The 55,038-nt window shown below is 65.5% G+C and carries 55 protein-coding genes and 1 pseudogene (1 of these 56 only partly in view); 22 read left to right on the top strand and 34 right to left on the bottom strand.

The features are described 5' to 3' along the window. Positions 1 to 163: 163 nt before the first annotated feature. Both BM075_RS16770 and BM075_RS16775 read right to left on the bottom strand, forming a co-directional pair. The gene (locus BM075_RS16770; RefSeq protein WP_093361848.1) at positions 164 to 1,177 is read right to left on the bottom strand and encodes a YcjF family protein; all 1,014 of its coding nucleotides are present in this window, start codon (positions 1,175 to 1,177) and stop codon (positions 164 to 166) included. Between the two features lie 88 nt (positions 1,178 to 1,265). Next, the gene (locus BM075_RS16775) at positions 1,266 to 2,687 is read right to left on the bottom strand and encodes a YcjX family GTP-binding protein (RefSeq protein WP_093361916.1); all 1,422 of its coding nucleotides are present in this window, start codon (positions 2,685 to 2,687) and stop codon (positions 1,266 to 1,268) included. 235 nt (positions 2,688 to 2,922) lie between these two features. Here BM075_RS16775 and truA point away from each other — a divergent pair, with 235 nt between their 5' ends. Beyond that, entirely contained in the window at positions 2,923 to 3,705 is a 783-nt protein-coding gene (truA, locus tag BM075_RS16780; protein ID WP_093361849.1) for a tRNA pseudouridine(38-40) synthase TruA, read from the top strand. Positions 3,706 to 3,792: 87 nt separating this feature from the next. On the opposite strand, the gene BM075_RS16785 is transcribed toward truA, so the two are convergent. From BM075_RS16785 to argH, 4 genes are all read right to left on the bottom strand, one after another. Further along, entirely contained in the window at positions 3,793 to 6,366 is a 2,574-nt protein-coding gene (locus BM075_RS16785) for a TIGR02302 family protein (RefSeq protein WP_093361850.1), read from the bottom strand. Between the two features lie 49 nt (positions 6,367 to 6,415). Next, entirely contained in the window at positions 6,416 to 7,684 is a 1,269-nt protein-coding gene (gene lysA, locus BM075_RS16790; RefSeq protein ID WP_093361851.1) for a diaminopimelate decarboxylase, read from the bottom strand. 100 nt (positions 7,685 to 7,784) lie between these two features. After that, entirely contained in the window at positions 7,785 to 7,970 is a 186-nt protein-coding gene (locus BM075_RS24220) for an argininosuccinate lyase (RefSeq protein ID WP_143089900.1), read from the bottom strand. Beyond that, on the bottom strand, positions 7,967 to 9,367 hold the full coding sequence (argH, locus tag BM075_RS16795; RefSeq protein WP_093361852.1) for an argininosuccinate lyase: 1,401 nt from the start codon (positions 9,365 to 9,367) through the stop codon (positions 7,967 to 7,969). The genes BM075_RS24220 and argH overlap by 4 nt, the downstream gene beginning before the upstream one ends. Before the next feature lie 23 nt (positions 9,368 to 9,390). Between argH and BM075_RS16800 the strand changes: the two genes are divergently transcribed. Continuing rightward, positions 9,391 to 9,948 carry a TlpA family protein disulfide reductase gene (locus tag BM075_RS16800; protein ID WP_093361853.1) on the top strand — a complete coding sequence of 186 codons (558 nt, stop codon included), beginning with the start codon at positions 9,391 to 9,393 and terminating at the stop codon, positions 9,946 to 9,948. 68 nt (positions 9,949 to 10,016) lie between these two features. Here the strand turns inward: BM075_RS16800 and BM075_RS16805 are convergent, their stop codons facing one another. Beyond that, positions 10,017 to 10,385 carry a rhodanese-like domain-containing protein gene (locus BM075_RS16805; protein ID WP_177208391.1) on the bottom strand — a complete coding sequence of 123 codons (369 nt, stop codon included), beginning with the start codon at positions 10,383 to 10,385 and terminating at the stop codon, positions 10,017 to 10,019. Positions 10,386 to 10,452: 67 nt separating this feature from the next. Continuing rightward, the gene (locus BM075_RS16810; RefSeq protein ID WP_093361855.1) at positions 10,453 to 11,025 is read right to left on the bottom strand and encodes a DNA-3-methyladenine glycosylase I; all 573 of its coding nucleotides are present in this window, start codon (positions 11,023 to 11,025) and stop codon (positions 10,453 to 10,455) included. Positions 11,026 to 11,157: 132 nt separating this feature from the next. Between BM075_RS16810 and BM075_RS16815 the strand changes: the two genes are divergently transcribed. The 4 genes from BM075_RS16815 (at position 11,158) to yddG (ending at position 15,426) form a co-directional block, all read left to right on the top strand. Next, a complete protein-coding gene (locus BM075_RS16815) occupies positions 11,158 to 11,991 on the top strand; it encodes an EAL domain-containing protein (RefSeq protein ID WP_093361917.1) in 834 nt (277 codons plus the stop codon). Positions 11,992 to 12,358: 367 nt separating this feature from the next. Then, complete coding sequence (locus BM075_RS16820; protein ID WP_093361856.1) at positions 12,359 to 13,534, top strand: acetyl-CoA C-acetyltransferase; 1,176 nt, start codon at positions 12,359 to 12,361, stop codon at positions 13,532 to 13,534. 165 nt (positions 13,535 to 13,699) lie between these two features. Then, on the top strand, positions 13,700 to 14,422 hold the full coding sequence (phbB, locus tag BM075_RS16825) for an acetoacetyl-CoA reductase (RefSeq protein WP_093361857.1): 723 nt from the start codon (positions 13,700 to 13,702) through the stop codon (positions 14,420 to 14,422). A gap of 110 nt (positions 14,423 to 14,532) precedes the next feature. Beyond that, positions 14,533 to 15,426: an aromatic amino acid exporter YddG gene (gene yddG / locus BM075_RS16830; RefSeq protein ID WP_093361858.1), complete on the top strand. Its 894-nt coding sequence runs from the start codon at positions 14,533 to 14,535 to the stop codon at positions 15,424 to 15,426. Here the strand turns inward: yddG and BM075_RS16835 are convergent. The 3 genes from BM075_RS16835 to BM075_RS16845 all read right to left on the bottom strand — a co-directional run bounded on the left by BM075_RS16835 (position 15,401) and on the right by BM075_RS16845 (position 16,683). Then, a complete protein-coding gene (locus BM075_RS16835) occupies positions 15,401 to 15,571 on the bottom strand; it encodes a YdcH family protein (RefSeq protein WP_093361859.1) in 171 nt (56 codons plus the stop codon). The two genes, yddG and BM075_RS16835, sit on opposite strands and share 26 nt — an antisense overlap. Positions 15,572 to 15,662: 91 nt before the next feature. Continuing rightward, a complete protein-coding gene (locus BM075_RS16840; RefSeq protein WP_093361860.1) occupies positions 15,663 to 16,460 on the bottom strand; it encodes a tRNA1(Val) (adenine(37)-N6)-methyltransferase in 798 nt (265 codons plus the stop codon). A 1-nt stretch (position 16,461) separates the two neighbouring features. Further along, positions 16,462 to 16,683, bottom strand: coding sequence for a putative signal transducing protein (locus BM075_RS16845; RefSeq protein ID WP_093361861.1), 222 nt, complete (start codon positions 16,681 to 16,683; stop codon positions 16,462 to 16,464). Between the two features lie 56 nt (positions 16,684 to 16,739). Here BM075_RS16845 and BM075_RS16850 point away from each other — a divergent pair, with 56 nt between their 5' ends. Beyond that, complete coding sequence (locus tag BM075_RS16850) at positions 16,740 to 17,741, top strand: polyprenyl synthetase family protein (protein ID WP_093361862.1); 1,002 nt, start codon at positions 16,740 to 16,742, stop codon at positions 17,739 to 17,741. A gap of 60 nt (positions 17,742 to 17,801) precedes the next feature. Here the strand turns inward: BM075_RS16850 and BM075_RS16855 are convergent, their stop codons facing one another. The 3 genes from BM075_RS16855 to BM075_RS16865 form a co-directional block, all read right to left on the bottom strand. Beyond that, positions 17,802 to 18,632 (bottom strand): 4-(cytidine 5'-diphospho)-2-C-methyl-D-erythritol kinase, encoded by an 831-nt coding sequence (locus tag BM075_RS16855; protein WP_093361918.1) that lies wholly within the window; start codon positions 18,630 to 18,632, stop codon positions 17,802 to 17,804. Continuing rightward, a complete protein-coding gene (locus BM075_RS16860) occupies positions 18,625 to 20,340 on the bottom strand; it encodes a tetratricopeptide repeat protein (RefSeq protein ID WP_245758885.1) in 1,716 nt (571 codons plus the stop codon). The genes BM075_RS16855 and BM075_RS16860 overlap by 8 nt, the downstream gene beginning before the upstream one ends. Positions 20,341 to 20,485: 145 nt before the next feature. Next, entirely contained in the window at positions 20,486 to 22,138 is a 1,653-nt protein-coding gene (locus BM075_RS16865; RefSeq protein WP_093361919.1) for an electron transfer flavoprotein-ubiquinone oxidoreductase, read from the bottom strand. A gap of 218 nt (positions 22,139 to 22,356) precedes the next feature. On the opposite strand from BM075_RS16865, the gene greA reads away from it, so the two are divergent. Together greA and BM075_RS16875 are read left to right on the top strand one after the other, a co-directional pair. Then, on the top strand, positions 22,357 to 22,827 hold the full coding sequence (gene greA / locus BM075_RS16870) for a transcription elongation factor GreA (protein WP_093361864.1): 471 nt from the start codon (positions 22,357 to 22,359) through the stop codon (positions 22,825 to 22,827). An 18-nt stretch (positions 22,828 to 22,845) separates the two neighbouring features. Next, a complete protein-coding gene (locus BM075_RS16875) occupies positions 22,846 to 23,886 on the top strand; it encodes a hypothetical protein (RefSeq protein WP_245758886.1) in 1,041 nt (346 codons plus the stop codon). A 3-nt stretch (positions 23,887 to 23,889) separates the two neighbouring features. Here BM075_RS16875 and BM075_RS16880 read toward each other — a convergent pair whose 3' ends face one another. Beyond that, positions 23,890 to 24,477, bottom strand: coding sequence for a GNAT family N-acetyltransferase (locus BM075_RS16880; RefSeq protein WP_093361865.1), 588 nt, complete (start codon positions 24,475 to 24,477; stop codon positions 23,890 to 23,892). A 127-nt stretch (positions 24,478 to 24,604) separates the two neighbouring features. On the opposite strand from BM075_RS16880, the gene BM075_RS16885 reads away from it, so the two are divergent. Further along, positions 24,605 to 25,318: an AzlC family ABC transporter permease gene (locus tag BM075_RS16885; protein ID WP_093361866.1), complete on the top strand. Its 714-nt coding sequence runs from the start codon at positions 24,605 to 24,607 to the stop codon at positions 25,316 to 25,318. Then, positions 25,315 to 25,644 (top strand): AzlD domain-containing protein, encoded by a 330-nt coding sequence (locus tag BM075_RS16890; RefSeq protein ID WP_093361867.1) that lies wholly within the window; start codon positions 25,315 to 25,317, stop codon positions 25,642 to 25,644. Before BM075_RS16885 ends, BM075_RS16890 begins: the two co-directional genes overlap by 4 nt. Here the strand turns inward: BM075_RS16890 and BM075_RS16895 are convergent. The 5 genes and pseudogenes from BM075_RS16895 to BM075_RS16915 form a co-directional block, all read right to left on the bottom strand. Continuing rightward, the gene (locus tag BM075_RS16895) at positions 25,633 to 26,331 is read right to left on the bottom strand and encodes a hypothetical protein (RefSeq protein WP_093361868.1); all 699 of its coding nucleotides are present in this window, start codon (positions 26,329 to 26,331) and stop codon (positions 25,633 to 25,635) included. The genes BM075_RS16890 and BM075_RS16895 overlap by 12 nt on opposite strands. A 29-nt stretch (positions 26,332 to 26,360) precedes the next feature. After that, positions 26,361 to 26,501, bottom strand: coding sequence for an aa3-type cytochrome c oxidase subunit IV (locus tag BM075_RS16900; protein WP_093361869.1), 141 nt, complete (start codon positions 26,499 to 26,501; stop codon positions 26,361 to 26,363). Between the two features lie 96 nt (positions 26,502 to 26,597). Then, positions 26,598 to 27,051 (bottom strand): annotated as a pseudogene (locus BM075_RS16905) (hypothetical protein). 14 nt (positions 27,052 to 27,065) lie between these two features. Further along, positions 27,066 to 28,115, bottom strand: a complete 1,050-nt coding sequence (locus BM075_RS16910; protein WP_093361870.1) for an MBL fold metallo-hydrolase — start codon at positions 28,113 to 28,115, stop codon at positions 27,066 to 27,068. Between the two features lie 2 nt (positions 28,116 to 28,117). Beyond that, positions 28,118 to 29,827 carry an acyl-CoA dehydrogenase gene (locus BM075_RS16915; protein WP_093361871.1) on the bottom strand — a complete coding sequence of 570 codons (1,710 nt, stop codon included), beginning with the start codon at positions 29,825 to 29,827 and terminating at the stop codon, positions 28,118 to 28,120. A 109-nt stretch (positions 29,828 to 29,936) separates the two neighbouring features. Here BM075_RS16915 and BM075_RS16920 point away from each other — a divergent pair, with 109 nt between their 5' ends. Continuing rightward, positions 29,937 to 30,884, top strand: a complete 948-nt coding sequence (locus BM075_RS16920) for an L-threonylcarbamoyladenylate synthase (protein ID WP_093361921.1) — start codon at positions 29,937 to 29,939, stop codon at positions 30,882 to 30,884. 123 nt (positions 30,885 to 31,007) lie between these two features. Here BM075_RS16920 and BM075_RS16925 read toward each other — a convergent pair whose 3' ends face one another. After that, positions 31,008 to 31,577 carry a YqgE/AlgH family protein gene (locus BM075_RS16925; protein WP_093361922.1) on the bottom strand — a complete coding sequence of 190 codons (570 nt, stop codon included), beginning with the start codon at positions 31,575 to 31,577 and terminating at the stop codon, positions 31,008 to 31,010. A 114-nt stretch (positions 31,578 to 31,691) separates the two neighbouring features. Between BM075_RS16925 and BM075_RS16930 the strand changes: the two genes are divergently transcribed. Next, positions 31,692 to 32,522, top strand: a complete 831-nt coding sequence (locus tag BM075_RS16930; protein WP_093361872.1) for a protein-disulfide reductase DsbD domain-containing protein — start codon at positions 31,692 to 31,694, stop codon at positions 32,520 to 32,522. A 15-nt stretch (positions 32,523 to 32,537) separates the two neighbouring features. Here the strand turns inward: BM075_RS16930 and BM075_RS16935 are convergent, their stop codons facing one another. The 4 genes from BM075_RS16935 to BM075_RS16950 all read right to left on the bottom strand — a co-directional run bounded on the left by BM075_RS16935 (position 32,538) and on the right by BM075_RS16950 (position 38,945). After that, positions 32,538 to 35,975 carry an efflux RND transporter permease subunit gene (locus BM075_RS16935; RefSeq protein ID WP_093361873.1) on the bottom strand — a complete coding sequence of 1,146 codons (3,438 nt, stop codon included), beginning with the start codon at positions 35,973 to 35,975 and terminating at the stop codon, positions 32,538 to 32,540. Between the two features lie 4 nt (positions 35,976 to 35,979). Beyond that, positions 35,980 to 37,458 (bottom strand): efflux RND transporter periplasmic adaptor subunit, encoded by a 1,479-nt coding sequence (locus BM075_RS16940; RefSeq protein WP_093361874.1) that lies wholly within the window; start codon positions 37,456 to 37,458, stop codon positions 35,980 to 35,982. Between the two features lie 119 nt (positions 37,459 to 37,577). Further along, positions 37,578 to 38,120 carry a molybdenum cofactor biosynthesis protein B gene (gene moaB, locus BM075_RS16945; protein WP_093361875.1) on the bottom strand — a complete coding sequence of 181 codons (543 nt, stop codon included), beginning with the start codon at positions 38,118 to 38,120 and terminating at the stop codon, positions 37,578 to 37,580. 9 nt (positions 38,121 to 38,129) lie between these two features. Continuing rightward, complete coding sequence (locus tag BM075_RS16950; protein ID WP_093361876.1) at positions 38,130 to 38,945, bottom strand: uracil-DNA glycosylase; 816 nt, start codon at positions 38,943 to 38,945, stop codon at positions 38,130 to 38,132. A 214-nt stretch (positions 38,946 to 39,159) separates the two neighbouring features. On the opposite strand from BM075_RS16950, the gene BM075_RS16955 reads away from it, so the two are divergent. The 6 genes from BM075_RS16955 (at position 39,160) to BM075_RS16980 (ending at position 43,575) form a co-directional block, all read left to right on the top strand. Further along, positions 39,160 to 40,104 (top strand): aspartate carbamoyltransferase catalytic subunit, encoded by a 945-nt coding sequence (locus BM075_RS16955; RefSeq protein ID WP_093361877.1) that lies wholly within the window; start codon positions 39,160 to 39,162, stop codon positions 40,102 to 40,104. Beyond that, entirely contained in the window at positions 40,097 to 40,519 is a 423-nt protein-coding gene (locus BM075_RS16960; RefSeq protein ID WP_093361878.1) for a hypothetical protein, read from the top strand. The genes BM075_RS16955 and BM075_RS16960 overlap by 8 nt, the downstream gene beginning before the upstream one ends. After that, positions 40,516 to 41,067 (top strand): hypothetical protein, encoded by a 552-nt coding sequence (locus tag BM075_RS16965; RefSeq protein ID WP_093361879.1) that lies wholly within the window; start codon positions 40,516 to 40,518, stop codon positions 41,065 to 41,067. Before BM075_RS16960 ends, BM075_RS16965 begins: the two co-directional genes overlap by 4 nt. Next, on the top strand, positions 41,064 to 42,341 hold the full coding sequence (pyrC, locus tag BM075_RS16970) for a dihydroorotase (protein ID WP_093361880.1): 1,278 nt from the start codon (positions 41,064 to 41,066) through the stop codon (positions 42,339 to 42,341). Before BM075_RS16965 ends, pyrC begins: the two co-directional genes overlap by 4 nt. A 190-nt stretch (positions 42,342 to 42,531) precedes the next feature. Beyond that, positions 42,532 to 43,143: a glycerol-3-phosphate 1-O-acyltransferase PlsY gene (gene plsY, locus BM075_RS16975; RefSeq protein ID WP_093361881.1), complete on the top strand. Its 612-nt coding sequence runs from the start codon at positions 42,532 to 42,534 to the stop codon at positions 43,141 to 43,143. 48 nt (positions 43,144 to 43,191) lie between these two features. Continuing rightward, on the top strand, positions 43,192 to 43,575 hold the full coding sequence (locus tag BM075_RS16980; protein ID WP_093361882.1) for a DUF805 domain-containing protein: 384 nt from the start codon (positions 43,192 to 43,194) through the stop codon (positions 43,573 to 43,575). A gap of 3 nt (positions 43,576 to 43,578) precedes the next feature. On the opposite strand, the gene BM075_RS16985 is transcribed toward BM075_RS16980, so the two are convergent. The 4 genes from BM075_RS16985 to BM075_RS17000 form a co-directional block, all read right to left on the bottom strand. Then, positions 43,579 to 44,949 carry a glutamate--cysteine ligase gene (locus tag BM075_RS16985; protein ID WP_093361883.1) on the bottom strand — a complete coding sequence of 457 codons (1,371 nt, stop codon included), beginning with the start codon at positions 44,947 to 44,949 and terminating at the stop codon, positions 43,579 to 43,581. 140 nt (positions 44,950 to 45,089) lie between these two features. Further along, entirely contained in the window at positions 45,090 to 45,617 is a 528-nt protein-coding gene (locus BM075_RS16990) for a hypothetical protein (protein ID WP_093361884.1), read from the bottom strand. Beyond that, positions 45,614 to 46,474: a GNAT family N-acetyltransferase gene (locus BM075_RS16995; protein ID WP_093361885.1), complete on the bottom strand. Its 861-nt coding sequence runs from the start codon at positions 46,472 to 46,474 to the stop codon at positions 45,614 to 45,616. Before BM075_RS16995 ends, BM075_RS16990 begins: the two co-directional genes overlap by 4 nt. After that, positions 46,474 to 47,187, bottom strand: a complete 714-nt coding sequence (locus tag BM075_RS17000) for a 16S rRNA (uracil(1498)-N(3))-methyltransferase (protein ID WP_093361886.1) — start codon at positions 47,185 to 47,187, stop codon at positions 46,474 to 46,476. Before BM075_RS17000 ends, BM075_RS16995 begins: the two co-directional genes overlap by 1 nt. Before the next feature lie 31 nt (positions 47,188 to 47,218). On the opposite strand from BM075_RS17000, the gene ubiA reads away from it, so the two are divergent. From ubiA to BM075_RS17015, 3 genes are all read left to right on the top strand, one after another. Further along, complete coding sequence (gene ubiA, locus BM075_RS17005; RefSeq protein WP_093361887.1) at positions 47,219 to 48,214, top strand: 4-hydroxybenzoate octaprenyltransferase; 996 nt, start codon at positions 47,219 to 47,221, stop codon at positions 48,212 to 48,214. 150 nt (positions 48,215 to 48,364) lie between these two features. Continuing rightward, positions 48,365 to 50,338, top strand: coding sequence for an OmpA family protein (locus tag BM075_RS17010; protein ID WP_093361888.1), 1,974 nt, complete (start codon positions 48,365 to 48,367; stop codon positions 50,336 to 50,338). Beyond that, positions 50,335 to 50,664, top strand: coding sequence for a hypothetical protein (locus tag BM075_RS17015; RefSeq protein ID WP_093361889.1), 330 nt, complete (start codon positions 50,335 to 50,337; stop codon positions 50,662 to 50,664). The genes BM075_RS17010 and BM075_RS17015 overlap by 4 nt, the downstream gene beginning before the upstream one ends. Before the next feature lie 164 nt (positions 50,665 to 50,828). Here BM075_RS17015 and BM075_RS17020 read toward each other — a convergent pair whose 3' ends face one another. The 5 genes from BM075_RS17020 to BM075_RS17040 form a co-directional block, all read right to left on the bottom strand. Further along, entirely contained in the window at positions 50,829 to 51,269 is a 441-nt protein-coding gene (locus BM075_RS17020; protein WP_093361890.1) for a molybdenum cofactor biosynthesis protein MoaE, read from the bottom strand. Further along, complete coding sequence (gene moaD / locus BM075_RS17025) at positions 51,270 to 51,518, bottom strand: molybdopterin converting factor subunit 1 (protein ID WP_177208392.1); 249 nt, start codon at positions 51,516 to 51,518, stop codon at positions 51,270 to 51,272. 4 nt (positions 51,519 to 51,522) lie between these two features. Next, on the bottom strand, positions 51,523 to 52,125 hold the full coding sequence (gene pgsA / locus BM075_RS17030; RefSeq protein WP_093361891.1) for a CDP-diacylglycerol--glycerol-3-phosphate 3-phosphatidyltransferase: 603 nt from the start codon (positions 52,123 to 52,125) through the stop codon (positions 51,523 to 51,525). Positions 52,126 to 52,212: 87 nt separating this feature from the next. Further along, entirely contained in the window at positions 52,213 to 54,105 is a 1,893-nt protein-coding gene (gene uvrC / locus BM075_RS17035) for an excinuclease ABC subunit UvrC (RefSeq protein WP_093361892.1), read from the bottom strand. Between the two features lie 305 nt (positions 54,106 to 54,410). After that, positions 54,411 to 55,038, bottom strand: the 3' portion of a protein-coding gene (locus BM075_RS17040) for an SDR family oxidoreductase (RefSeq protein WP_093361893.1). Its footprint extends 158 nt past the window's final position; the window shows 628 of its 786 coding nt (coding positions 159–786); its start codon lies beyond the right edge, outside the window; the stop codon is at positions 54,411 to 54,413.

Raw genomic sequence — 55,038 nt, forward strand, 5'->3', positions numbered from 1 at the left:
CAAGCAGTCATGTCGCCCCCGGCAGAAGCCTCCCGCGCAGGGAATGTTGGCCCGAAAGCTCCACCGGACGTATCATCCATACGCCAGAACAACGTAACGCACGTGTGCCGTACGCCCCGGTACTGCCAGAGACGAAACCATCCGCGAGCCGTTCATGGTGGCCCTACCCTTCCGTTCCGAACAGCCCACTCAGCGCCCGTTTTACCAGCGACGAAACAGACGGCTTCTTCAGCCGCATGAACGGCAGCGGCCTGCAGACCTCGATCGCGGCCAGACCGACGCGCGCCGTCAGCGCGCCGTTGACCACCCCTTCGCCGAACCGCCGCGAGACCCGGCTGAGCAGCCCGCCACCCGCCACGGAGTGTATCAGGTCGTCGCCCACAGCCACCGCGCCCGTGGCGACCAAGTGTGTCAGGACGGAGCGGGTCAGGCGAAGGCTGCCAAGGGTGCCCGAGCGACCGCCATAGATCTCCCCCACCCGACGGATCATGCGCACGGTGGAGACCAGGGCCGTCATCATGTCTGCCAGCGCCAGCGGAACGATCGCCGTGACCGTCGCAACCTGCCGCGCCGCGGTCTCCACCTCCCGTCTCGCCGCAGCATCGAGCAGGGCCATAAGCTCCACTTCAGCCAATCCGAGCAACGCGTCGGCGTCGAACTGCTCCTCCGCCCGTTCCGCCAATCGTTTCCGGCCCAGGTCCAGCTCGCGCCGCGCCCCGTAGAGCCCTTCGAGCCGGTCGACCACCTTGCGCGCAGCCCCAAGGTCGTGCGCCGCCAGCGCGGCACTCGCGTCGGCATGGATCACATCCAGCCGGCCGAGCCGAAAGAACCCCGCAATCTCCCGCAGCGCCAGGCCCAGGATGGAAAGCCCAAGCAGCACAACCAGCCCAAGCGCAAGGGTGCCGAGGAACGTGTTTCGCGTCAGCAGCCCGGTCACGAAATCCCAAGCCGCGACGGTTGCGGCAAAGGTCACCAGCGAGACCAAAGCCCCCCAGAACAACCGGGCAAGGGGCGAGACGCGCCGTGCACCCACCGCGACCACCGTCTGCATCGCCTGCCCCTGAGGCAGGTCCGTGACGAGATCGGGAACCGGGGGCGCCTCCGCCGGCCCCGGCGCCACCGGCCCGTCACCCTCCTCGATGTCGATGAGGACGGGTCGCCTCGGTGTATCGCTCATGATCGTGCCTCCTGCGGACGCCGCCAAGACGGCCCCCTAGCCTCGGACGCCGACGGGCGGCGGCGGTTCCTCGCTATGGCCTGCCCCATCATCGCAGCCGGTCCCCAATCAGGAACTCCGCGGCCTGGTCCAGTCGGATGTGGGGCGGACCCAGGCCGGGCTTGCGCGTCTGGGAGGCGGGCGCGAAGTGCATCACCGAATAGTCGCCGTCGAGCCAGCGCTCCGCGCCTTCCCGCGCCGGTCCGGTCAGGCGCGAGGGATCTTCCGGCAGCGTGCCCGGAAACAGCACTGCCTCCCGCCCGGTCTCCAGCAGACGCCCGCGCACCATGTCGAGGCTTTCGCCATTCACGACGCGCGTCTCCTCCACAGTGGCCCGAAGCGCGGCAATCGCCATGGCGCGCGTCTTCGCACCGGCAAAGTCGGCACGGTCGCGGGCCTGGCGCAAAAGCGCCTCCAGGATCGCCGTCATGCGCCCATGCTGGCTGTGATGAATATGGTCCGCCTTCGTCGCGGCAAAAAGAATCCGGTCCACCCGCTTTTGTCCGAGCAATCGCGCCAGCCACGCATTCGCCCCGGGCCGGAATGCGCCCAGGATGTTGTCCATCGCGCGGCCCAAATCCTCCATGGCGCGCGGCCCGGCATGGATCGCGCCGAGCAGATCCACCAGAACGACCTGCCGATCGATCCGCGCAAAATGCTCCCGGAAGAACGGCTTGACGACTCGCGACTTATACGCCTCGTAACGCCGATGCATCTCGCGCCGCAGCGATCCCCGGGCAGAGGATCCATCACCGGCCGGCATGGGCACAAAGGTCAGCGCGGGCGAGCCTTCCATTTCCCCCGGCATCAGAAACCGCCCTGGCGTGCAGTCCGAGTACCCGGACTCCCGCGCGGAGCGCAGATAGCCAGTATAACTTCGCGCCAAGGCCTGCGCCGTGGGCTCTTCGAACCGCGCGGCCGCGTCCGTCGCGTCCAGGGCTGCAAGGAATTCCGACGCCTCCGTCCGGGTCCGGGCCAGCGCCAGAACCGCCTCGGACCACGCATCGTAACTCCGGTCGAGCAACTCCAGATCGAGCAGCCATTCGCCGGGATAGTCGATGATGTCGAGGTGGACCGTCCGTGGCCCGGAAAACGCGCTGAACATACCCTGCGGCTGGATCCGGAGCGAAAGCCGCAATTCGGAAATCGAACTCGTCGGCTCCGGCCAATGCGGCTCGGCCCCGGTCAGCGCGCCCAGATGATCCTCGAATGCAAAACGCGGCACTGTATCGTCGGGCTGCGGCTGCAACCAGGCCGACACGATCCGCCCCTCCGCCGCGGCCGCCAGGCCCGGCATCCGGCCACGGTCCATAAGGTTGGCGACCAGCGACGTAATGAAGACCGTCTTCCCCGCCCGCGCCAGCCCCGTCACCCCCAGCCGGATCGACGGCTCGAAGAAGACTTCCGACAGCGCGTTTCCGGCGTTCTCCACGCCCTGCACGAGCTCATCGGCGATGCGACCAATAACCAACCGTTCGTCCCTCTTATCTGCTTCTTTCAACATAGGGCCCCCAGCACGCCTGCCTAGAGGCCACGCGCAAACGCCCCGGCGGCCACTTGGCCCAAACGGGGGCCGGTCCGCCCAACGCTCTTAGCTTCTTGTGTCCCGAAATATCCCCGCCGGAGGCAGGCCGCGCAGCGGCCTTCGGCGCAGACACCACGCACACCGGATGGACAGCGCGCGCGCGCCGCGCTAAGCGCCGCCCATGCCACGTTATGCCCTGAAGATCGAATACAACGGCGCGCCTTTCTCCGGCTGGCAACGGCAGAAGGAGCACCCTTCGGTCCAGCAGGCCATCGAGACAGCCATCTCGCGGCTTCAGCAACAACAGGTGACGATCGCCGCTGCAGGCCGTACCGATGCCGGCGTGCATGCGCTCGCGCAGGTCGCCCATGTGGACATGGCACGCGCTTGGGACCCATTCCGGTTGTCAGAGGCGCTGAACTACCACCTCAAACCGTCGCCAGTCGCAATTCTGGCCGCGGCCCCGGTATCGGGCGACTGGCACGCCCGGTTCTCGGCTCATGAACGACGCTATCTCTTTCGCCTTCTCCCCCGAAGGGCGCCGGCGGCGCTGCTCGCAGGAAAGGTCTGGCAGGTCGCCCACCCCCTGCGCATAGCGCCGATGCAGGAGGCCGCGCGATACCTCCTCGGCCGCCACGACTTCACCACCTTCCGTGCCACCGAGTGCCAGGCCGACAGCCCCGTGCGAACCCTTGATCAGCTCGATATCGAATGGGTTGAAACGCCTCTGGGCCCGGAGATCCACTTCTATGTTCGCGCGCGGTCATTCCTGCACAACCAGGTGCGCAGCTTTGTCGGCACGCTCGAACGGGTGGGCGCCGGCGCCTGGACGCCGGAGGACGTGCGCCGCGCCTTGCAAGCAAAAGACCGCGCCGCCTGCGGCCCTGTCTGCCCGCCCCATGGATTGTATCTGTCCGGCGTGGGATACGTTGACAATCCGTTCGACCGCCCGTCCGAGCCCTAAGCGTGGCCCGCGCACCGAAGGTGCGCCTGGCCCAACGGGAGGAGATGCATCTTCGATGCGTCGACGACGGGCGGGAGCGCCCTGCCGTCAGAACCGGTCGAGGAGGCGTCGCAGGTAGTCCAGCTCGAGTTCCGGCCGTTCCCTGTCGCTTGAGCGGCGGCGCAGTTCGTCGAGCAGGTCGCGCGCGCGGCGATAGATGTCTTCGCCCTGGAGCAGGTTCTCCTCGCTGCCAAAACTGCCGGAGGAGCCAGCTTCGCGTCCGAGTGGGTCGCGCTGCCGGTTGCCGTCGGCACTGCCGAACTGCTCGCCCTCCTGTCCCTGCTGCTGTTGCTGTTGCTGTGCCATCGCCTCGCCAAGTGCGCGCATTCCCTCGCGCATCTCCTCCATGGCGCGGGATTGCTCGTCGATCGCCTCGGCAAGCTCGTTGCCCTCCAGCGCATCCTCGGCGCGGTCCATGTGTCCTTCGGCCCGGCCAAGCGAGTCCCGTGCGGCATCCCCCGGCTCCGTTCCCGCGCCCGGTAGGTCGCGTCGCAACTCTTCAAGCCGTTGCCGCAGGGCGCCCTGGCGCTGCGCCAGAGAGCGCGCATCGGGCTCTCCCTGTTCACCGGGCTGGCCAGGTTGCTGACCGGTGCCCGGCGCGCCGCGCGGCTGACCGTTGCCCGATTGACCCTGTTGCTGACCGGGTTGCTGCCCATCCTGCTCGCCGGGGTTCGTGTTAAATTGGTCCTGAAGATCGCGAAACGCTTCGTCCGACAGACCCTGCTGGTCTCGCAGGGTCTCAGCCAGACCCTGCATCGCCTGATCGCCTGGGCTTTGCCCCTGTTGCCCCTGCTGGCCCTGCGCGACCTGCATATTCTCCATCATCTGCCGGAGCTGCTCCATAAGGGCCATAGCCTCCTCGGTCCGGCCCTCCTCCATGAGCTGCTGCAGACGGTCCAGGAGCTGCTGCAACTGATCGCCCGTCATCGTCTGCATGTTCTCCGACAGCTCACGCTCCTCATCGGTCTGACGCTGCTGCTGGGCAAGCTGCCGCATGTAATCCTGCAGAGCCTCGCGGAACTCGTCCATCAGGTCGGCGATCTCTTCATCGGTCGCCCCGTTCCGGATCGCCTCCGTCAGCCGGTCCTGAGCCCGGCGCAACCGCTCCAGGGCATCTGACAGATCGCCTTCTTCGATGGTCAGCGCAATCGTCCACAGTGCTTCCGCCACCTCTTCCTGCGTCTCCGCCGACAGACCACCCGGCGCGCGGACGGCGGCCTCCAGCCGCAGGATCGCCACCCGCAGCGGAAGGTAATGGCCGCCATCACGCATGATCTCTTCCGGCCGGTCGATCACAGCGCGCAGGATCTGGGCGACGCGCAACGCGTTCGCCCGCGCCCACAACAGGTCGCGCCGTTGCTCAATCAGCGCCGCAGCCAGCGGGTCGAAAAAGCGCCGCCCTGGGAGGGCGATCTCGAGCGGCACGCTCGCGCCCTCCTGGCCCGGATCGTCGACAGCCGTCAGCGTGATATTGACCGGAAGGCCGACCCAGGGGTGCTTGGAGAAATCGGCCTCCATCGTTTCGACGAACTCACGCCGGTCGCCTGCGATCGTCATTGGCAAGTCTAGCGTGATCGGCTCCCGTGGATCCGGCTCCACTTCGAGGCCGTACCGCCGCTGAATGGCGTCCTCGTCGAGGGTAATCTCCGCACGCCCCGCAATGACGCCGAAATCGTCGGTGGCACGAAACGCCTGGGTCATCTGGCCGTTCGCTTCGCGCTCCATGTCGCCCTCGAAGGCGATGGAGGGCGGCGCGTCGGTCGTCACCTCGACGCGCCATTCCCGGCCGCCGGGCCCTTCGACGGAGAGACGTCCGCCCTGTGCAATCTCGAAATCCTGACTGGGCTCGGTCGCAGGTGTCGCCGCATCAGCGCTGCGGCCCGAAACCGACTCGTCGACACTCAGCGCGCCGACGGTCCCATAGAGCCTGAGCGTGACGCGGCTCCCGACCGGCGTCTTGAGAACTCCGGGATCAATGTCGTTCAGGTAAAGGCTCGGGAGTCCGGTGTAGGCAGGCGGCTCGACCCAGCCCTCCCATGCTGGCCCGCCAGCCAGATCGACCCCGGTTCCAGGAGCGACGGCGCCGCTGACGCTCGCTACTCTCCAGACGGACCCAAACAGCAGCCCCACAACGAGCGCGACCAATGCGACGTACCTCAAGGCGAAGGGATCGCGCCGGGCCAGTCGCAGGTCCGGCGGCACCCGCCGCGCTTTCGCCGCGCGTTCGGTCATCCGTTCCAGGTGGGCCGCCCAGACGGCGGCGGACGCATCGTCCCCCGCCCCAACAGCCTGAACATCCTCGAGCGCTTGCAGGGGACGTCCGGGCAAGGTCGCATCCAGCCGGGCGACGGCCTCTGCCCGGCTCGGCCAGTGGAAGCTGCGCAGACCGGCAATCGCGAACCAGACGAGCGCACCCGTCGCGATCAGGGCGCCGATCCAGACGATCTCCACTGGCGCATTCTCGTGGAGACCCAGCATCAGAATGCCTGCAACGGCGAAGATGATGGTCCAGACAGGCCAGAAAGACCGGGTCAGGCGCTCGGCCACCATGCCTGCTCGGGTGAGGCGCAGAGGCCGAATCAGGCGCCGCAGCGCGCGGGTTCGGGTGGCGTCCAGCTCCATCTCGCTCCTTTCGGCGGCCCGTAAGGCGGGCCCGGAGTGGGGGCCGCCCCTAGGACAGCCACTCGGGAATGTTATCGCGCGCGATCATTTCGTCAAAGGTCGGACGGGGCCGGATGACGGCGAATTGATCCCCGCGCACCAACACTTCCGGGATCAGCGGCCGCGTGTTGTATTCGGACGACATGACCGCCCCGTAGGCGCCCGCGGAACGAAAAGCGACCAAATCGCCGGGCTTTAGCGGCGGCATGTTGCGCCCACGGGCAAAGGTGTCGCCACTCTCGCAGACAGGGCCGACCACGTCGTAGGGCGTTTGCTCGAGTCCCGGCTCCGGCTCGAAAACAGGCACAATGTCGTGATGCGCGTCATACATGGAAGGGCGGACAAGGTCATTCATCGCCCCGTCCAGAATCAGGAAGTCCCGCCCCTCGCCGTGCTTCACATAGATTACGGCGCTCACCATGATGCCCGCGTTGCCGGAAATCAGCCGCCCCGGTTCGATCTCCACCTCGCAGCCCAGATGGCCAACGGTGCGCTTGATCAGATCGCCATAGTCGCTTGGCAACGGCGGCGCCTCGTTGCTCCGGGTATAGGGAATGCCCAGTCCACCACCGAGGTCGAGACGCCGGATCGCGTGGCCGTCGGCCCGCAGCGCCTCGGTCAGATCCGCAACCTTTCGATAGGCCATCTCGAACGGTTCGAGTTCCGTGAGCTGCGAGCCGATATGCACATCGATGCCCACCACTTCCAGGCCCGGAAGCTCGGCCGCACGCGCATAGGCGTCCCGGGCCCGCGCGATCGGGATACCGAACTTGTTCTCCGACTTCCCCGTCGCAATCTTTGCGTGGGTGCGGGCGTCGACGTCCGGGTTGATGCGAAGTGCGACGGGCGCTGTCACGCCAAGCGACGTCGCCACAGCGCTCAGCACCTCCATCTCCGGCTCGCTTTCCACATTGAACTGCCGGATACCCCCTTCAAGGGCGGCGCGCATCTCTGCCGCCGTCTTGCCGACGCCGGAAAAGACGATCCTGTCCCCCGAAACGCCGGCGGCCTTCGCGCGTGCGTATTCGCCCCCAGAGACCACATCCATGCCGGCCCCGAGCGCGGCCAGCGTCTTCAGAATCGCCTGGTTCGAGTTCGACTTCATCGCAAAACAGACGAGGTGGTCCATCGGCTCCAGCGCTTCGTCGAAAAGCCGGAAGTGCCGCTCCAGTGTCGCCGTGGAGTAGCAGTAGAACGGCGTGCCGACAGCCGCCGCGATATCCGCGACGGGAACGTCCTCGGCGTGGAGCGCGCCGTCGCGATACAGGAAATGGTCCATTCTGGCGCGTCCTTCTGGCGTGCGATCGAAGCCGGGTCTTAGCACACATGCGGTCCGCTGCAATTATCGCGAAGCCGAACGCAGCCGCCCATGCGTCCGGTCAGTCGATCCCGGAGACGAGCCGGGTTCCCCCGCTTCCGCCCACAACCCCCACTTTCGCCGAACCGGAGAGCGTGATGCCGGGCTGGACATGGTCTGGGCGATCCGAGGGCGGCACGGGCGCTCCGTCCACGCCGCAGGCTGACAGGGCACAAAGACCAAGGAGGAGGAAAAGGCCGCGTCTCATCCGATGCGCTCCTTCCAATCCGAGATCCGCGCGCGCACCTGGTCGGGCGCCGTGCCGCCAAAGGAGACGCGGCTGGCAACCGAATTGTGCACACCGAGCACATCGAAAACGTCCCCGGTAATGCCGGGGTGGACTGACTGCATGTCCTCCACCGACAGATCCGGCAGGTCGCAGCCACGCGCCTCGGCCATCGCGACGAGGGAACCGGTGACGTGATGCGCCTCCCGGAACGGCAGGTCCAGCACGCGCACCAGCCAGTCCGCCAGATCCGTCGCGGTAGAAAACCCGCTCGACGCCGCGGCCTCCAGCGCGCTGACGTTGGCGCGCATGTCGCCCACCATGCCGGTCATCGCCGCAAGCGCCAGCATCAGCGTGTCGGCGGCGTCGAAGACCTGCTCCTTGTCCTCCTGCATGTCCTTGGAATAGGCGAGCGGCAGCCCCTTCATGACCGTCAGAAGCGCGATGTTTGCCCCGACGACCCGGCCGATCTTGGCCCGGATGAGTTCGGCAGCGTCCGGGTTCTTCTTCTGCGGCATGATCGAGGAGCCGGTAGAGAAGCGGTCCGACAGGGTCACGAACCGGAACTGGGCGGAGGACCAGATTACGAGCTCCTCGGCCAACCGGCTGAGATGCATGGAGGTGATGCTGGACGCCGCGAGGAACTCCAGCGCGAAGTCCCGGTCGCTCACCGCATCCAACGAATTGGCCATCGGACGGTCGAAGCCGAGCGCGGCGGCCGTGGCGTGCCGGTCGATGGGGAAGGACGTGCCCGCCAACGCCGCAGCCCCCAGCGGGCATTCGTTCATGCGCGCGCGGGCGTCGCGGAAGCGGCCAATGTCCCGGCCGAGCATTTCCACGTAGGCAAGCATGTGGTGGCCCCAGGTCACGGGCTGCGCCGTCTGCAGGTGTGTGAATCCCGGCATCACCCAGTCAGCGCCGGCCTCTGCCTGCGCCAAGAGCGCCCCCTGCAGCGCGGCGAGTCCGTCCATGGCCGCGTCGCACTGTTCCCGCACCCAAAGGCGGAAGTCCGTCGCCACCTGATCGTTGCGCGATCGCGCCGTGTGCAGCCGCCCCGCCGGCTCGCCGATGAGCTGCCGCAGCCGCGCCTCGACGTTCATGTGGATGTCTTCGAGCGCAGCGGAAAACTCGAAACGCCCGCCCTCGATCTCTGACAAGACCGTGAGCAGCCCTTCTCGGATCGCGTCTGCGTCGTTATCGGTGAGGATGCCTTGGGCTGCCAGCATCGCGGCGTGGGCGCGGGAACCTTCGATGTCCTGACGGGCAAGCCGGCGGTCGAAATCGATGGAGGCATTGATCGCCTCCATGATCGCATCGGGCCCGGAGGCGAATCGCCCGCCCCACATCTGGTTGGCAGCCTGTCGAGACACGTCGGTCATGGATCGGACCCCGGAGGAAGAGAATGAAACATCTGTTGGCTGCAGTGGTCTATACGGCCCTCTGCGTGTTGGCAAACCCGGCACTGGCGGAGATGGGCGATCCTGCGGCGCTGCGCGACGGCGACATGAAGAAACTGGCCTTTCACGCCGATCCGAAGGACGTGCCCGACATTGAAATCGTCGATGCCGATGAGGCCGCCGTGCGACTGTCGGACATGGCGGGCCGATGGCTTGTGGTGAATTTCTGGGCCACATGGTGCGCCCCCTGCCGCGAGGAGATGCCCACGCTGTCCAATCTTCAGGCACACTATGACGGCAAGCCAGTGGATGTCGTGACCATCGCCACCGGTCGCAACCCGCCCACTTCCATCCGCCGGTTCTTCGAGGAGATCGAGGTTGAAAACCTCCCGCTCTATCGCGATCCCAACCAGGCACTCGCACGGGGAATGGGCATTCTCGGCTTGCCGGTCACGGTCATCATCGACCCGGAGGGCCGCGAAATCGCCCGCCTGATGGGCGACGCGGACTGGGACAGCGATAGCGCAATTGCGATTCTCGACGCCCTGTCCGCGGGGTCCTGACCCGAGGCTTGCAGGACGTCCCGCAGTACCGTCAAGCGCTTACGGGTAAGCGGGATACTGTCGCCCCGTCAGCCGACGACCATCCCCCCGGCGTTCGCCCAGGCGCCCAACGGGCCCATGTCATAGACCTTTTCATAGCCAAGGGCGCGCATCACCTTGCCCGCCATTCCGGACCGCGCGCCCGTCGCGCAATAAAGCACGATGGGGCGATCCCTACGCAGGGCTGGATCGCACGCCGGATCGCGCGGGTTCGCGCGATGGTTGAGCGCCGCAAGCGGGATATTGATCGCACCCTGTGCCTTCTGGCCGCCATCCAGTTCCGATGCATCCCGGACATCAACCAGCACGGCGTTTTCGGATTCGACCATCGAAATGGCTGTTTCACCGTCCACGTGCGTGGCTTTTGCCGCGAAGGGGTTCAGAACAGTCAGAAGCATCGGGTAGGCCTTATATTTTCTTTCCCGCATATATGGCCGGTACGGGGCGCATCGCAAGGGGGACGGATTATCGGCTAAGGGCTGCGACGTCCGCATGGCGCGCACAACCTATGAGGTGGTCGTTCACCATGCCCGTGGCCTGCATGAACGCATAGACGATTGTCGGCCCGCAGAAGCGAAAACCCCGCGCCTTCAGGTCCTTCGAAATCCGGCGGGACAGGTCCGTTTCCGCAGGCACCTCTTCGAGCGTTGCAAAGCCGTTCTGAATCGGGCTGCCCCCCACCCTGTCCCATAGGAAGGCGGTGAATCCTTCCCGTGATTCGATCTCGAGGTAGGCCCGCGCGTTGCCGATCGTCGATTCGATCTTGCCGCGGTGGCGCACGATGCCGGCGTCTCCCAAGAGGCGCGTGACGTCTGCCTCCCCCCACCCGGCAACGATCTCGGGGTCGAAGCCGGCAAATGCCGCCCGGAAATTCTCGCGCTTCTTGAGAATCGTGAGCCAGGACAGACCGGCCTGAAATCCATCGAGCACCAGCTTTTCCCAAAGCGCGCGCGAGTCGTACTCCGGCACCCCCCACTCGGTATCATGATAAGCAATGTAGAGCGGATCCTGCCCCACCCATCCGCACCGTTCACCCATCGTCTCGCCTCCGTCAGCCGACTGCTACGGGCCGCAAGCTGCCTCAGTGCGCGACGCTTTACCAGTTCTTCACGGGCCGGGACTTAGATGGCCGTGATTATTGCGGAATTCGTCAGGCAGCGCGGGCACGACATGGAACATCACACCGACCTGGACCTAGCGCCCGCGGGCAATCCCTTGCGGGAGGCCGTTTCGCTGAGGGGTCGGAGCATCTTCGGCATGGTGCGCCGCGCTTTGGACCGCAAGGACGTGCTGCTGGCCTACCAGCCGGTGGTCGATTCGCGGCGGCCGACCCACACGGCCTTCTACGAGGGGTTGATCCGGGTGGTCGACGACACGGGCCGGATCATTCCGGCGAAAGACTTCATCGAGGCGTGCGAAACCAGCGAGACCGGGCGCAGTCTGGATTGCTTGTCCCTGGAGATGGGCCTTGCCGCTCTCGCCCGCGCGCCCGCGCTGCGCCTGTCGGTCAACATGTCGGCGCGCTCGATTGGCTATCCTCGTTGGATGGAGACGTTGGAGGCCGGCCTTTCGGTCGATGAGACCGTCGCGGAGAGGCTCATCATCGAAATCACCGAATCCTCCGCCATGGTCGTGCCGGACAAGACGATGGTGTTCATGGAGCGGTTGCGGGCCTGTGGCATCTCCTTCGCCCTGGATGACTTCGGCGCGGGCTATACTGCGTTCCGATACCTGAGAGACCTCGATTTCGACATCCTGAAGATCGCCGGCCAATTCGTCACCGGCATCAACCAGAATCCGGACAACCGGGTTCTGACCAAGGCGCTGGTGCTGATCGCGCAGCAGTTCGAGATGTTGACAGTGGCTGAAGCCGTGGAAAGCGAGCAAGACGCACGGATGCTCACCGCCCTCGGCGTGGATTGCATGCAAGGCTTCTACTACGGGGCACCCACCACCCGCCCCTGCTGGCCCGAGTTCCCGCCATCTCTGCGGGCGGCCGGTTAGGCAAGGGAGCGCCCGTCTGCACCGGTCCGTGAGCCATGGATTTGTGGCCCGGCCGCGAAGGAAGATGCCGGCACGTCGCCATATCGGCGGAGCGCGCCGAGCACATGCGCCCCCTCCAACGAAAGCGAACCAACGTCGTGTCCGCCGCTGGGTTTTCCGATTCGTTGAGGCCGCTCAGGTACTCCACTGAACGCGAAATCAGCCCGAATCCGCCCCCCTGAGCCCTTGCGACGTGGGTGGGACACCCTGTCAGTTGCTATTGACCCGGCGTCACCCGTACCAAGTCGGTAGCCTTGGGGGGAGAAAGTTTGCAGTCTGGGAGGCAGACCCCTCAACTGAGGGCTTAATGACTTAATAGGGAGCCATCATGACAAACGTCGTTATCGCATCGGCCGGCCGCACAGCCGTCGGCAGTTTCCTCGGATCCTTCGCGAATACACCGGCCCACGATCTCGGCGCAGCCGTGCTGAAGGGTGTTGTGGAGCGCGCAGGCGTCGACCCATCGGAAGTATCCGAAACGATCCTGGGTCAGATCCTTGTCGCCGGACAGGGTCAGAACCCGGCCCGCCAGGCCCATATCAACGCGGGCTTCCCCGTCGAATCGCCGGGCTGGAACATCAACCAGTTGTGCGGCTCCGGCTTGCGCAGCGTTGCTCTCGGCGCGCAGCACATCATGCTGGGAGATGCCGCCATCGTTGCAGCCGGCGGGCAGGAGAGCATGTCCATGGCGCCGCACGTGGCCTACCTGCGCAGCGGGCAGAAGATGGGCGACCTGAAGATGCAGGACACGATGCTCCGCGACGGTCTGCTCGACGCCTTCCACGGCTATCACATGGGCCAGACCGCCGAGAACGTCGCCGAGAAGTGGCAAATCACCCGCGACGAGCAGGACGAGTTCGCGTTCCGCAGCCAGAACAAGGCGGAGGACGCCCAGAACGCCGGCAAGTTCAAGGACGAGATCATCCCCTTCACTGTGAAGACCCGCAAGGGCGACATCGTGGTCGAGGACGACGAGTACATCCGCAAGGGCGCCACGCTTGAAGGGATGCAGAAGCTGCGGCCGGCCTTCGACAAGAATGGCACGGTGACCGCCGGCAACGCCTCGGGCATCAACGACGGTGCGGCAGCCGTTCTGCTGATGAGCGAGGAAGAGGCCGGCAAGCGCGGTATCGAGCCTCTTGCCCGGATCGTCTCCTGGGCGAGCTGCGGCGTAGACCCGGCGATCATGGGCACGGGGCCGATTCCGGCGTCCCGCAGGGCGCTCGAAAAGGCAGGCTGGACGATCGACGACCTCGATCTTGTGGAAGCCAACGAGGCCTTCGCAGCCCAGGCCCTGGCCGTGAACAAGGACCTCGGGTGGGATACATCCATCGTCAATGTGAATGGCGGCGCCATCGCCCTTGGCCACCCGATCGGTGCCTCCGGCGCCCGCGTCCTGAACACTCTGCTCTACGAAATGAAGCGGCGTGACGCGAAGAAGGGCCTGGCCACGCTGTGCATCGGTGGCGGCATGGGCATCGCCATGTGCCTCGAACGTCCCTGATACTGTCAGCGGAAAAGAGTCTGGAGGGCGCCCATGTGGCGCCCTTCTCAACGGCGCAGCGACACGAACATCCTTGGAAAAACAGAACTGCGCAATATTGTTGCTCTATGCGCTGCGTTCTGATTAAGAGTATTGCAAGGCATTACGCGAACTTGGAGGAGAAAAATGGGTAGAGTTGCAATCGTCACGGGGGGGACGCGCGGCATTGGCGCCGCCATTTCAAAAAGTCTCAAGGCGGCCGGATACGAGGTCGCTGCGAACTTCGGCGGAAATGAGGAGGCCGCCGCCAAGTTCACGGACGAGACCGGAATCAAGACATACAAGTGGAACGTCGCGGACTACGAAGCGTCCAAGGCCGGCCTCGCGCAAGTCGAGTCCGACCTCGGCCCGATCGAGGTCGTCGTCGCCAATGCCGGGATCACCCGCGACGCGCCGTTTCACAAGATGACGCCGGACCAGTGGAAAGAAGTCATCGACGTCAACCTGTCCGGCGTCTTCAACACCGTTCACCCCGTCTGGCCCGGCCTGCGGGAGCGGAAGTTCGGCCGGATCATCGTGATATCCTCGCTGAATGGACAGAAGGGTCAGTTCGCCCAAGTGAACTACGCCGCGACGAAGGCGGGCGACCTTGGGATCATCAAGTCGCTGGCCCAGGAGGGCGCACGGGCCAACATCACGGCCAATGCCGTCTGCCCGGGCTACATCGCGACCGAAATGGTGATGGCCGTGCCGGAGAAGGTGCGCGAGTCGATTATCTCGCAGATCCCCGTCGGCCGCCTCGGTGAAGTGGACGAGATCGCCCGCTGCGTGACGTTCCTCGCCTCCGATGACGCGGGCTTCATCACCGGTTCGACGATTTCGGCGAACGGCGGTCAGTTCTTCGTCTGACGCTCCCTGCATTGCACCGAACCGCCCCCGCCACCGACGTGGCGGGGGCGGCTTCCGTTTTTCGGACGGTCGCACTTGACCGCACCCTCCGCATCTCGCAGAGGGGCCGGATGACACGCACGAAAGCCACCGCCGTCGGTTTCATCGCAGTCCTTCTCTGGGCGTTGCTTGCGCTCTTCACAGTGGGCAGCGCACCGGTGCCGCCATTGCAACTGACGGCAATGAGCTTTGCCGTTGGCGGTGCGCTTGGCCTGGTCTGGGCGCTCGCCACAGGCGGGCTTCACCGGCTGCGAGGGGTGGCTTGGTCGGTTTATGCCTTCGGCACCGTCGGGCTGTTCGGCTATCATTTCTTCTACTTCTCGGCGCTTCGTCTCGCACCGCCGGCTCAGGCAGGACTGATCGCCTATCTCTGGCCGCTTGTCATCGTTCTGCTGTCCAGCCTTCTTCCAGGCGAGCGCCTCGGCGCCGGCCACTTGTTGGGGGCTGCGATGGGGTTCGCAGGGGCCGCGCTCATCATTCTCGGCGATGGCGCGCAACTAACCGGAGGCGCCCTGCCCGGCTACGCCCTGGCGCTCGTCTGCGCGGTGTTCTGGTCAAGCTATTCGGTGATATCGCGCCGGCTTGCCCATGCGCCGACCGAGGCGGTCGCAGTCTTCTGCATTGCCACGGCCGTCCTCTCCGCGATTGCGCATGTCGCCTTGGAGGATACGGTGCTCCCCACCTCCGGTCTCGCATGGGCGAGCGTCCTCGCTCTCGGCGTCGGGCCTGTGGGGCTGGCGTTCTATGTGTGGGATATCGGGGTGAAGCGGGGAGACATCCAGCTTCTGGGGGTCGCGAGCTACGCGGCGCCACTGCTTTCGACGCTTGCGCTGGTTCTCGCCGGTCTGGCCGCGCCGACGCCGAGACTTGGTCTGGCGGCGGCGCTTATTACCGGTGGCGCGGTGCTGGCCGCGTGGGCCAGCCGTCGCGCCGGAAGGATCAGTTCATCGCCGTCAGGCGCGTGATCTCTTCCTTAATTCGGAGTTTCTGCTTCTTGAGTTCTACGATCTCGAAATCGTCGGAGCCTGGAGCCTGTTGAACTTCTTCCACCTTGGCCGAAAGAGCCGCGTGCTTCTTGCGGAGTTCCTCAACACGGGGGGACTCTGACATGGTCGATCTCTCCTCTAAAGCTTGTCAACGACTCAAGTGCACCATGATTTTTCGCGGTTGTCACGTTGAACCGGTAGCCCGCGCAATAATTTTACATCAGGCCTTTAAAGGGTTTGGTGTCAGCCTTATATGGCGCCGCCCCGAAGCCGGGAAGGGCAATTGCTTGCCGCAGAACAGCCGATACCGCGGGGGTATAGTCATCGCCGTCGGTCACGTGATGTGACCCCTTGTGCAGCACGAGCGGCGCGTGGAGCCGCAGCGGCGCGCGCCCACCCTTGCGCGCGCGAACGATGACCAGACGCGCCTCCCGGCCCTCTCTCGGCGCGAGCGGCTGAACCTCGACGGACCCGAGCCCCGCCAGCCCGCCAAGGATGTCCGAAAGCCGCTCCGCCCTGTGGATCAGCGTCAGCCACCCCCTCGGGGCAAGGCGGCGGGAGGCGACCGAAAGCCAGGCCGACAACGGGGTTTCTTCCCCCATGGCCGCTTCGCGTTGCGCGTGGCCGGACGCGTGGGACTCATCGCGGCGGAAATAGGGCGGGTTGGCAATGACGTGATCGAAGCTGCGCTGGCGGACATGTGGCGGCGCCGCCTGCAGGTCGCAGGTAATGACCTCCAGAGGCAGGTCGCAGTCTATAGCATTGCGCCGGGCGATCTCGGCAATGTCCGGCTGGCGTTCCAGACCGACAATCCGAAGCCCCTCGACCCGTACCGCAAGGCAGAGCGCAGCCGTACCGACGCCGCAGCCAAGCTCCAAAACACTCTCTCCGGGACCTGCCGGACATGCGGCGGCGAGGAGCACCGGGTCAATCCCAGCTCTGTAGCCGCGCGCAGGTTGCCAGAGCGTAAGGCGCCCCCCAAGATAGGCATCCCGCGTCAGGCCGTCGTTCACGTCAGTCGTCCTCGGTCACATCCAGATCGTTGTCCCGAAGGGCTGTCCGGGCGAGGAACAGGTCGGCGTCCCGCACCATGAGCCGGCGCGGCAAGACACCGATGGAGCCTTCGAGGACGCTCATATGGACGTCCATTTCGAAGCAGTCTATATCCTCCCCCGCAAGGAGGGATTTCGCGAAAGCGATGACCGTCGGGTCGTTGGTGCGTAAAACCTCTTTCATGACATAGACGTAAGCAGACCCCACCCGGGCTGTCGAGATGGGGTGACGAGAGCGTGATGAGCCTGGACCAACCTTCCGATAGACCGCACGACCGTCTGGCGCGCTTGCTGGCCGGCGAAATGGATCAGGTGAACCACCTGATCCGAGACCGCATGGCCTCCGAGCATGCCCCACGGATCCCCGAAGTTACCGCGCATCTGGTAGAGGCCGGGGGCAAGCGCCTTCGGCCCATGCTCACACTCGCCGCGGCCCGGATGTGCGGCTACAGCGGCGTGAACCACGTCAAACTGGCGGCGACCGTGGAGTTCATCCACACGGCGACCTTGCTGCACGACGACGTCGTGGACGAAAGCGCGCAGCGGCGCGGCCGGGCGACGGCAAACCTGCTGTGGGACAACAAATCCTCGGTGCTGGTCGGCGACTATCTCTTTGCGCGCTCGTTCCAGATCATGGTGGAGACCGATAGCCTGCGGGTGATGGACATTCTCGCCGATGCCTCCGCCACCATCGCCGAAGGCGAGGTGCTTCAGTTGACCGCTGCGCAGAACCTCGCCACAGACGAGGCCATTTATCTGCAGGTGATCCGCGGCAAGACGGCCGCGCTCTTCGCCGCGGCCTGCGAGGTGGGAGGCGTCGTTGCGGGCGCGTCGGAGGAACAGGTGGCGGCGTTGCGGGACTATGGCGACGCCTTGGGCATCAGCTTCCAGATTGTCGACGATCTGCTGGACTACGACGGCGACGCCGGTGCGACGGGAAAGAACGTGGGCGACGATTTCCGCGAGCGGAAGCTGACGCTCCCGGTCATCAAGGCGGTGGCCCAAGCGAACGACGAGGAACGTGCGTTCTGGCAACGAGTCATCGAAAAGGGCCGGCAGGAAGAGGGCGATCTGGATCAGGCGCTCGGCCTTCTGCACCGCCACGGTGCGATGGAGGCCACTCGCACAGATGCGCTTATGTGGGCCGGACGGGCGAAAGGCGCGCTGCAAGCATTCCCGGCGGGCGAGATCAAGGACATGCTTGATGATCTGGCGGATTTCGTTGTGGCTCGGGCGCATTGATAACGCCCCTGACGGGGCGTGCCTCCGGCGGGGATATTTTTCGACACAAGAAGTTTCAGGTCAGGCGAGGATCGTCGGCGTCACCCACCAGTTCGGATGGGTGCGGGTGATCGCGTGTGCAGCCTGGTGTGCCGCTTGCTCATCCGGAAACAGACCGAAGCAGGTCGCGCCGGACCCGGACATGCGGGACAGGAGACACTCGGGTTGCGCCCGCACCACGCGCAAAGCGTCGGAAATCGTCGGCTCCAACATGCAGGCGGGCGATTCCAGGTCGTTTCGCTGTCGGGCGAGCCAGCCAGCCACCTCTTGCACCGTGGACCCTCCGGGTGGCACCTCCGGCATCGGGCGGTTGCCGGTGTGCGACAGGCTCTTGAAGACCAAGGGCGTCGCCACCGCGACGCCGGGATTGACAAGGACAGCCGGCAGGGGCGACAGCGGCGGCAAGGGGGTGAGTTCCTCGCCGATGCCCGTCATCCGAACCGGGCGACGGTCAATGCAAACCGGAACGTCCGCGCCGAGTTCGAGGGTCTTTTCCAACGCCGGCATTTCTGTCGCGTAGAGGCGGGCGAGCGCTCTCAGGGTCGCGGCCGCGTCAGCCGAGCCGCCTCCGATGCCGGAGGCGCTTGGCAATGTCTTTTCAAGGGTGAGGGCCACCGCCGCCGCACCGAACACTGCGGCCGCGCGGAGAACGAGGTTGGAGCCGTCCGTCGGCACGCCGGCCGACCGCGGGCCGGTCACGCGGAAGGAGGGCTCCGGAGCCCGTTCGGCGATGATCCGGTCTCCGACGTCGGCGAACACGACGAGGCTGTCGAGAAGGTGGTAGCCGTCGCGCCGCCGGCCGGTGACATGGAGTGTCAGGTTGACCTTTGCCGGGGCGAATTCCTCAACCACCATCGTTGGCGACTGCCAGCGGCTCCGCGCCTTCGTCCGCGAGTACGGCATCCAGACCGACATCGAGCTTGCGGCGGATGCGTTCGGCCTCTTCCGGCTCCGGCCCGAAGGACAGCGCCCGGTGCCACTGGAACTCCGCCTCGATGCGCCGCCCAACAGCCCAGTAAGCGTCACCCAGGTGGTCGTTGACCACCGGGTCCGTCGCCATCAGTTCGGCAGCGCGTTCGAGTTCGATCACGGCTTCGTCGTACTGGCCCATGCGGTAGTACGCCCAGCCCAGCGAGTCCGTGATGTATCCGCTTCCCGGCTGAGCCGCCACGGCCTGCTGGATCATGTCCAGCGCCTCATCCAGGTTCGTATCCATCTCCAGGAAAGAGTAGCCAAGGTAGTTGAGCACCTGCGGCTGCCCTGGGTTCAGGTCCAGCGCCTTGCGGAAGTCGGCCTCCGCCTCCTGCCAACGCTTGCCGCGTTCATTCGTGATGCCGCGAGCATAATAGACGATCCACTGTCCCGGCTCGTCCTCATCGAAGAGTGCGATGGCGGCGTCGTATGCGGCGCCGGCTTCGTCGTAACGCTCTTCCCCGCGCAACATGTCTCCCAGCGTGACCTGCACGATCGGCAGATTGCCGTGGGTTTCCGCGAGTTGCTGCAGCACCTCAATCGCCGCATCGGTGCGACCCGACTTATGCAGCGCGTCCGCCCGACCAATCTCGGCCACGTGGAACCCGGCATGATCCCTTGGGACGCGGTTGTAGGTTTCGGTGGCAAGCTCGAACCTGTCCTGCGCCTCCAGAAGGTTCGCGCTCAGCAGGATGGCGTCGACGTGGTCCGGGTTGAGATACTCGGCGACCCGCGCATAGAGCAGCGTGTAGGCGTCCGCCGCCTCGCCTTCCAAAGCACCGGCCACGGTGTAGAACACCTCCGCAAGCCCGTCGCGGATGCCGCGGACCTGGGTAAAGGGAATGGTTTCCCCGGCTTCCAGGCGTGTCACCAGGTCCTCGAGGCCCGGGTCCAGATCGTTGCCCCAGCCCATTTCAATCAGTTCGAGCGCGGCATCGTGGCGGCCGAGCTGGCTCAGGACCTGCGCATGGGCCATCGCGCTGCGCCGGGTCAGTGGCAGGGGGCCGTTCTCCTCGCCGGAAAAGATCTTCTCGGCGGCTTCGAAATCGCCCGCAAACGCGAGGGCCAGCGCTTTGTGATACATCGCAAAGCCGGAGAGGCCGGTGTTCTCGGAGGCCGCGTCGAAGGCTGCCATGGCCGCCTCCGCCTCACCTTCGCCAAGGAGGCTCCAGGCTGCGACCAGGCCGTCCACCAGGGGGCCAACCGAGAGGTCCTCGGGGAGGCCTTTGACCACCTCGCCGTAGCGCTCATTGGCCAGCATATCCACCATCACGACCATGTTGGACATCTGGCTGAACGTCTTCTGCTCGCGCATCTTCTGCGCAATGGGCACGGCGGAGTCCACGTCCCCCAGGCCGACGAAGGCCATCACCAGGTTTTCCTGCAAACCGGGATTACCGGGGTCGCGGGCCAGCGTTCGGGAGTAGTAATCAGACGCCGCGCGATAGTCGCTGTAGTAACTGGCATGACGCGCGGCCAGATAGGCGCCAGCAAGGCCGTTGCTCAAGGGCGCGTCGGCGGCGGTGGCGGGCGGCACCAATGTCAAGCTCAGCGCGAGAGACAGGATGGCGGGGCGGAACAGGGACAAAGGCGGCCTCGTAATCGATGAATGCATCCAAATGTAGCGCCAGCGGGCGCTCGAAACAACAACGCTGCGTGCCGACCGGCCCGGATTTGCCCCGCGTGACGACAATGTGAGCGGGGCGCGGATGCGCGCCGCGCCCCACCCGGGATCACATGTTGGGGTAGTTCGGCCCGTCACCGCCCTGCGGCACCGTCCAGTTGATGTTCTGGCTCGGGTCCTTGATATCGCAGGTCTTGCAGTGCACGCAGTTCTGGAAGTTGATGACGAAGCGCGGAGCCGTCCCCTCCTCCTCGACAAACTCGTAGACACCAGCCGGGCAATATCGCGCGGACGGGCCGGCGAACTTCGGTAGGTTGACCTGCACTGGCACGTCCGGATCGGCCAGCTTCAGGTGGCAGGGCTGGCTTTCCTCGTGATTGGTGAAGGAAAAGCTGACGTTCGTCAGCCGGTCGAACGAAAGCACACCGTCGGGCTTGGGATAGTCGATCGGCTTGAACTTCGCCGCTTCGCCGGTGGCCTCCGCATCCGTCTTGCCGTGTTTCATCGTGCCGAACGGATTCCAGCCGATCTTGGAGCCAAGCAACATGTCCAGCCCACCGAGCGTCAGCCCCCCGACGAGGCCGTACTTCGACCAGAGCGGTTTCACGTTGCGGACCGGCTTGAGATCCTTCCCCACGGGGCCGGTGCGCAGGGCCGCATCGTAGTCGGTCAGTTCGTCGCCCTCCCGGCCCGCCGACATCGCAGCGTGGGCGGCCTCCGCTGCGGCGATACCGGAGTGCATTGCGTTGTGGATGCCCTTGATCCGGGGCACGTTGATGAGCCCCGCCGAACAGCCCAGCAATACCCCACCCGGAAAGGCCGTCTTGGGGATCGACTGAAACCCGCCCTCGGAAATCGCCCGCGCACCGTAGGCCACGCGTTTGCCGCCCTTCAGCAGTTCCGCCACCATCGGGTGATGCTTGAACCGCTGGAATTCCATGTACGGAAACAGATACGGGTTGGCGTAGTTCAGGTGCACCACGAAGCCGACGCAGACCTGATTGTTCTCCATATGATAGATGAAGGACCCCCCGCCCGCGTTCGAGCCGAGCGGCCAGCCCATCGTGTGGGTCACTGTTCCCTCACGGTGCTTGGCCGGGTCGATCTCCCACAGTTCCTTCATCCCCAGACCGAACTTCTGAACGTCGCTGTTCTTGTCGAGGTCGAACCGGCTGATGAGCTGCTTTGCGAGCGAGCCACGCACGCCTTCGGAAATTAACACGTACTTGCCGTTGAGCACCATGCCGGGTTCGTAGCCCGGGCCGGGCGTCCCGTCGGTGTTCTTGCCGAACTCGCCCGCGACGACGCCCTTCACCTCGCCGTTCTCGCCGTAGACCAGTTCGGAGCACGACATTCCGGGGAATATCTCCACGCCGAGCGCCTCGGCCTGCTCTGCCATCCAACGGCAGACGTTGCCAAGGCTGACGATGTAGCAATGATGATTGTTCATCAGCTTCGGCATCATGGCGTTGGGCAGCCTGATACCGCCGCCCTCCCCCAGCACGAAGAACTCGTCGCGCTGGACCTTCGTCGTGATCGGCGCGCCCTTCTCTCGCCAGTCCGGGATCAGGGTGTCGAGCCCGCCGGGGTCCATAACCGCGCCCGACAGGATGTGGGCACCCACCTCCGAGCCCTTTTCAAGGACCACGACATTCAGGTCCGGGTCGAGCTGCTTCAGCCGGATCGCCGCCGACAGTCCGGACGGACCGGCCCCCACGATGACGACATCGCAATCCATCGCTTCGCGTTCGATTTCGCTCATGGCGGTGCTGCCTCCCATACCGGCGCGGTCAAAAATTGGCCTCCGACATGCCTACCGGACAGAAAACTGGACCGTCAATGGCAATGCTGCAGAGCGGCAAAGTCACCAGCCCCGTAAGGCCGGACATTCGGGCAAGGTGCGACCACTTGACATTGACGGCCCTGCTTGAGTTAAGGGCGTTCAACCCAATCCCGACAATTCAACCGTGCAGGGAAGACATGGAAAAGATACCGATGACCCGCGCGGGCTACACCGCGCTGGATAAAGAACTGAAAACCCTGAAGACCGTCGACCGCCCCGCCATCATCAAGGCGATTGCCGAGGCGCGGGAACATGGCGATCTGTCGGAAAATGCCGAGTACCACTCCGCCCGCGAGAAGCAGAGCTTCGTGGAAGGCCGGATCAAGGAACTCGAAAGCTTCATCTCGCTGGCCAACGTCATCGACCCGAGCACCCTTTCCGGACCGATCAAATTCGGCGCCACCGTCACGATCGTGGATGAGGACACCGACGAGGAGAAGACCTACCAGATTGTGGGTGAGCCCGAGGCCGATCTGGAAAAGGGCCTGCTGAACATCAAGTCGCCCATCGCGCGGGCCCTGATCGGCAAGGAAGAGGGGGACAGCATAGAAGTTCGCACACCAGGTGGCGAAAAGAGCTATGAGGTTCTGAGCATAAAGTACGTCTGAGTCGGACTGCAGCCGCCCATGATCTGGAAGGGACGACATCTCGAAGACACCGGGCGGACCGGCCCGTTCGGCGGTCTGGCGGCCGAGGACATCGTCGCGCTCGTTCTGAGCGCGCTGTGGCTCTTCGGAGCCGGCGTGTTCTTCATGGTGCTGCCGCGCCCGGCAGGGGCGGAGGTTCCGGGATTCGACCCCGCTCTGTTCCTGATGACGCTGTTTGCCGTGTTCATGCCGGTGGCCCTGATATGGGTGGCCACGACCGCGGCGAAGAATGCCAAGCTGATGCGGGAGGAAAGCAGCCACCTGCAGGAGTCCGTCGATGCGATGCGCGCGGCCTACATGAACCAGACGGGCGCGCGCCCTGACGGAATCCGGCCGCCGCTGGAGCAAAAACTCGACGAGATCGCCCGCGCCCAGAAGAAGACCGAGGCGGCGCTGGCCCACCTGACCTCTGTGAACGCCCGCATGACTGCACAGGCCAACGAGACCGCCGCGCTTCGTCCGGCGTTGCGCGGCCCGAAACCAGCCGCCGCGGCCCGAACGGAACAACCCTCGCTGGCGCTCGACACCGAAACGCAGGATGCGACAGCGCCGCTTTCCTCGGAAGACTTCGTGAAGGCGCTGGATTTCCCCGAGGACGTCCGCGACAGGGACGGGTTCCGCGCCCTGCGGTTGGCACTGAAGGACCCGATGGCCGGGGCCTTGGTGCGCTCCGCACAAGATCTTCTGACCCTGCTGGCGGAGGACGGCATCTACATGGACGATCTCGAGCCGGACCGGGCCCGCCCGGAGATCTGGCGCAAGTTCGCCGCCGGCGAGCGGGGGCGGGCCATTGCCCCGCTTGGGGGCATCCGCGACCGGTCGAGCCTTGCGCTGACCGCCGGCCGGATGCGGCAGGACACGGTCTTTCGCGATTGCGCCCACCACTTCCTCCGCCGCTTCGATTCCACCTTCGCCACCTTCGAGAAGGAGGCCAGCGACGCGGACATCATCACGTTCGCCGACACCCGCAGCGCCCGCGCCTTCATGCTGATCGGGCGCGTATCCGGCACGTTCGACTGACGGCTACCGCCTGTCGACCAGGCGGCTCATCGTCGTGGCGTGGTGGTAACCGAAAAGAACCTTGAAAATCCCTGTATCCTTTCGGCCAGTCGGCGTGAATCCGTGCCGTTCGTAGAGCGCGCGCGCCCTCAGGTTGGTATCGATCACGTCCAGCCGCACTTCCTTCATGCCCTGCGCCTGCGCTTCGTCCATGATGGCGCCAATGAGAGCGGTGCCAACGCCCATGCCCCGCGCAGCGCGGTCGACAAAGAGACCGTCCATCACCATCTGGCCATGGCCGAGAGGCCGGTCCATCAGGTCCAACAGAGGCCCCCGCCACACCGCGCCGAGACGCCCGTATACACGGGCGAGATCCGGAAAATCACCCGTCAACAAGCCGCCACGCCACGTCTTGATGCCGACAACGCCCAGCAGGGTGCCGGTATCGGAGAACGCCGTGAGCGCATGTTCCGGCCGCAATGCCCGTTCGATGAAATCCAGGGCCCGAGCCTCCGGCGCCATCAACCAGCCAAGCTTGCCGGAAAACGCCTGCCAGAAGAGGGCGGCCACTTCGCCCCGTTGGCCCTCTGGAAAGCCATGCTCGATCTTCATCCGGCGCTGCCGCCTCTCTGCCTGCGCCCCGCGTCCCTCAAGGTAGCGCAAGAGGCACGCCCCGTGTGCAATTGCATCCACCCTCCGCATCGCCTATGCGCGATGAGGCGCAATCTAGAGGCCGCAAGTGACCATCACAAACCCCAAATCGGCATATTTCGACGGGCTCAAGGGCGGCGCGCCCTTCTTGCTCGTCCTCGCCCCATTCGCGTTGCTGTTCGGTGTTGTGGCGACCGAAGCTGGGCTAGATCTCGCTCAAATCATGGGCTTTTCCGTGATCGTCATCGCAGGCGCGGCGCAATTCACCGCCCTACAGCTCATGTCGGACAACGCCCCCGCCATCGTCATCCTAGTGTCGTCTCTGGCCGTCAACTTGCGGATGGCGATGTACTCAGCCTCCCTGGCGCCCCACTTTGGCGCCGCGCCGTTCTGGCAACGGGCGCTGCTTAGCTACGCGCTCTTCGACCAGAACTACGCCCTCTCCATCGCCCGGTTCGAGGCCGACCGGCAAATGACGCTGACGGACCGGCTGGCGTTCTTCGCGGGCGCCTCGACCCCGCTCGTCCCGGTCTGGATCGCGTTCACGCTGATCGGCGCATTGGTCGGGCGTGGAATCCCGGAGGAGTTCGCGCTGGATTTCGCGCTGCCCATCACCTTCATCGCGTTGATCGGGCCCGCGCTCAGGACGGTCGCGCATTTGACTGCGGCGCTGGTCTCCGTCGTTCTCTCGCTGCTGCTGGCCGGTCTGCCCTACAACCTCGGCCTCATGGTCGCGGCGCTGGCGGCTTTGGCGGCAGGGGCAGAGATGGAGCGACGCCTGTATCCGGGAGGCATCCGATGAGCTACTCCTATGGCGCCACCTGGGGGCTGATCATTGCGATCGGGATCGGCACCTACCTGATCCGCTTTTCTTTTCTCGGCCTGATCGGGGAACGAAAGCTGCCGGAATGGGTGCTCCGCCACCTGCGCTACACGCCGGTCGCGGTGATCCCCGGCATCATCGCGCCACTTGTCGCCTGGCCGGCCGCCACTGGCGGGGATCCGGACCCGGCCCGCCTGATCGCGGCCGCGGTGACGGGACTGACCGGGTATTTCACACGCAGCGTTCTGCTCGCCATCCTCGGCGGGATGGCGAGCCTTTACGTGTGTTTGGCGCTATTTGGGTGAGGCTGCGGCCGCGGCCACGTAGGCCTGCCCTTCCTCGATCGCCTGCCGCCCATACGGCTCCGGCCCGGCCACGACCTGGATATCCTGGCGCATCCGCGGGCTGTCCGTGATCATGTCGGACCGGTCATCGGGACCGTCGTCATAGTACCGGCGGATCTGCACGCCCGGAATCGTGTCGAAGGCGCGCATGGTCTTCTTGGGCCAGGGCGACGCGGGCAGATCCTCGAAGCCCGGAACACCGCGCATGATCCGGTGGATGGACGTGGTGCAGAAGGCTTTCGACACAGCGCCGTATTCCTGCGCCCGTTGCAGGGCGATCTCCGCCTGTTCGGGCGTGACAACCACGTCATGCCGGACGACGTGGTAGGTGTCCCGCGCGTGGTAGTCGATGTAGAAGTCCGCCAGGTTGTCGGTGATCCCGTAGTGAACGTCCGCCCGCTGCGGCGCATGCGGATGGTGGAAGCTTCCCGCCGGATCGAAGATGATCCGCTGCGAGCCGCTGATCATAAGCCCGCTATGCGCGCCCTCGTTGGAGCGGTTGTTGATCATGGTGAACAGCGTGATCGTCGGAGGACCGTCGTCCCGGTAGACCGCCGCCTGTACGTCCTGATCCGATGCCCAGGGGCCCTGTGGTGTGCAGGCGCCTAGCAGCAAGGGCAGGAACACTGCCAGTAGGATGGCTCTCATCCGACCTTCCAAATCTTGTAGTCTCGGTTTCAGGCGCCAAATAGCGCCGCAATGAGCAGGAGCACAACGCACCCAATTGCCGCGCGGGTTACAAGGTAGATGAACCCGTCGAAAGTCTTCTCTTGCGTGCTGACATCCATATTGCCGTGCGAGTGCGCGTTATCCGCCATGATGGTGGCTCCTGTTCGCTGTCCTGTCTCCCGTCCTGCTTAGCCCACTTGCGGAAGCCTGTTAAGGGCGGCGATGCGCGGCGGCTCAACGGGTGATCACGCCTTCGTGTCTTCAGGCTCGTCCCCCGCCAGACCTTCGGCGAGCCGGAAGCCGATACGGCGCGGCGCCGGCGCCTCCGGACGCTTCGGCAGAGCGCGGAGGATGACGTTAAGCTGGCTCACATGCTGGATAAGCTGTGTCCGCGTCGGTCCCGTAGAAGGTCACGATATCCGGATCGAAATAGCCGATCCCCTCGATCCGCAGCACACCCGCGCTCGCGCCAGTGAATCCCATGGCCACCTCGTGCTCGCCATCCAGCAATTCCTCGAAGTTCTTGATATAGAGGATCAGCCGCTCGTAGGCCCACTTCGCAGGGCTCTTCCGGCTCGGCGGCGTGCGCACCATGTCCGGCAGCGGCTGGCATTCGACCGTCTTTGCGTTGGGGTCGGCGTGAACGGCGTGGGCGCGGGGCGCAGCCGGTTCCGGCTCTTGGGTCTCGTCGCTCGCCATCCCGTACTCCCGTATCAGTCCAATCGGTGCCAAAGCCATGCGCCGTCGTCGCGGCGCCAGCGGGTGATGCGGCCCGTCTGGTACAGATGATTGAGGTGGCCGACCGATTCAACAAGGGCGAGCACGTATTCTCCCGCCCCGATCTCCCGCCGGTAAAGCGCCGGGAAACACTCGTGCGCCGTGCGCGGCTCGACGAGGTGCTCCATTAGCCGGTCGAGGGCGGTTGAGTGGTTATCGATCAACTGCCGCATGCGAACCGGAAGCCCGGTAAAGGGCAGCTTGTGACCAGGCAGGACGAAGTGGTCGTCTCGCGCGTGCCGAGCGAGCAGCTCGCAGCTTTCCAGCCACTCGCCCACCGGGTCCGCCTCCGGCTCGGTCGGGTAGACGCCGAGGTTGGGCGAGATGGACGGCAGAAGCTGGTCGCCGCCCAGCACCAACGCATCGTCGCGGCTCCAAAAGGTCGCATGTTCGGCGGCGTGGCCGTTGCCCATGCGCACGTCCCACTCCCTCCCGCTGATGCGGATCGTCTGCCCCTCCGCGATGCGCGTAAAGCCCAGCGGCATCGGCCAGACCACATCGGCGAAGTTGAACGGCCGTTCCGCGACACGCTGCGTGTAGACCTCCGGCGCGATCCCGGCCGCTCGGTAATAGGCCAGCGTCTCCGGCGGCCACTGTTCCTGCACGTCGAGTGTCAGCATTCGGGAGTAGAGCCAGGCGGTGCGGCTCGCCACCAGTTCCGTGCCATGCTGTGACTGGAACCACCCAGCGAGGCCGACGTGGTCAGGGTGGTGATGGGTCAAGAGCACGCGGGTCACGGGCTTGCCGGACAGCGGGCCGGAGTCCAACAGCGCGGTCCAGATCTCGCGGGTCCGCCGGGTGGATAACCCGGTATCCACGACCGTCCAGCCGTCGCCATCGTCAAGCGCGAAAATGTTGACGTGGTTCAATGCCATGGGCAGTGGCAAACGCAGCCACAACACACCCTCGGCGATTTCGATGGCCTCTCCGTCCGCCGGCGGCGTGTCATACGGATAACGGATCGGCAGTGGGGCTCGCGCATTCATCTTTAAGTCGTCTCCAAATCCTCGACCGTCACGTCGAACAACCCATCCGCACCGGCCTTCACCTGCGCAATCAGCGCCCCATGTTCCGGCAGCAGCCGCGCTACGAAAAAGGCGGCAAGCCGGGTGCGCGGCCCCGTTCCGCCCTCGGCGATGGCAGCCGCCAGATGGAAGTGCGCGCCCAGAACGCGTGCCAGCGCGCGCAAGTAAGCGGTGCACCCCGCGAAACGGTCCCGCAGCTCCTGCTGCACAAGCCATTCGGTCAGATCGCGGACCGCCCGTGCGGCGTCCGCCACCCGACCGGACATCGCGGGCAAGCTTACCCGCGCGCTCTCGGCTTGCGCAGTCACCTCGTCGAGCAACGCCAGTGCCGCGCGTCCCCCGTCCGCCATTTTCCGCCCCGTGAGGTCCATCGCCTGAATTCCGTTGGTGCCTTCGTAAATCTGCGTCACCCGCACGTCACGGGCGAGTTGCGCGGCGCCGGTTTCCTCGATGTATCCCATGCCGCCATGCACCTGGATGCCGATCTGCGCAACCTCGTGCCCGATATCCGTCCCGTGCGCCTTCGAGATCGGCGTCAACAACGCTGCCCGCGCCGCCCACTCTGCTTCACCCGTTGCGCGGGCCATGTCGATCGCCACTGCGTTCGCCAACGCGATCGCCCGCGCGGCAAAGGTCTCGGCCTTCATCGTCGCCACCATACGGCGGACGTCGGGGTGTTCGATGATTGTCCCCGTGCCGCCCACCCTGCCCTGCTTGCGCTCAAGCGCGAATGCGACCGCCTTCTGCGTCGCGGCCTCGGCAATGCCAATCCCCTGGCAGCCGACCCCGAGACGCGCGTTGTTCATCATCGTGAACATCGCCGCCATCCCGCCGTTCTCGTCGCCTATGAGCCAACCGGTCGCACGGTCGTACTCCATCACGCAGGTGGGCGAGCCGTGCAGGCCCAGCTTGTGCTCAAGGCTGACCACGCGAAGGCTGTTGACCGCACACGGCACGCCGGTCGCATCCGGCAGATGCCGCGGCACCAGAAACAGGCTGATCCCCTTGGTGCCGGGCGGCGAATCCGGCAAACGCGCGAGCACAAGATGGCAGACGTTGTCCACGAACTCCGCATCCCCCCAGGTGATGTAGATCTTCTGCCCGATGATCGCGTAGGTCCCGTCCTCGTTCGGCTCCGCCCGCGTCACCAGCGCCCCCACATCCGATCCCGCGCCGGATTCGGTCAGGTTCATCGTGCCGGTCCATTCGCCCGAAATGAGTTTCGGCAGGTAGAGCGCCTTGATCTCCTCGCTCGCATGCGCCTCCAGCGCTTCGATCTGCCCCTGTGTGAGCATTGGATTGAGCTGCAAGGACAGACAAGCCGCCGACATCATCTCGTTGATCGCGGTTTGCAGCGTCAGAGGCAGCCCCATGCCGCCATGGGCGGGCGGCGCCGCCACGCAAATCCAACCGCCCTTGGCAATCGCGCGATAAGCCTCCGCAAATCCTGGTGAGGAGTGCACCTGCCCCCCGTCGAGCCGGGCCGGCACCGTGTCGCCCGCGCGGTCCACGGGGGCGAGCACATCCTCGCAGAGCCTCCCGGCCTCCACCAGAATCGCGGTGGTCATGTCCTCGGTCGCCTCTGAAAAGAGCTCCGTGCTCTGAACGCGGTCGAACCCGACGACGTGAGACAACAGGAAGCCGAAGTCGGACAGAGGAGCGCGGTAGGACATGACGGTTTCCCTTGCAGACGGCCTTGGCACGGGCGAACGTCGAGCGTATCACCCGTGGCTCATAAACAAAGTACCCGGCACCAATACCGACGCTGCGTCAACAGGGACCATGCAAACCGCCACCGAACGTCTCGCCCCCGATGCCGCCGGAATAGACCGGGCGGCGGCGCTATTGCGGCAGGGAGCGCTCGTCGCCTTCCCGACGGAGACGGTCTATGGCCTCGGCGCGGATGCGCGCCAGGGGACGGCCGTGGCCGAGATCTTCGCAGCCAAGGGTCGCCCGCAATTCAACCCGCTCATCGTGCACGTCGCCGATCTGGACGCCGCCCGACGGCTCGGCGATTTCGATGCCGACGCCCTTGCGCTTGCGAACGCCTTCTGGCCCGGGCCGCTGACCCTGGTGGTGCCGATGCGCGCGGGGTCCGGCCTTTCGGAACTGGTGACAGCCGGGCTCCGCACCGTGGGCATCCGCGTGCCCGCCGGCACGGTGGTCGAGCCGCTGTTGCGGACCTTCGGCGGACCGGTTGCTGCGCCCTCCGCAAACCTGTCCGGCAAAGTCAGCCCCACGACGGCCGATCACGTCCTCGAAGGCCTCGGCGGGGGCATTGCAGCCGTGCTCGATGGCGGACGCACAGAGGTCGGGGTCGAATCCACCATTGTCGGGTGTTTCGATCATCCCCGCCTCCTTCGTCCGGGCGGGCTGCCGACCGAGTCCATCGAGGCGGCACTTGGACGGCCTCTCGCCCACGCCCCCGCCGGCAAGACGCCCAACGCGCCCGGCCAACTCGCATCGCACTACGCCCCGGATGCGCCGATCCGGCTCAATGTGACGGCTCCACGTCCTGGTGAACGCCTGCTCGGCTTCGGCCCGACAGTAAAGGACGCTGATCTGAACCTCTCGCCTTCCGGCGATCTGGTGGAGGCGGCCTCAAATCTCTTCGCCTACCTGCGCCGGATGGACGGCCGCGGCCCGATCGCCGTCTCCCCGATCCCGGAGCGCGGGCTCGGCCGTGCAATCAACGACCGCCTGGCCCGCGCCGCCGCGCCGCGACCCTGAACCCGTAGGCCACCGGCGCCCACCTCTGCGAAGTAGGCGCACCCAATCTTCTTGTTGGCGAAAATACCCAATTTCCGACGTCGTCCAGGGACGCCACGACCCCAATTCCGCGCGGCGAAAGCCTCAGGCGCGCCCCGCGCTCGCACTCAGGGTCAACGGCCCGATCCCCAACGTCGCCAAGGCCATCTCCCACTTCTGCGCGTTGTCCCGCGCAAAGACGATGTCCGTCGTCGCATCGCAGGTGAGCCATCCGTTGTGGGAAATCTCGCTTTCCAACTGCCCCGGCGCCCACCCCGAATAGCCGAGCGCAAGCAGTGCCTGCTTCGGTCCGCGATGGTGGGCCATGTCCTCCAGGATCTCCAGCGTCGCGGTCATGGAGAATTTCTCGTCGACCCTCAGCGTCGACTCCTCGATATCGTATTCCGACGAATGGAGGACGAAGCCCCGTCCATGCTCCACCGGTCCGCCGACATGGATCTGGGTGGCCATGTCGCGGCTGGGAGGCTCGATGTCGAGCTGCTCCAGAAGGTCCCCGAACTCGAGGTCCGCTGCCGGCTGGTTGATGATCAGGCCCATAGCGCCGTCTCCGGAATGTGCACACATGAAGACGACCGACCGATCGAAGCGGGGGTCGCCCATGCCGGGCATGGCAATCAGAAGCTTGCCGGAAAGATCCATTTGGCTCTCAGTCATTGTGGGAACAATGCGATGCCGCGCGATGAGGCACAAGGGGACGTGAGGTAGCGCAGGCATTCCGTCGCCACTATGTGATTTCCCTCCTTCGCATCGCTGGCTAAAGTTGCCGCGATGACCCGGACCCGTTCTCTCTCGGCGCCTGCCGCCCTGTTCGTTGCCCTTGTCGCCATGCTTGTGCCGGACGCCGTGCGCGCCGGCAGCGGGCCGCCCTCCAGTGTGGTCACCGGCGAGGTGCTCGAAGGTTGGACGACCGAATCGGGAAACCGCATGGCTGCGCTTCGGCTGCAGCTCGCTCCAGGTTGGAAAACGTACTGGCGCGCCCCCGGAGATACCGGCGTGCCCCCGAACTTTTCCTGGAAAGGCTCCCAGAACCTGCGCGGGGTCATCTATCACTGGCCGAGCCCGGACATCTTCAGCGTCAATGGCTTGCGGACGGTGGGGTACAAGCACGAGTTGGTGCTGCCGATCGAACTCGTCCCGCAGACTCCTGGCGCACCGATCCACTTGCGGGGCGCAATGGATCTTGGCGTTTGCGAGACGGTTTGCATGCCCGCCAACCTCACGTTCCGGGCCGATATGACGGGGTCAGGGCAATCCGACCCGCGGATTCATCAGGCCCTCGCCAGTCGCCCCCTGCCCTCGGGCAGGGCCGGCGTCTCGGATGTGGATTGTGCCGTCGAGCCGATTTCCGACGGCGTCCAACTTCAGGCGACGATCACCATGCCGGGGCTGGGCGGCGAGGAGATCGCGCTGGTTGAGACGAACGATCCCCGCATCTGGGTGTCCGAACCGGTCACACAGCGCTCGGGCCGCACATTGCGGGTCATGGCCGATCTGGTGCCGCCCTCGGGCAAGCCGCTCGCGGTGGACCGAGGTGGCCTGCGTTTTACCGTGGTCGGGGCCAGTCAGGCCGTGGACATTCAGGGCTGTTCCGTCAACTGAGGCCACCCTGCCCGGTCAAGGCTGTGCCGCGCCGGTTCGCGTCTCCGCCGCAAACTTCCTCCGTCCTGTCAGAGCCAGAACAAGCGCGCCGATAACGAAGGCGGCGAACGTGATTGCCACCGCACCGAGAACGAACAGCGCAAGCGCTCCGCCAATGCCCGCCGCCCCCATTCCCAGGGCAGCGCCCAGCGGAGGCCAGATCGCCCCCGCAACCAGCGCGTGCCCCATCGTCGCGACGAACAGCACCGCGACAGCAACGGTCGCGGCGAGCGTCGGCCAGGACACGGCCCGCGCCCGCCCGGGCTGGCGCACGGCGCGCCGCGTCGCCGCGACCTGACGTGCCACATCCCGCTGCACGGCCAGCAGCGACGGCACGATGAGTAGCACCAGCAGGACACCAAAACCCAGGCCGTAGACGAGCGTGATGACCGTGGGCTTGAGAAATTGCGCCTGCCGCGAAGGTTCATAAAGCAAGGGGGCCAGCCCGATCACCGTCGTCATCGTCGTCAACAGGACCGGGCGGAGCCGGTCGGCCGCAGCATCGATGATCGCCGGAATCAGCCCGCGCTCCCGTTCGTAGTCGTCGACTGTCGTCACCAGAACGATGGAATCGTTAATGATGATCCCCGACATGCCGATCAACCCGACCACGGTGAACATCGACAGCGGCAATTGCCAGGCGGAATGACCGTAGATCGTGCCGATCAGTCCGAACGGAATGACCGCCATGATCAGAAGCGGCCGGGTCCAGCTCGAGAAGACCCACGCGAGGGTCAGGTAGATACCCATCAGGCACAGGCCGAAGCCCACCATCGCGTCGTTGAGGAAGTCCCGCTCCTGCTCCGCCAGCCCGGAGAGACGGTGAGAGACGCCGAAATCCCGCTCGATCCGCGGGAGGATATCGGTGCGCAGCGCCTCCACGATCTCTTGCGCGCGTGCCGGGTCGTCATCCGCGATATCGCCCATGACGCTGACCACACGGATGCCGTTCTCCCGCCGGATCGTCGAGAAGCCGTCCCGGCGGCTGACCTCCACGATGTCGGCCAGGGGCACATATTGGCCATCAGGCGTGCGAAGTTCGGTACGGCTCAGGAAATCTGCCGTCAACTCGCTCTCCGGCAGTTCGACCCTGATCTCGGCGCTGCGTGGACCCAGCGGATAGGTGGCCGCCTCGATCCCGTTCAGCCGGTTCCGCATCACCCGGCCCAGGTCGTCGACGGTGAAGCCGAGCGCCTCGCCTTGCGGGGTCAGGTCGAGGATCAGCTCCTCCTTGTCATAGGCCAGATCGTCCTCGACCGCAGAAACCTCGCTGAATTGCGTGACTTCCTGCTTCAGCTTCTCCGCGGCGGATTTGAGGATGGCGGGACTTGCGCCGTAGAACTGCACGTCCAGCGCGTCGCCACCCGGCCCAGAATACCACCCGCGGAAGCTGATGGTCTCGACCAGCGGATGGCGCTCCACGCGGTCCTGCAGATCGCTGACGAACACCGCGCTGGAATAGGGACGCAGGTCCGGATCGATCAGTTCCACGGCGATGGAGCCGAGCTGGTCTTCGTCCTTGCCCTCCGTCCCGGCCAGGCCGCGCCCGGTGTTTCCGCCAATCTCGGCCAGTGCGTAGGTTACAGGGTTGGTGCCGTATGTTGCCTCGTATTCCGCCCCAAGCGCCTCTACCGCCACCTGGAACGCCCGCATTTGCTCCAGCGAATCCTCCCGTGTCGCCCCCGGCGCCATCGCGAAATTGCCGGAGACGGAGCCCTCCTCCGGCGCAGAAAAGAAACGCCACTGCATATCGCCGCGCACCAGCAGGACGACCTGAGCGGACAGCAGCAAAAGAAGGCCGGCGAGAACCGGGTAGCGCGCCCAGATCACCAGCGCCATCAGGCGGCGGAAAACGGTGTGCCGAAACCAGACGAAACCGCGGTTCATCGTCCGCGACGGCCAATCGAACCACGCTTCTTTTTTCGAGGACGCGTGCAGCGAATGCGCGAGGTGGTTGGGCAGGATCAGGAAGCACTCCACCAGGGAGGCCATCAGAACGACGATCACCGTGAGGGGAATGTCGGCGATCATGTTGCCAAACCGGCCGCCGATGGCCATGAGCCCGGCGAAGGCAATCACTGTGGTAAGGCTCGCAGCAAACACCGGGGAGGTCATCCGGCGGGCGGCGTTCTCGGCGGCGGCAACCGGGTGCTCCCCCATCCGCCGCACGCGAAAATCGGCGTGCTCGCCCACAACGATGGCATCGTCCACGATGATGCCCAGCGTCAGCAGCAAGGCAAAGAGCGACATCATGTTGAGCGTCAGCCCACCCACCCACATGAAAAACAACGCCATCAGCATGGCGACCGGAATGCCCGCGGCCACCCAAAGCGCGGTGCGGGCATTGAGGAACAGAAACAGCAGAACGACGACCAGGCCGAGGCCGAGGATCGCGTTTTCGAACAAGACGTTCAGTCGGCTGGAGATCTGCTCCGAACGCGTGCGGATCAGGTCGATGGTGACACCCTCGGGCAACCCTTCGAGCGTCTCGGCCGCGACGCGCTCCACGATCTCTTGAATTTCGATCGCATCACCCTGCGCCGAGCGGTCCACCCGCAAGGAAACGGCCGGATCGTTGCCGACGAAATAGCTGCGGTTGCGGTTGACCCCTTCAACCCGGATCTGTGCCACGTCTCCGATCGTGAGCCGGGTGCCGTCGCGGTTGGAGCGCAGGGTGATCTCCGCAATCTCTTCCGCCGACCGTTTCTCGCTACCGGTACGCACGCGGGCATTGGCCCCGGTCACATCCCCGGCGGGCGCGGCGTCCACCTCGCCTGCAATGGCATCAGCGATTTCGGACATGGTCACGTTGTGCCGCACCAGTGAAAGCGTGGGGACTTCCACCACGACCTGCGGCGCGGCCACACCGCGGATGGTGGTTCGCGTCACGCCTTCGGCATAGAGCCTTGCGACGAATTCATCGGTAAACCGCGCGAGCAGATCGACGCTTACGGGGCCTGAGATGACCACGTCCGACACCCTGTCGCGCCAGGCATCCCGGCGGACCGTGGGTTCGTCCACGTCTTCGGGGAGGTTGGTGATTGCATCGACCGCCTGCTGCACGTCGTCAGCGGCGCGCCCCATGTCATAGCCGGGCTCGAACTCCAGTTCGATGCTCGCGCGACCCTCTCGCGCGATGGACTCCGAGCTTTCCACCCCGTCCACGGCCAGCAACGCCGGTTCGAGAAGCTCGACGACGGCTGCGTCCACGTCTTCGGCGCCGGCGCCGTCCCAGGTGACGGACACGGTGATGCTGTCCAGGACCACGTCGGGGAAGTACTGCGCCCGCATCCGCGGGAAGGCAAAAAGGCCGGCGACGACTAGCACCACGAGCAGCAGGTTGGCCGCGGTGCCGTGCCGGGTGAAATAGGAGAGAATGCCGGGATGGGATGGGGCGGGCACGTGATCGTCCATGCGGTCAGCCCCCCATCCGGCTCTCGATGCGCTCCACCATCTGCGCCGGCACCTGCTCCTCTTGAAGTTGCGAGAGGATACGCGCCTTGGCATCCGCCGGCATCGCGCCATTGGCCTCCACCGCCGCAATCAGCGCGGCGCGTCGATCCGGCGACAGGGTGATCATCTGCCCCTCGGGCTCGACCGCCGCGTCGCTGGCAGCGACATCCATTTTCTCGGCCGACAGGTCCTTCACGCGAATGCCCGTACCAAGTAGCGGCGAGCGTTCCGCCACCACGCGCCTGCCCTCCAATCCGGCCGCCGCGACGATCACGTCGTCCCCCTGCCTGCGCAGCAGATCCACCCGGGCCGTCTCCAACCGCGCGTCTTCGTTTATGACCAAAAGTGTATTGGCCGCGTCGAGCGCTGTCGCGGGCAGCACCGCCACATCGCTCAGTTCCGGCTCCTCCACGTGAACGGTCACGAAATCTCCGGGCCGGAAGCCGGCGAAACGGTCCAGTCGGGCGAACAGCAAACGGCCGGTCTGGCCCTCGCCCACGGAGGCGTCGACGCGCGAGACCAGTCCGAATGCCTCGAGGTCGACCCCCAGCACGTCGAGCGTGACGCGCACGGGCGCGCCGATCAGTCGGCCGGTCTCGTTCAGAAGGCGGGCATATTGCGATGTCGAAACGCGAAAGGCGACCTCCAATGACTCCGGATCGATCAGTGTGGCGAGCCGTTCGTTCTGGGTCACGAGACCGCCCTCGACGACAGACACATCGGCCAGCGTGCCGGAAAATGCGGCGCGGACCTCCGTATCCTCCAGATCGCGCTGTGCCTCGCCGAAGGCGATCCGCGCGCGGGCGAGCGCGTTGCGGGCGACGTCCAGCCGATTCTCCGCGTCCGCTTCGGACAGGCGGCGACTCACGACAGCCTGGTTGGCGCTGGCCTCCGCAAGGGCTGCTTCCTCGATCGCCGCCTCAGTGCCCACACCGCGGCCGGCCAGATCCTGCTGGCGCTTCAATGCCTGTGTGCGCAAGTCGGCCTGTGCCCGGGATGCCGCCAGTTCGTCCCGCACCAGCGCCAGGTTGCGCAGAGCGTCCCGTAATTCCGCCTCCGCCTCGGCGACATCGGTGCGGGCGACCTCGAGCGCCGCTTCGGCATCGTTGGGATCGACTCGCGCCAACAACGCACCGGCCTCGACCCTCGCGCCGGATTCCATGGAGTCCGACAGTTCGACGATCCGCCCGCCAGCCCCGGCGCGAACCTCGAGCGTCCGCCGGCTCTGGATTTCCCCGAAGGCCACCATGATCGGGACCACGTCTTCGGCCACGACCTCCACCGAATTGACCGACAGAACCCGCTCGCTGGCGGGGCGTTGCGCGACTTCGCGGTTCATCCGCTCCTGGACGGCCTCGTAAAAGATCCGCCCGCCATAGGCGAGCAGCCCGACCGTCATCGACAGCAGGAACAGCCCCGTGAGGGATCTGCGAAGAAACTGCATCCAAGGCGCCCTTTCCGGCTGGTACGGCCAACGGACAATCTATTCCGAAACCGGAATGCGGTAAAACCACAGGCTTGTTACGTGCAACTGTGCCGAGTCCGTCGAAAAAAGTCTCGTTCTTACTTCCGCCGCAGGTGTTCTTCGAGCCGGGGCAGGATCTCAACGAAGTTGCAGGGCCGGTGGCGGTAGTCAAACTGCGCCTCCAGGATCTCGTCCCAGGCGTCCTTGCAGGCGCCAGGACTGCCGGGGAGCGCGAAGAGATAGGTTCCGCGCGCGACCCCCCCCGTCGCCCGCGACTGAACGGCCGAGGTGCCGATCTTTTTCATCGAGACCATCGTGAAGACGATGGCAAAGGCCTCGATCTCCTTTTCATACACGTCCCGATGCGCCTCGACCGTCACGTCCCGACCGGTGAGCCCGGTGCCGCCGGTGGACAAGACCACATCGATCTCCGGATCGTCGCACCACGTTGAAAGCTGCGACGCGATCTCGTTGCGTTCGTCCTGAACCAGTTTTCGCTCGGCCACCACGTGCCCGGCGCGTTCGATCCGCTCGACCAGAACGTCGCCGGAGCGGTCCTCCGCGAGCGAGCGGGTGTCGGAAACAGTCAGCACGGCGATACGGACGGGAACGAACGCCTTGGTGTCATCAATCTTGCTCATCGGCATCTCTTAATTTGGCGGCTCGAGGCGGGCCTGCAGATCCAGAAGATCTGCCCAGGCCTGCCGCTTGGCAGCGGGGTTGCGCAGCAGGTAGGCCGGGTGGAACATCGGCAAGGCCGGCAGGCCGCAGGCCTCGGCCCAGGTGCCGCGCAGCCGGGTGATGCCGCGTCGGCCCAGCATGGCCTGGCACGAGATATTTCCCATCAGCACCAGCAGGTCGGGCGCAGCGAGTGCCACGTGCCGCTCGACAAAGGGCTTCATCATGGCGATCTCTTCCGGATTTGGGTCGCGATTCTGCGGTGGCCGCCAGGGCAGGATGTTGGTGATGTAGAGCGCCGTGTCGAGGTCCGGCGAGGCTCGCGATAGGCCGATGGCGGCGAACATCCGGTCAAGCAGTTTCCCGGCTCTGCCGACGAACGGTTTGCCCTGCATATCCTCGTCCCGGCCGGGCGCTTCGCCGATGATCATGACCCGCGCACCAGGCCGGCCATCCGAAAAGACCAGTGTCCGGGCGGCCTTCTTGAGTTCGCAATGTTCGAAGGCGGCAAGCGCCGCCTGCAGGTCGTCCAGTGTCGCGGCCGCCTCGGCGGCGGCGCGCGCTTCGCCAATTGCGTCGGCGTCGGGCTGCACAACGACAGTCGGGCGCGTCTGTGGAGGGGGCGCAGATGGGGCTGGTGCTTCGGCCGCGGCACGCTTGCGTTCGGCCTCCGCCGCAGAGAGCGCATAGCGGTCCAGCGGCTCCTCCGCGATGCACAGGTCCGCCCCGAGCGCTATCTGGAAATCCAGTGCGGCAAACATTGCGTCCGGGGTGAGGTCCTGGGCCATGCGCTCTTGCTAGCGGATCGAATGACCATCGGAAAGCGGCACAATGGCCTGTGACGATGAACGCTCCTGCGGAGCGTGCCTTCGGCGAGGGTATTTGGCACCAACAAGACGCTTGCAGACAAAGATCCGGCGACATGCGGCACCACGGGCGGGCGCGGCCCGTTGTGGGGCGGTGGCGCTCTGGTATAAGCGGCCCAGCAGATCGGAGGGGCCAATGACATTCCGCGCCAGACATCTTCTGGGGATCGAACAGCTTCATCCAATCGAAATCGCGACGGTCCTGGATCTTGCGGACAGCTATGTGGACCTGAGCAGGGGCGCCGTGAAGCATTCGGACCGGCTGGCGGGCCTCACGCAGATCAACATGTTCTTCGAGAATTCCACCCGGACGCAGGCCAGTTTCGAACTGGCCGGCAAGCGTCTCGGCGCGGATGTAATGAACATGGCGATGCAGGCGAGTTCCATCAAGAAAGGCGAGACGCTGATCGACACGGCGTTGACCCTGAACGCGATGCACCCCGATCTGCTGGTGGTGCGGCATCCGCATTCCGGTGCGGTCGACCTGCTGGCGCAGAAGGTGACCTGCGCGGTTCTGAATGCCGGCGACGGGCGGCACGAGCACCCCACGCAGGCCTTGCTGGACGCGCTCACCATCCGGCGGGCAAAGGGCCGGCTGCACCGGCTCAACATCGCCATCTGCGGCGACATTGCGCACAGCCGGGTGGCGCGATCGAACATCCTGCTTCTGGGGAAAATGGAGAACCGGGTGCGGCTCGTCGGGCCGCCCACGCTGATTCCCTCCGGCGCGGCGGACTGGGGCGTCGAGGTCTATGACGACATGGCCAAGGGGTTGGAGGGCTGCGACGTGGTGATGATGCTGCGGTTGCAGAAGGAGCGCATGGATGGCGGGTTCATCCCGTCGGAGCGGGAGTACTACCACCGGTATGGGCTGGATGCCGAGAAACTGGCCCACGCGAAGGAGGATGCCATCGTCATGCATCCGGGACCGATGAATCGCGGCGTGGAGATCGACGGCACGATTGCAGACGACATCAACCGCTCGGTCATCCAGGAGCAGGTGGAGATGGGCGTTGCGGTGCGCATGGCGGCGATGGACCTGCTGGCGCAGAACCTGCGGGAGGAGCGATCCAATGGATGAGCGGGATGGAAGCGCCGAGACCGTTCTGGCGAGCTGGCCGGCAGACCGTGGGGCCTATATCCGCGGATACGTTCGGCTGGCCGTGATCGGCTCGGTCGTGTCTGCGGCGGTTCTCCTTGCGCTCGGAAATGATGATCCCTGGGTGGGCCCGGTGGGCGTCGTCCTGGCGCTCGCGGTGCGCGGATTCTACCTGGCTTCGGAAGAGCTTTCGGTTCGCTGGGATCTGACCGGGAGCCGGCTGGTGAGTTCGTTCGGAAAATCGATCCCTCTGCGGGACATTGCGCGCGTTCGACGCCTCGGGACCGCGGTCCAGGTGGTGACCCGTGGCGGCGACAAGCACCTGATGAAGCATCTTGCCCAGCCGGAGGTCGCCCGCGACCGGATCGCCCGGGCCGCCGGCGTGGAGGACACGTGACAGGCGGGTCGGCAGACACACCCGGCGGCTGGGAGGGCATCCTGGAGCCGGGGGAGACGGTGCTCTGGCAAGGGCGGCCACGGCCAGGCGTCAGCTTCACCGGTTTCGATCTCCGCCGCACGCTCTTCGGGCTCGTTTTCCTCGGTTTCGCCCTGTTCTGGGTAGTCGGCGCCGCCCACGCGACGGGCGACGCTCCGTTGCCCGTACGGATCCTGTTTCCGGCGGCGGGATTCCTGTTCGTTTTCCAAGGTGCGCGGCTGGCCGGCGGCGACCGGCTCTGGCGGGCCTGGGTGCGAAGGGGCACCTGGTACACGCTGACCAGCCAGCAAGCGCTGATTGCGACCGAGGTCTTCGGCAGGAGGGGGCTTGACGCTTGGCCTATAACCGGGCGGAACGCGATCGAGCTCGTGGAGGGATCGCCGGGCAGCATTTTCTTTGCCGACACCGGTGGTCCTTTTGGACGGGGCCGCCGGATTGGTTTCGAGAGGATCGACGACGCGCGCGAGGTTCTTGCCCTCATGCGCCGTGTCCAGAGGGGAGCGGCATGACTGAACTGAGACTGACCAACGCGCGGCTGATCGATCCGGAAGCGGGATCGGAACGTCTCGGCACGGTAACGATCCGGGATGGAGTGCTCGCTGCGGTTGACGACGGGGTATCCATGGCGCCGGGGGCGATCGACTGCCGCGGGAAGTGCCTTGCGCCGGGGATCGTCGACATCGGCGTGAAGGTCTGTGAGCCGGGCGAACGGCACAAGGAGAGCTTTCGTTCGGCCGGCCGCGCGGCGGCTGCGGGTGGTGTGACCACGATGGTCACCCGTGCCGACACCCTTCCCGTGATCGACACGCCGGAAACGCTGGAGTTCGTCACCCGCCGCGCCGCGCAGGACAGCCCGGTCAGGATCGCGCCGATGGCGGCGCTGACCAAGGGGCGCGCGGGCCGGGAGATGGTGGAAATCGGGTTCCTCCAGGATGCCGGCGCGGTGGCGTTTTCGGACGGCGACACGGTGACGACGGATACCAAGGTCCTGAGCCGCGCTTTCACCTATGCCCGCTCGCTCGGCGCGCTGGTGATCGGGCATGTGCAGGAGCCGGGATTGTCCGCCGGAGCCGCCGTGACCTCGGGCAAGTTCGCCTCGCTCAAGGGCCTGCCAGCTGTCTCGCCGATGGCGGAGCGGATGGGGCTGGACCGGGACATCGCGCTGGTGGAGATGACCGGGGTCAAATACCACGCCGACCAGATCACCACGCGACGCGCATTGCCGGCGCTCCAGAGGGCGAAGGCCAATGGGTTCGACGTGACGGCGGGAACCTCGATCCACCACCTGACACTCAACCTGCTCGACGTCGGGGAGTATCGGACCTTTTTCAAGATCAAGCCGCCGCTTCGATCCGAGACGGATCGCCTCGCGGTGGTGGAGGCCGTCGCCTCGGGACTCGTCGACACGATCTCGTCCATGCATACGCCCCAGGACGAGGAGAGCAAGCGGCTGCCCTTCGAGGAGGCGGCCTCCGGTGCGGTCGGGCTGGAGACGCTGCTGCCGGCTGCAATGCGGCTCTATCATGCGGAGCTGTTGACGCTGCCGCAGCTTTTCCGCGCGATGGCGCTCAACCCGGCGAAGCGCCTCGGGCTGCCGCAGGGGCGGCTGAGCCCCGGAGCGCCGGCCGATCTGGTGCTTTTCGACCCCGACGCGCCCTTCGTGCTCGACAGGTTCACATTGCAATCGAAATCGAAGAACACGCCATTCGACGGGCAGCGGATGGAAGGCAGAGTGCTGGCAACCTGGGTGAGCGGCGCGCTCGTGCACGGCTCGGCGGGCTAGACGGGTGCTCTCCCGCCCCCTCGTCCTGCGCTGGCGCGCAGGCTCGGGGTTGGGCCAAGCCGCCCTGCGGGCGGCGGCCTGTGGCAGATCTGGCGGTACGTTCCGGTCGTCATAAAAACGGCGCGGTCGCGCATGGACTTTCGTGCCTCCGGCGGGGATATTTCCGGACACAAGAAAGCGAGGTTCCTGTATGCCCCCAGTCGAGTCCGGTCTGTTTCCGCTGATCCTGGTGGCGCTGCTGTCCTACCTGCTCGGCTCCGTGCCGTTCGGACTGGTGATGGCGCGGCTGTTCGGCCTGGGGGATTTGCGTGCCATCGGGTCGGGCAATATCGGCGCGACCAACGTGCTGCGGACCGGGAACAAGCTTGCGGCATTCCTGACACTTGTTTTCGATGCCGGGAAGGGCGGGATGGCGGTGCTGCTCGCCCGGGCGGTCTTTGGCGAGGATGCCGCACAAGTAGCTGGTCTTTGTGCGTTTCTCGGACACATTTATCCGGTCTGGCTCGGGTTCCGGGGCGGCAAGGGGGTCGCGACATTTCTCGGTGTCGTGCTGGCGCTCGACTGGCGTGTCGGGCTGGCCTGCTGTGCAAGCTGGTTGGCCGTGGCGGTTCTGAGCCGGTATTCGTCTCTCTCCGCGCTGGTGGCATCAGGTCTCGCAGTGGTTTGGGCCATGGCCTTCGGGCGCGCGGATCTGACGATCCTGGTGCTGTTGCTGGCCGCCTTGGTCTATGTCCGGCACACGGAGAACATCCGACGGCTGTTGCGGGGCGAGGAATCGCGCATCGGGGCTGACAAGACGTAAGCCGATCTCTACCGTCATGCCCGATTTCCTCTCTTCCGGAGACCGAACATGACTTTTCAGGAAGCCGTACGTACCTGCATTCAGAAATACGTCCAGTTCAGCGGGCGGGCGCGCCGACCCGAGTACTGGTGGTTCGCCCTCTTCAACTTTCTCGGTTCCATCATCTCGCAGATGATAGATCGTCTGCTCTTCGGGCCGGACGTAGGGGTTTTGGCCGCGATCTGGGGGCTCGCGCTTCTTTTGCCCAGCATCGCCGTCGGTGTGCGCCGCCTGCACGATCTGGAGAAGTCGGGTTGGTGGCTCCTGATCGCTCTGATCCCGATTATCGGCTTCCTCGTGCTGCTCTACTGGTTCGTTCAAAAGGGGACCGAGGGCCCGAACCGGTTTGGGCCGGAGCCACGCATGGTCGGGGATGCTTCGCCGCGGGTGTGACGCTCAGTAGGAAAATTCCGCGAAGATCGGCTTGAGCCGCCCGCCCCAGTCGCCGTTGTATCGGGCGAGCAATTCGTCTGCGGGCGTGCGGCCGCTGTCGATGCTCTCCTGCAGGGCATTCAGGAAGTGGGTTTCATCAGGAATGAGACCGCCAGCGCCGGGAATGGCGCGGGAAGCGAGGCCTTGCTGCGCGATCTGGACGGTTTCACGCGCAAGGTCCTGCAGGCGGACGCCGTGGCTCTCTCCCTGCAACCCGTCGACGGATGCCGCCACCCGCAGGCCCTCCCGCGTGTCCGCGTCGAAGCCCTTCACCAGATCCCAAGCGGCATCGAGCGCCTCCTGGTCGTAGGTCAGCCCCACCCACAGCGCAGGCAGCGCGCAGAGCCGGCGCCAGGGGCCGCCATCCGCGCCGCGCATTTCCATGTACTTCTTGATCCGCGCCTCGGGGAAGATCGTGGTCAGGTGATCCGCCCAGTCCGAGAGCGTGGGTTTCTCGCCGGGGAGCGCGGGCAACTCGCCCTTCAGGAAGTCACGGAAGGACTGGCCGAGGGCGTTGATATATTTGCCGTCCCGGTAGACGAAGTACATCGGCACATCGAGCGCGTAATCGACATAGCGTTCGAACCCCATCCCGTCCTCGAATACGAAGGGCAGCATTCCGGTGCGCGCGGGATCCAGGTCGCGCCAGATCCGGCTGCGCCAGGACTTGTGACCATTCGGCTTGCCCTCCAGGAAGGGCGAGTTGGCGAAGAGGGCCGTGGCAACCGGTTGCAATGCCAGGGCCACGCGCAGCTTTTGCACCATGTCGGCCTCGGAGGCGAAGTCGAGATTCACCTGAACCGTGCAGGTGCGGTACATCATCTGCTTTCCGAGGGCACCGACCTTGTCCATGTAGTCGGTCATTAGCCGGTAGCGCCCCTTGGGCATCTGCGGCATCTCCTCATCCGTCCACGTCGGCGCTACGCCGAGCCCGATGAAGCCCACGCCGATCTCGTCGGCCACCGACTTCACTTCGCGCAGGTGTTCGTTCACCTCGTCGCAGGTCTCGTGGATCGAGGTCAGCGGCGCGCCGGAGAGTTCGAGTTGCCCTCCGGGCTCCAGGCTGATGTTGGCCCCATTCAGTTCCAGGCCGATGATATGCTCCTGCTCGAAGACAGGCTCCCAGCCGAAGCGGTCCTGCAACCCCTCCAGCATCGCCTTGACCGAGCGTTCGCCCTCGTAGGGGATCGGCTTCAGCGTATCCTTGCAGTAGCCAAATTTCTCATGCTCCGTGCCGATCCGCCAGGCGTCCTTCGGCTTGCATCCGCTTTCGAGGTACTCGGCAAGTTGCTCGTAGCGCTCGATCGGGCCACCGCCGGATTGGGGAATGGACATTGGGTCAGGTCTCCGGACTTTCGGGCAACCCGGCTTAGGTGCGATGCGCAGCGGGGCGAGTCAAGAGGCGCCGAGCGCAGCGAGGCGCCCCCGGTCGACGCGCGTCAGCGCGGCGAAACCACTTGCGGTGGCCGCGCGCGTCAGTCTGTCAACAGGTGCCGCTGGGTGCCGCGCCGCGCCCAGATACGGCGCGCGGTGGTCGCGTTTCCCGAAAGCGCCCCAAGCAGCGCGGAGGAGTCCATACCCGGAAGGATGGCGAAATGGTCATAGAGCCGTTCGGCACCTGCCGCCGCCATCGGCACCAGAAGCGTCTGCGCATCAGCCTGACGCAGGCGCCAGCACCGGCGGCGACCCGCGACGTCGATCACCTCGATCTCGACGAGTTCCGAAAGGTCCACTGCGCCGCCCATGAGGGGGCCAAAATAGGAAATGCGGCCCTCGTCAATCTCGACCACGCCGGGGGCCTCCACCTCCACGCGAAACCGCATCCGCCGCCAGGCGAGCACGCTCAGCGCCAGCGAGGCGGCTGTCACGAGCCCGCCCAGCACCAGCATCGCAGGCCCTCCCAGGCCAGCGAGCCAAAGGCCGGCCACGGACGCCGCGAGCCCCGCAAGAACTTCCCGCCACCGCAAGAAGGTCCGCGCGAGCTCGGGGCGTATGAAACTCATGCCGTCCCCCCGATGTCCTGCGCCTGACCGAAGATGAGCAGGGCGAACCTGCCGATCCGGTCGAACCCGATGGCCTCGTATGCGCGCGAAGCGGCTGCGCCGGATGCGAAAAGGATCGCGCGCTGGACGCCCTCTGCGCGCGCCCGCTCCAGGTGCAGTGCCACCGCACGGCGCGCGTAGCCGCGCCCCCGAAAATCATCGGGCGTAAAGACGTTGCCGATCTGGACCGTTTCGGGAAGCAGCGCGTTGAAAGAGGTCATGGCGCAAGGCGTGCCGTCGGGTTGCTCAAGCAACATCAGGGTGCCGCGCGCCAACATCCCGTCGATTTCTTCGGGTGCGGCCTCGATCGCATCCTCGGGAGAATACCGGACGGTCTCGACGAGGTATTCCTCCCGCCAGGCGATGAGCCGGGTCCGATCCCCCTCCCCCGCCGGGCGCAGGCGTGTGGCGCCGGACGGGACGAAGAGGTGGTCGAGATCGAGCGAATACAGCGGCTCGTCGTCGTCGAGCTGCACTCGCGCCGCGTCGAGGCCAAGCGCGGCCCGGGCACGGCCCACCTGCGCGGTCTCGCCGAAAATCGCCTTCACGGTCTCGCCCGCTAGCAGGGTGCGCAGGCTTCCCTCTGGCGCGCCATTCGGAAGTTGCACCAGCAGGGAACCCGCGGTGCTGAGGCCGACGACGCCCTGGAGACGGTCCGCGTCCTCCAGCAGCCATACACGTGTGGCGTGCGGCGCCTCGCCACCGCAGGGGCCAAAGGCGCGCAGGTTCGACAGAAGGAACATGGACGTGTCGGTGTAGCGTCGCAGGAACGTCTCGATCGTCGGCGTGTCGTCCGTGGTGGCGGGGCGGAACTGCATCACCAATCCCCCAGTGTGCTCTGCCAGAGCGCCATCGCAGCCACCGCGGCGGTATCGGCCCGCAGAACACGCGGCCCGAGGCTTACGGCACTTGCTTGGGGGAGCGCATGCAAGCGGTCGCGCTCGGCGTCGGAAAACCCGCCCTCCGGGCCGATCAGGATCGCCCACGGTCCGGCCGTTCCAGTCAGGGCTTCCCGCGCGCCCACCAGTGCCTCATCGCAAAACATCAGCCGCCGGTCGGCAGGCCAGTCCGCAAGAACCCGGTCGAGACGCTGAAGGTCCATCACTTCCGGAACGAAGGTACCGCCGCATTGCTCGGCGGCTTCGACAGCGTGCGCCTGAAGTCGGTCGCGCCGGATGCGGTCGGCGTTGGTAAATTCGGTCTGCACTGGGCAGATCCGCGCCGCTCCCATCTCTGCCGCCTTCTCGACGATGAAATCTGTGCGCGCTTTCTTGATCGGTGCGAACAACAACCACAGATCGGGCGGCACCTGGAGCGGTCGGGTCTGCTCCCGGCAGTCGAGTTGGCCGCCTCGTTTTCCCGTCTCCGAAACCTCGGCACGGAACTCGCCGGACCTGCCATCGAAGACCAGCACATCGTCCCCGACGCCAAGCCGCATCACCCCGAAGAGGTAATGCGCCTGCTCCCGCGTCAGCGAAACGCTTTGCCCCTCGTGAAGGCTTTGTTCTACATACAGACGGACTTTAGCCATCGACCCACGTTCCAGATACCGGGCGGACCATATGACCGACTCACCCAATACGCCAGACACCCCGACAACGCAGGACGCCACCGACTCGGCTCAGGGGCCGGTCGCAGACGCCGTGCAAGGCAACTGGGTGGACGGCCTTGCCCCGCTCAAGGCGCGTCCATACCTGCGGCTGTCGCGCGCGGACCGGCCGGTTGGGTTCTGGACGCTGATCATCCCGAGCCTCTGGGGTCTCTTCGCAGCGGCGGCGGCGACCGGGTGGCGGGCTTTCGACTGGTGGATCCTGATCGCCGTGATCCTGGGCTCGTTCCTGATGCGGGGCGCCGGCTGTACCTGGAACGACATAACCGACCGGGAGATCGACGCCCGGGTGGAACGCACGAGATCCCGCCCCCTGCCCTCCGGCCAGGTCACTGTCAAAAACGCGACGATCTGGATGGGCGTGCAACTCCTCCTCGCCTTCGCGATCCTTCTGACCTTCAACACGACCGCGATCTGGGTTGGCGTCGCTTCCCTCCTGCTCATCGTGCTTTACCCCTTTGGCAAGCGCATCACCTGGTGGCCGCAGTTCATCCTCGGCCTCAACCTGTCCTGGGGCGCCCTGGTGGCCTGGGCCGCCCATACCGGTGAGATCTCGGTGGCACCCCTGTTCCTGTTCTTTGGCGGCGTCTCCTGGACGATCTACTACGACACGATCTATGCCCATCAGGACATCGATGACGACACGCTCATCGGTGTGAAGTCCACCGCGCGTCTGTTCGGCAAGGACACCCCGGCCTGGCTCCGGCTGTTCATGATGATCACCGTTCTGATGCTGACAGTGGGCGTGATCGCCGCCTTCACACCGTCGCGCAGCCCGCTGTCGCTCGCCATCGCGCTGGTTGGCGCCTGGGGCATGGGAATGCACATGAGCTGGCTGATGGCGCGGCTCGACCTGGAGGATCCACAATCCTGCCTGAAGGCGTTCCGCGCGCTCACCCACACCGGCCTGATCTTCGCTGTGGCCCTTCTGCTGGCACTGCTGGTCTGAAGGCTGCGCGCCCGCCGGCCGGCAGGCACCGTTCCACCGGTAAGGAACGGGCGACCGGCCACCCCCCGCAGAGTTGACCGGCTGGCGATTGATCCCGCCTGCCGCCGCCACTAAAACTCCGCCACCTGAAATGAAAAAGACAACGCCGCCATGCGCCTCGGGCCGAAGATCATCTCCGCCGTATCGCTCGCCCTCGCCGCCGCCGGATGCCTGGGCGTTGCGACGCTGGCCGCCGACATCATCGAATCGCGCTCCGGTGACGCCGTGCGCTTGGCGCTGATCGACGCGGGTTATGACTGGACGGAGGTCCATACGGACGGCCTGCAAGTCCACGTCGGCGGCATTGCGCCGACGGAAGCGGAGCGGTTCAAGGCGCTTCATGTCGCCGGCACGATGGTCGACGCGGCCAGGATCGTCGACCGCACGGCCGTCACGCCCTCCAAACCCCTGGCGCAGCCGCGGCTGTCCATCGAGATCCTGCGCAACGACGACGGCGTGACGCTGATCGGCCTGGTGCCGGATACCCTCGACCGGGCTGCCATGGTCAAGGAGATCACAGCGCTCTCGGAAGGCGCGGCGGTGACGGACCTGCTGGAGGCCGCGAGCTACCCTCCGCCACCGGACTGGGAAAGCTCGGTCCAGTACGGGCTGAACGTGCTGGCGCGGCTGCCGCGTTCCAAGGTCTCAATCGTTGCGGGGGCGGTCACGATAGATGCGATCGCCGACTCCGAGGAGGAAAAGGCGGATCTGGAGGCCGCGATCACCCGGCGCGTTCCGGACACCGTCGAGGTGACCTATACCATTGCCGCGCCCCGCCCTGTCATCACCCCCTTCACCTTGCGCTTCCTGATCGACGAGGGGGGACCGCACTTCGATGCCTGTTCCGTCGACACGCCCCGCAACCAGACCCGGCTGGTCAAGGCGGCAACGGAGGCTGGCGTGACCGACACGCCCGAGTGCATCCTGGGCCTCGGCGTGCCGACGCCGGAGTGGACCGACGCGGCGATCCTGGGCATTCGCGCGGTCGCGGAACTGGGAGGTGGGTCCGTCACGTTTGCCGATGCCGACGTGACGCTTGTGGCTACCGAAACCACCCCGGAGAACACGTTCGACCGCGTGGTCGGGGAGTTGGAATCCAACCTGCCGGAGGTCTTTTCGCTGCATTCGGTCCTGCCTGAGCCGGCCGCGGAGGAGGATGGCGACGCGGCCCCGGAAGCGCCCGAGTTCGGTGCGAGCCTTGGCGCGGACGGAAAGGTGACCTTGGGCGGCCGTCTGAACAACGCCGTCGTTCGCAAGACGGTCGAAAGCTATGCCAAGGCACATTTCGGCGCGGAGGCGGTGCACATGGCCACGCGGGTGGACGAAGAGTTGCCCGAACCCTGGCCGTTGCGCGTTCTGGCGGCGCTCGAGGCGCTTTCGCAGCTCGAAGAAGGCAGCACGGTCGTGACGGAGGACTTCGTGGAGGTTCGCGGCATCACCGGCAGGAAGGGCGCAAAGGCAGAAATCGCTCGCATCCTGGCGGAAAAGCTGGGCGAGGCACAGGATTTCGGGATCGAGGTCACCTACGACGAGGCACTCGACCCCATCGCGGCGCTGCCCAGCCCAGAGGAATGCGTCGAACTTATCAAGTCGGCCCAGTCGCTGGACAAGATCACCTTCGAACCGAGTTCCAGCGAGATTTCGGGCAGTGCCGTGGGGATCGTCAACGAGATTGCCGACATTCTGAAGGGCTGCAAGGATGTCGAGATGCAGATCGAGATCGCCGGACATACCGACAGCCAGGGCCGAGAAGAGATGAACCTGGAATTGTCCCAGAGCCGCGCGAATGCGGTTCTGGAGGCCCTCATCGCGCGGCGGGTCCTCACGTCGGCGATTACCGCACGAGGGTATGGAGAGGCCGAACCGATTGCCGACAACGACACCGAGGAAGGTCGCGAGGAAAACCGCCGGATCGAGTTCCGCCTGCTGAAGGATGAGCCCGCCGCCGAGGGTGAGGGATCTGAATCCGGCGGGACGGAGGCGGAAGCGGCGGAAAGCACCGAACCGACCGGCGAGGCCGATGCCGCGCCCGACACCAATGACGGTGCCGAAACCGGCCAAGACAGCACGGAGGAAGTGCAATGAACCGCGTGGAATTCATCGTCGTGACCGCTGCGGTCCTGTTCGTGGCCTTCCTTCTCGGGTGGTTCGCGTCATGGATCATCCACCGTGTCACCCGGGTCACGCAGTCCGAGATGGGCGAGTTGGACAAGATGGCCCAGGCCCTTCACGAGGCCGAGGAGACCCGTGATCAGGCGATCACCTACATGCAGCAGCGTGAGGCGGAATTGACCAACCAGCTCACCCAGACCGAGGCGGAGCGGCAAGCGGCGATGGATGCCCTGCGCGATACCCGGCAGGAGGCAGAAGAGCTCCGTGCCTATATCGAGCGGGACCGGGAGAGCGCCTGAGACGGGCGCCTGCGCAATGGTTGGGACCTGCGCGGACGGATAGGGTGATCGGGGGGCTGTCTGCCCCCCGCGCCTTTCGGACGATGTCCGAATGGCTCCCCCCGAGGATATTTATCGACACAAGAAGGCCCAGGGCGTGACGTGCCCCAATCGCCAATCCCAGGCTACCAGCGGTCCAGCGAGGCTTCGTCGCTGTCCTTCGCCGCGACCCAGGCATCGCCGGTCGCGGTCCGCTCCTTCTTCCAGAACGGCGCGCGGGATTTCAGGTAGTCCATCAGGAATTCCGCAGCCTCAAAGGCGACCTGCCGGTGGCGTGCGGCGGTCGCGACCATCATGATCTGCTCGCCGGGCGCGAGAACGCCAAACCGATGGATGATCAGCCCGCCGGAGAGCGACCAGCGGGCTTGGGCATCCTCTGCGATCTGCGTCAGCGCGGCTTCTGTCATGCCGGGATAATGCTCGATCACCATCTCCGCCAGCGTCCCGCTGTCGTCGCGCACGATGCCGGTGAAGCTCACCACGGCACCCGCGCCCGGAACGGCGGCGGTGAACGCATCGAGTTCCTCTCCGGGGCGGAACGGGGCGCTCTGGACGCGGACCTCCATTCAGCCACCCGTCATCGGCGGGAAGAAGGCCACCTCACGAACGCCGGACAAGGGGGCATCGAAGTCCGACAACTCTTGGTCCACCGCCACGCGAAGCGCGGACAGATCCTCGAAGGCCGCGGCGTATCGCGCCTCCCGCTGCCGAAGTTCCTCGACCAGATCGGCCACTGTCTGCGCCCCGGTCTCTACCCGCTCCTTGGGGAGGCCGATGCGTTCGCGGACCCAGGCGAAGTAGAGCACGTCGATCATGCGATCAGTCTTTCAGGTAAGGCCGGGCCTTGGAAAAGTAGTCCCAACCGGTGATGGCAGTCAGACCCGCGGCAATCCACAGGAACAGAAGCCCGATGTAGAGGAAAGTTCCCGCGGCGAAGGAGGTCGGCCCGTTGCCCAGTTCGGTCGCACCGCCGCCGCTCTGGAGACCTCCGTAGGCCAGCAGGACGGAGATGGCCACCATCTGGACCATGGTCTTCCACTTCGCCAGTTTCGTCACCTTCAGGGTGCCGGCCGTGTCGCCGAGGAATTCCCGCAGCCCCGAAACGAAGACCTCCCGAAGCAGGATGACCGCCGCCGGTATCGCCAGCAGCGGCGCGAAACCCATGTGCCCAAAGAGCGCCGCGATCGCGATCACAACGATCGCCTTGTCGGCGATCGGGTCCAGCATTGTGCCCAGCTTGGTCCTCTGGTCCCAGCGTCGGGCCAGGTGACCGTCGATGTAGTCGGTCACCGACGCGCCGATGAAGAGCGCCAGAGCGGTCCAGTCCGCCATCGGGCGCGGCAGCAGCACGAAGGCCAGCAGGACAAGCGGGGCCGCGGCGAGTCGGAAAACGGTCAGGATGTTGGGAAGCGTCCAGGTCATACCCCTGATCTATCGTCACCGGCAGGCACAGGGAAGAGCGGAAGCGGCTGGGGCGCGAATTGCATCGGGTCGAGCGGGGCTGCGGGGTCAGCCACGGTCGTGGAAGAAATCATAGATACGCTCCGCCAGCCCCTCGCTGATCCCATCGACAGCCTTGAGATCGGCGAGGTTGGCCCGGCTCACCGCCTTGGCCGATCCGAAATGGGCCAACAGGGCGCGCTTGCGGGTGGAGCCGACGCCGGAAATCTCGTCCAAAGGGGTCGCTCCAACGGCCTTGGCGCGCTTCTGGCGGTGCGCACCGATGGCAAAGCGGTGCGCTTCGTCCCGAAGGCGCTGGATGAAGTACAGGACCGGGTCGTTGTGGCGGAGCGCAAAGGGGCGTTGCCCGGGGCGGTGGAACTCCTCCTTGCCGGCATCGCGGTCCACCCCCTTGGCCACGCCGATGAAGGGCACGTTTTCCACGCCGAGTTGGGCCATGATTTCGGCCACGGCGCTCACCTGCCCCGCGCCGCCGTCGATCAGCAGAAGATCGGGCCAGGCGTCGGATTGGCGGTCGGGGTCCTCCTTGAGCAGTCGTTTGAAGCGCCGGGTCAGTACCTCCTTCATCATGCCGAAATCGTCGCCGGGGGTTAGATCCTCACCACGAATGTTGAATTTGCGATACTGGCTTTTGACGAACCCCTCGGGACCCGCGACGATCATCGCGCCCACGGCATTGGACCCCTGTATGTGGGAGTTGTCGTAAACCTCGATCCGGTTGGGCCGTGCGCCGAGGTCGAAAGCATCGCCCAGTCCGGCGAGCAGGCGCGACTGCGCGGCGGATTCCGACATCTTCCGCGCCAGCGATTCTCGCGCATTCCGCAGCGCACCTGCCACCAGTTCGGCCTTCTCCCCCCGCTGCGGGATCAGCAGGTCCACTTTGCGCCCGGACTTCTCGCTGAGCACTTCCGACAGCAGGTCCCGGTCGTCAATGTCGTGGCTCAGGATGACCTGCCGGGGTGGCTCCTTGCCATCGTAGAACTGCGCCAGGAAGGACCGCAGGACCTCGCCCGGCGACTCCGTTCCTCCGGTACGCGGGTAATAATCGTGGTTGCCCCAGTTCTGGTTGGCACGGATGAAGAACACCTGAACGCAGGCCTGGCCGCCGTCCATGTGCAGCGCCATGACATCCGCCTCCGCAACGCCACGCGGGTTGATGCCCTGGGACGACTGAACTTGCGTCAGGGCCCTTATGCGGTCCCGCAGGGCGGCAGCGCGCTCGAACTCCATCGCGTCAGAGGCCGCCTGCATCTCCTCCGCGAGTTCGGACTGCACGTTGGTCGACTTGCCTTGCAGGAACTGCTCGGCATCCGCGACAAGGGCAGTGTAGCCCTCCTCGCTGATGTGTCCCACGCAGGGCGCGCTGCATCGCTTGATCTGGTAGAGCAAGCACGGACGGGTACGGCTCTCGAAGGTCGAATCCGAGCAGTTCCGCAGCAGGAACACCTTCTGGAGCTGGTTCAGGGTCCGGTTCACGGCACCGGCGCTCGCAAAGGGGCCATAGTAGGCGCCCTTCTCCTTCTTTGCGCCACGATGCTTCTTGATCTGCGGAAAGCCGTGGTCCTTCGCGACCAGGATATTCGGGAATGACTTGTCGTCGCGCAGCAGCACATTGTAGTGCGGCTTGAGCTGCTTGATGAGGTTCTGCTCAAGCAGCAGCGCCTCGGCTTCGGTCCGGGTCGTCAGGAACATCATCGACGCAGTTTCGGAGATCATCCGCGCGATGCGAGGGCTGTGCCCAGCGGGTCGCGCGTAACTGGACACCCGTGCCTTCAGGTTCCGCGCCTTGCCGACGTAGAGGACGCGCGCCTGCGCATCGAGCATCCGGTAGACACCCGGCGAGGCGTCGAGCAGCCGGAGATAGCTCTGGATGCAGCGATGGCCGAGGAGGCCGTTTTCTGCCTGAAGCCCCTCATCGGGGGATGCGTCGGGATCCCCCAAATCGCGCCTCCGTTAACGTTTTGATTCCCTCGATCGCTGCAACTTAATCACCCCGAGGGCAACTTAAAACATGTCCACGTTTTCTGTGGATAACATGGGGAATAACCTCGTGGGCTTTCGAAATTTGCGTTGTATCCCGTGCGATTGATTGGTTTGACCAAAAATTGTGCAAGGCTATAACGCCATGAATTCATGGGTGTTTTTTAGTGACACCCGGTAGCCTCTTGAAAACTATGAAGGTTTTCCAACAGAAATGTAAAACGCTTGTGATCGGTGCATAAGTGCCCTTCCCATTCCGGGAGGACCTATGCTTCGCCGAGCACGTCCGGGGTCTTCCAACCGAGGTGTTGACCCCCGTCGACGCAGATCAATTGCCCGGTCACAGCCGGCGCGTCGATGAGGTAGCCGAGAGCCGCGGTGATGTCGTCCGGGTTGCTGCCCCGGCTGAGAATGGTGGCTCCGCGCTGGCGGGAAAAGTGCTCCTCCGACTGGCGGTGGCCGATCAGGGTAGGCCCCGGCCCGATGGCATTCACGCGAACATTTGGCGCGAGGGCTTGTGCCGCCGTCTGCGTAAATGCCCAGAGGCCCATCTTTGCAATTGTGTAGCTCATGAACGCAGGGGTGAGCTTGCGCACTCTTTGGTCCACCATGTTGACCACGAGCGCCTGCGCCATCGGCTCTCCGTTGCGATCGTGGAGGGCTGCCGGCGCCTGGGCCGCGAAGGCCTGCGTCAGGACCACGGGGGCGCGGAGGTTCGACTCCATGTGCCTGTCCCAGCTTTCGCGGGTTGCGGAGCCAATTTCGTCATGCTCAAAAATCGAGGCGTTGTTGACCAGAAGGTTGAGGGCGCCTCCGAGCGCGTCAGCCGCGCCCGGAAGCAAGCGCTGCACCTGGTCCTCTTCCGTCAGGTCCGCCTGAACGGCAACGGCCTTG

The organism is Tropicimonas isoalkanivorans, from assembly GCF_900112335.1.
GTDB lineage: Bacteria > Pseudomonadota > Alphaproteobacteria > Rhodobacterales > Rhodobacteraceae > Tropicimonas > Tropicimonas isoalkanivorans.

What these genes read in the sequence shown, in the direction of transcription:
- BM075_RS16910 (WP_093361870.1), bottom strand. Translation starts at nt 28,115, where the DNA reads ATGAATGCGCGAGCCCCACTGCCGATCCGTTATCCGTATGACACGCCG.
- phbB (WP_093361857.1), top strand. Translation starts at nt 13,700, where the DNA reads ATGGGTAGAGTTGCAATCGTCACGGGGGGGACGCGCGGCATTGGCGCC.
- BM075_RS24220 (WP_143089900.1), bottom strand. Translation starts at nt 7,970, where the DNA reads ATGAGACGCGGCCTTTTCCTCCTCCTTGGTCTTTGTGCCCTGTCAGCC.
- BM075_RS17020 (WP_093361890.1), bottom strand. Translation starts at nt 51,269, where the DNA reads ATGGAGGTCCGCGTCCAGAGCGCCCCGTTCCGCCCCGGAGAGGAACTC.
- BM075_RS16800 (WP_093361853.1), top strand. Translation starts at nt 9,391, where the DNA reads ATGAAACATCTGTTGGCTGCAGTGGTCTATACGGCCCTCTGCGTGTTG.
- BM075_RS16880 (WP_093361865.1), bottom strand. Translation starts at nt 24,477, where the DNA reads ATGAAGATCGAGCATGGCTTTCCAGAGGGCCAACGGGGCGAAGTGGCC.
- plsY (WP_093361881.1), top strand. Translation starts at nt 42,532, where the DNA reads ATGCCCCCAGTCGAGTCCGGTCTGTTTCCGCTGATCCTGGTGGCGCTG.
- BM075_RS16950 (WP_093361876.1), bottom strand. Translation starts at nt 38,945, where the DNA reads ATGGCCCAGGACCTCACCCCGGACGCAATGTTTGCCGCACTGGATTTC.
- BM075_RS16990 (WP_093361884.1), bottom strand. Translation starts at nt 45,617, where the DNA reads ATGAGTTTCATACGCCCCGAGCTCGCGCGGACCTTCTTGCGGTGGCGG.
- BM075_RS17015 (WP_093361889.1), top strand. Translation starts at nt 50,335, where the DNA reads ATGAACCGCGTGGAATTCATCGTCGTGACCGCTGCGGTCCTGTTCGTG.
- BM075_RS16995 (WP_093361885.1), bottom strand. Translation starts at nt 46,474, where the DNA reads ATGCAGTTCCGCCCCGCCACCACGGACGACACGCCGACGATCGAGACG.
- BM075_RS16770 (WP_093361848.1), bottom strand. Translation starts at nt 1,177, where the DNA reads ATGAGCGATACACCGAGGCGACCCGTCCTCATCGACATCGAGGAGGGT.
- BM075_RS16935 (WP_093361873.1), bottom strand. Translation starts at nt 35,975, where the DNA reads ATGGACGATCACGTGCCCGCCCCATCCCATCCCGGCATTCTCTCCTAT.
- BM075_RS16890 (WP_093361867.1), top strand. Translation starts at nt 25,315, where the DNA reads ATGAGCTACTCCTATGGCGCCACCTGGGGGCTGATCATTGCGATCGGG.
- BM075_RS16960 (WP_093361878.1), top strand. Translation starts at nt 40,097, where the DNA reads ATGGATGAGCGGGATGGAAGCGCCGAGACCGTTCTGGCGAGCTGGCCG.
- pyrC (WP_093361880.1), top strand. Translation starts at nt 41,064, where the DNA reads ATGACTGAACTGAGACTGACCAACGCGCGGCTGATCGATCCGGAAGCG.
- BM075_RS16810 (WP_093361855.1), bottom strand. Translation starts at nt 11,025, where the DNA reads ATGGGTGAACGGTGCGGATGGGTGGGGCAGGATCCGCTCTACATTGCT.
- BM075_RS16915 (WP_093361871.1), bottom strand. Translation starts at nt 29,827, where the DNA reads ATGTCCTACCGCGCTCCTCTGTCCGACTTCGGCTTCCTGTTGTCTCAC.
- moaB (WP_093361875.1), bottom strand. Translation starts at nt 38,120, where the DNA reads ATGAGCAAGATTGATGACACCAAGGCGTTCGTTCCCGTCCGTATCGCC.
- BM075_RS16925 (WP_093361922.1), bottom strand. Translation starts at nt 31,577, where the DNA reads ATGACTGAGAGCCAAATGGATCTTTCCGGCAAGCTTCTGATTGCCATG.
- truA (WP_093361849.1), top strand. Translation starts at nt 2,923, where the DNA reads ATGCCACGTTATGCCCTGAAGATCGAATACAACGGCGCGCCTTTCTCC.
- argH (WP_093361852.1), bottom strand. Translation starts at nt 9,367, where the DNA reads ATGACCGACGTGTCTCGACAGGCTGCCAACCAGATGTGGGGCGGGCGA.
- yddG (WP_093361858.1), top strand. Translation starts at nt 14,533, where the DNA reads ATGACACGCACGAAAGCCACCGCCGTCGGTTTCATCGCAGTCCTTCTC.
- BM075_RS16785 (WP_093361850.1), bottom strand. Translation starts at nt 6,366, where the DNA reads ATGGAGCTGGACGCCACCCGAACCCGCGCGCTGCGGCGCCTGATTCGG.
- BM075_RS16895 (WP_093361868.1), bottom strand. Translation starts at nt 26,331, where the DNA reads ATGAGAGCCATCCTACTGGCAGTGTTCCTGCCCTTGCTGCTAGGCGCC.
- BM075_RS16920 (WP_093361921.1), top strand. Translation starts at nt 29,937, where the DNA reads ATGCAAACCGCCACCGAACGTCTCGCCCCCGATGCCGCCGGAATAGAC.
- BM075_RS16980 (WP_093361882.1), top strand. Translation starts at nt 43,192, where the DNA reads ATGACTTTTCAGGAAGCCGTACGTACCTGCATTCAGAAATACGTCCAG.
- BM075_RS16940 (WP_093361874.1), bottom strand. Translation starts at nt 37,458, where the DNA reads ATGCAGTTTCTTCGCAGATCCCTCACGGGGCTGTTCCTGCTGTCGATG.
- pgsA (WP_093361891.1), bottom strand. Translation starts at nt 52,125, where the DNA reads ATGACCTGGACGCTTCCCAACATCCTGACCGTTTTCCGACTCGCCGCG.
- ubiA (WP_093361887.1), top strand. Translation starts at nt 47,219, where the DNA reads ATGACCGACTCACCCAATACGCCAGACACCCCGACAACGCAGGACGCC.
- BM075_RS16985 (WP_093361883.1), bottom strand. Translation starts at nt 44,949, where the DNA reads ATGTCCATTCCCCAATCCGGCGGTGGCCCGATCGAGCGCTACGAGCAA.
- moaD (WP_177208392.1), bottom strand. Translation starts at nt 51,518, where the DNA reads ATGATCGACGTGCTCTACTTCGCCTGGGTCCGCGAACGCATCGGCCTC.
- BM075_RS16865 (WP_093361919.1), bottom strand. Translation starts at nt 22,138, where the DNA reads ATGAGCGAAATCGAACGCGAAGCGATGGATTGCGATGTCGTCATCGTG.
- BM075_RS16875 (WP_245758886.1), top strand. Translation starts at nt 22,846, where the DNA reads ATGATCTGGAAGGGACGACATCTCGAAGACACCGGGCGGACCGGCCCG.
- BM075_RS16835 (WP_093361859.1), bottom strand. Translation starts at nt 15,571, where the DNA reads ATGTCAGAGTCCCCCCGTGTTGAGGAACTCCGCAAGAAGCACGCGGCT.
- BM075_RS16845 (WP_093361861.1), bottom strand. Translation starts at nt 16,683, where the DNA reads ATGAAAGAGGTTTTACGCACCAACGACCCGACGGTCATCGCTTTCGCG.
- BM075_RS17000 (WP_093361886.1), bottom strand. Translation starts at nt 47,187, where the DNA reads ATGGCTAAAGTCCGTCTGTATGTAGAACAAAGCCTTCACGAGGGGCAA.
- BM075_RS16930 (WP_093361872.1), top strand. Translation starts at nt 31,692, where the DNA reads ATGACCCGGACCCGTTCTCTCTCGGCGCCTGCCGCCCTGTTCGTTGCC.
- BM075_RS16955 (WP_093361877.1), top strand. Translation starts at nt 39,160, where the DNA reads ATGACATTCCGCGCCAGACATCTTCTGGGGATCGAACAGCTTCATCCA.
- lysA (WP_093361851.1), bottom strand. Translation starts at nt 7,684, where the DNA reads ATGGACCATTTCCTGTATCGCGACGGCGCGCTCCACGCCGAGGACGTT.
- BM075_RS16900 (WP_093361869.1), bottom strand. Translation starts at nt 26,501, where the DNA reads ATGGCGGATAACGCGCACTCGCACGGCAATATGGATGTCAGCACGCAA.
- BM075_RS16805 (WP_177208391.1), bottom strand. Translation starts at nt 10,385, where the DNA reads ATGCTTCTGACTGTTCTGAACCCCTTCGCGGCAAAAGCCACGCACGTG.
- BM075_RS16815 (WP_093361917.1), top strand. Translation starts at nt 11,158, where the DNA reads ATGGAACATCACACCGACCTGGACCTAGCGCCCGCGGGCAATCCCTTG.
- greA (WP_093361864.1), top strand. Translation starts at nt 22,357, where the DNA reads ATGGAAAAGATACCGATGACCCGCGCGGGCTACACCGCGCTGGATAAA.
- BM075_RS17010 (WP_093361888.1), top strand. Translation starts at nt 48,365, where the DNA reads ATGCGCCTCGGGCCGAAGATCATCTCCGCCGTATCGCTCGCCCTCGCC.
- BM075_RS16850 (WP_093361862.1), top strand. Translation starts at nt 16,740, where the DNA reads ATGAGCCTGGACCAACCTTCCGATAGACCGCACGACCGTCTGGCGCGC.
- BM075_RS16820 (WP_093361856.1), top strand. Translation starts at nt 12,359, where the DNA reads ATGACAAACGTCGTTATCGCATCGGCCGGCCGCACAGCCGTCGGCAGT.